Origin of the sequence: Burkholderia sp. BCC1998 (assembly GCF_905339875.1) — a bacterium.
Taxonomy (GTDB): domain Bacteria; phylum Pseudomonadota; class Gammaproteobacteria; order Burkholderiales; family Burkholderiaceae; genus Burkholderia.
Genome location: NZ_CAJPHE010000034.1, coordinates 1 through 55,343, shown reverse-complemented (window position 1 = coordinate 55,343; position 55,343 = coordinate 1). Strand labels below are relative to the sequence as shown.

Annotated in this window: 48 protein-coding genes and 3 pseudogenes; 29 read left to right on the top strand and 22 right to left on the bottom strand. The window is 66.9% G+C overall.

The window, feature by feature from the left end; translation table 11 throughout:
- Positions 1-67 precede the first annotated feature (67 nt).
- The 5 genes from U5A56_RS34770 (at position 68) to U5A56_RS34750 (ending at position 5,463) form a co-directional block, all read left to right on the top strand.
- Positions 68-514 carry a DoxX family protein gene (locus U5A56_RS34770; protein WP_321927063.1) on the top strand — a complete coding sequence of 149 codons (447 nt, stop codon included), beginning with the start codon at positions 68-70 and terminating at the stop codon, positions 512-514.
- Positions 515-897: 383 nt separating this feature from the next.
- The gene (locus U5A56_RS34765) at positions 898-1,917 is read left to right on the top strand and encodes an aldo/keto reductase (protein WP_321822378.1); all 1,020 of its coding nucleotides are present in this window, start codon (positions 898-900) and stop codon (positions 1,915-1,917) included.
- Between the two features lie 17 nt (positions 1,918-1,934).
- The gene (locus U5A56_RS34760; RefSeq protein WP_321812290.1) at positions 1,935-2,348 is read left to right on the top strand and encodes an SRPBCC family protein; all 414 of its coding nucleotides are present in this window, start codon (positions 1,935-1,937) and stop codon (positions 2,346-2,348) included.
- Between the two features lie 502 nt (positions 2,349-2,850).
- Positions 2,851-3,639, top strand: coding sequence for an SDR family oxidoreductase (locus U5A56_RS34755; RefSeq protein ID WP_321803752.1), 789 nt, complete (start codon positions 2,851-2,853; stop codon positions 3,637-3,639).
- Between the two features lie 240 nt (positions 3,640-3,879).
- Positions 3,880-5,463, top strand: a complete 1,584-nt coding sequence (locus U5A56_RS34750) for an aldehyde dehydrogenase (NADP(+)) (protein ID WP_321927061.1) — start codon at positions 3,880-3,882, stop codon at positions 5,461-5,463.
- A gap of 154 nt (positions 5,464-5,617) precedes the next feature.
- Here U5A56_RS34750 and U5A56_RS34745 read toward each other — a convergent pair whose 3' ends face one another.
- Positions 5,618-6,526, bottom strand: a complete 909-nt coding sequence (locus U5A56_RS34745) for a LysR family transcriptional regulator (RefSeq protein WP_321927059.1) — start codon at positions 6,524-6,526, stop codon at positions 5,618-5,620.
- Between the two features lie 100 nt (positions 6,527-6,626).
- Between U5A56_RS34745 and U5A56_RS34740 the strand changes: the two genes are divergently transcribed.
- Together U5A56_RS34740 and U5A56_RS34735 are read left to right on the top strand one after the other, a co-directional pair.
- The gene (locus U5A56_RS34740) at positions 6,627-7,646 is read left to right on the top strand and encodes an aldo/keto reductase (protein ID WP_321927058.1); all 1,020 of its coding nucleotides are present in this window, start codon (positions 6,627-6,629) and stop codon (positions 7,644-7,646) included.
- Between the two features lie 276 nt (positions 7,647-7,922).
- Positions 7,923-8,090: pseudogene (locus U5A56_RS34735) on the top strand (transposase); the annotation flags it as partial.
- Here the strand turns inward: U5A56_RS34735 and U5A56_RS34730 are convergent.
- Both U5A56_RS34730 and U5A56_RS34725 read right to left on the bottom strand, forming a co-directional pair.
- Positions 8,077-8,523: a DUF6196 family protein gene (locus U5A56_RS34730; RefSeq protein ID WP_044847195.1), complete on the bottom strand. Its 447-nt coding sequence runs from the start codon at positions 8,521-8,523 to the stop codon at positions 8,077-8,079. The pseudogene U5A56_RS34735 and the gene U5A56_RS34730 overlap by 14 nt on opposite strands.
- A 336-nt stretch (positions 8,524-8,859) precedes the next feature.
- Positions 8,860-9,801, bottom strand: a complete 942-nt coding sequence (locus tag U5A56_RS34725; RefSeq protein ID WP_415749256.1) for an EamA family transporter — start codon at positions 9,799-9,801, stop codon at positions 8,860-8,862.
- 91 nt (positions 9,802-9,892) lie between these two features.
- Here U5A56_RS34725 and U5A56_RS34720 point away from each other — a divergent pair, with 91 nt between their 5' ends.
- Positions 9,893-10,792: a LysR family transcriptional regulator gene (locus tag U5A56_RS34720; protein ID WP_321927071.1), complete on the top strand. Its 900-nt coding sequence runs from the start codon at positions 9,893-9,895 to the stop codon at positions 10,790-10,792.
- Positions 10,793-10,807: 15 nt separating this feature from the next.
- Here the strand turns inward: U5A56_RS34720 and U5A56_RS37250 are convergent.
- The 3 genes and pseudogenes from U5A56_RS37250 to U5A56_RS34710 form a co-directional block, all read right to left on the bottom strand.
- A pseudogene (locus U5A56_RS37250) lies at positions 10,808-10,906 on the bottom strand (IS5/IS1182 family transposase); the annotation flags it as partial.
- Between the two features lie 20 nt (positions 10,907-10,926).
- Positions 10,927-11,111, bottom strand: a pseudogene (locus tag U5A56_RS34715) (IS5/IS1182 family transposase); the annotation flags it as partial.
- A 67-nt stretch (positions 11,112-11,178) separates the two neighbouring features.
- Positions 11,179-12,510 carry an MFS transporter gene (locus tag U5A56_RS34710; RefSeq protein WP_321927056.1) on the bottom strand — a complete coding sequence of 444 codons (1,332 nt, stop codon included), beginning with the start codon at positions 12,508-12,510 and terminating at the stop codon, positions 11,179-11,181.
- Positions 12,511-12,735: 225 nt separating this feature from the next.
- On the opposite strand from U5A56_RS34710, the gene U5A56_RS34705 reads away from it, so the two are divergent.
- Together U5A56_RS34705 and U5A56_RS34700 are read left to right on the top strand one after the other, a co-directional pair.
- Positions 12,736-13,899, top strand: a complete 1,164-nt coding sequence (locus tag U5A56_RS34705) for an iron-containing alcohol dehydrogenase (RefSeq protein WP_321803764.1) — start codon at positions 12,736-12,738, stop codon at positions 13,897-13,899.
- A gap of 68 nt (positions 13,900-13,967) precedes the next feature.
- Positions 13,968-14,282, top strand: coding sequence for an NIPSNAP family protein (locus U5A56_RS34700; protein WP_257773282.1), 315 nt, complete (start codon positions 13,968-13,970; stop codon positions 14,280-14,282).
- Here U5A56_RS34700 and U5A56_RS34695 read toward each other — a convergent pair.
- From U5A56_RS34695 to U5A56_RS34675, 5 genes are all read right to left on the bottom strand, one after another.
- On the bottom strand, positions 14,275-15,216 hold the full coding sequence (locus tag U5A56_RS34695) for a LysR family transcriptional regulator (RefSeq protein ID WP_044847143.1): 942 nt from the start codon (positions 15,214-15,216) through the stop codon (positions 14,275-14,277). The genes U5A56_RS34700 and U5A56_RS34695 overlap by 8 nt on opposite strands.
- A gap of 135 nt (positions 15,217-15,351) precedes the next feature.
- Positions 15,352-16,140: an ABC transporter substrate-binding protein gene (locus U5A56_RS34690; protein WP_044847144.1), complete on the bottom strand. Its 789-nt coding sequence runs from the start codon at positions 16,138-16,140 to the stop codon at positions 15,352-15,354.
- A gap of 49 nt (positions 16,141-16,189) precedes the next feature.
- Complete coding sequence (locus tag U5A56_RS34685; RefSeq protein WP_321927054.1) at positions 16,190-17,626, bottom strand: NAD(P)/FAD-dependent oxidoreductase; 1,437 nt, start codon at positions 17,624-17,626, stop codon at positions 16,190-16,192.
- Positions 17,623-17,922 (bottom strand): (2Fe-2S)-binding protein, encoded by a 300-nt coding sequence (locus U5A56_RS34680; RefSeq protein WP_321927052.1) that lies wholly within the window; start codon positions 17,920-17,922, stop codon positions 17,623-17,625. Before U5A56_RS34680 ends, U5A56_RS34685 begins: the two co-directional genes overlap by 4 nt.
- Positions 17,915-19,039, bottom strand: a complete 1,125-nt coding sequence (locus U5A56_RS34675; protein WP_321927050.1) for an FAD-dependent oxidoreductase — start codon at positions 19,037-19,039, stop codon at positions 17,915-17,917. The genes U5A56_RS34680 and U5A56_RS34675 overlap by 8 nt, the downstream gene beginning before the upstream one ends.
- A gap of 149 nt (positions 19,040-19,188) precedes the next feature.
- Between U5A56_RS34675 and U5A56_RS34670 the strand changes: the two genes are divergently transcribed.
- The gene (locus tag U5A56_RS34670) at positions 19,189-20,103 is read left to right on the top strand and encodes a LysR substrate-binding domain-containing protein (RefSeq protein ID WP_321927048.1); all 915 of its coding nucleotides are present in this window, start codon (positions 19,189-19,191) and stop codon (positions 20,101-20,103) included.
- Between the two features lie 294 nt (positions 20,104-20,397).
- Here the strand turns inward: U5A56_RS34670 and U5A56_RS34665 are convergent, their stop codons facing one another.
- Positions 20,398-20,697, bottom strand: a complete 300-nt coding sequence (locus tag U5A56_RS34665; protein WP_044847198.1) for an H-NS family nucleoid-associated regulatory protein — start codon at positions 20,695-20,697, stop codon at positions 20,398-20,400.
- A 457-nt stretch (positions 20,698-21,154) separates the two neighbouring features.
- Between U5A56_RS34665 and U5A56_RS34660 the strand changes: the two genes are divergently transcribed.
- Positions 21,155-21,412 carry a hypothetical protein gene (locus U5A56_RS34660; RefSeq protein WP_321927046.1) on the top strand — a complete coding sequence of 86 codons (258 nt, stop codon included), beginning with the start codon at positions 21,155-21,157 and terminating at the stop codon, positions 21,410-21,412.
- 344 nt (positions 21,413-21,756) lie between these two features.
- On the opposite strand, the gene shc is transcribed toward U5A56_RS34660, so the two are convergent.
- Positions 21,757-23,817 (bottom strand): squalene--hopene cyclase, encoded by a 2,061-nt coding sequence (gene shc, locus U5A56_RS34655; RefSeq protein ID WP_321927044.1) that lies wholly within the window; start codon positions 23,815-23,817, stop codon positions 21,757-21,759.
- 52 nt (positions 23,818-23,869) lie between these two features.
- Here shc and U5A56_RS34650 point away from each other — a divergent pair, with 52 nt between their 5' ends.
- Entirely contained in the window at positions 23,870-24,604 is a 735-nt protein-coding gene (locus tag U5A56_RS34650; RefSeq protein ID WP_321927043.1) for a TetR/AcrR family transcriptional regulator, read from the top strand.
- 4 nt (positions 24,605-24,608) lie between these two features.
- Here U5A56_RS34650 and U5A56_RS34645 read toward each other — a convergent pair whose 3' ends face one another.
- The gene (locus U5A56_RS34645) at positions 24,609-25,712 is read right to left on the bottom strand and encodes a LuxR family transcriptional regulator (RefSeq protein WP_321822360.1); all 1,104 of its coding nucleotides are present in this window, start codon (positions 25,710-25,712) and stop codon (positions 24,609-24,611) included.
- A 368-nt stretch (positions 25,713-26,080) separates the two neighbouring features.
- Here U5A56_RS34645 and U5A56_RS34640 point away from each other — a divergent pair, with 368 nt between their 5' ends.
- Positions 26,081-26,335, top strand: a complete 255-nt coding sequence (locus U5A56_RS34640; protein WP_321927040.1) for a hypothetical protein — start codon at positions 26,081-26,083, stop codon at positions 26,333-26,335.
- A gap of 145 nt (positions 26,336-26,480) precedes the next feature.
- Positions 26,481-27,653 carry a 4-hydroxybenzoate 3-monooxygenase gene (locus U5A56_RS34635; protein ID WP_124489402.1) on the top strand — a complete coding sequence of 391 codons (1,173 nt, stop codon included), beginning with the start codon at positions 26,481-26,483 and terminating at the stop codon, positions 27,651-27,653.
- A 78-nt stretch (positions 27,654-27,731) separates the two neighbouring features.
- Here the strand turns inward: U5A56_RS34635 and U5A56_RS34630 are convergent, their stop codons facing one another.
- Positions 27,732-28,631, bottom strand: a complete 900-nt coding sequence (locus U5A56_RS34630; RefSeq protein ID WP_044847153.1) for a helix-turn-helix domain-containing protein — start codon at positions 28,629-28,631, stop codon at positions 27,732-27,734.
- Positions 28,632-28,814: 183 nt separating this feature from the next.
- Between U5A56_RS34630 and U5A56_RS34625 the strand changes: the two genes are divergently transcribed.
- The 4 genes from U5A56_RS34625 (at position 28,815) to U5A56_RS34610 (ending at position 33,517) form a co-directional block, all read left to right on the top strand.
- Positions 28,815-29,651 carry an SDR family oxidoreductase gene (locus U5A56_RS34625; protein WP_321927037.1) on the top strand — a complete coding sequence of 279 codons (837 nt, stop codon included), beginning with the start codon at positions 28,815-28,817 and terminating at the stop codon, positions 29,649-29,651.
- 81 nt (positions 29,652-29,732) lie between these two features.
- Positions 29,733-31,547, top strand: a complete 1,815-nt coding sequence (locus U5A56_RS34620) for an FAD-dependent oxidoreductase (protein WP_415749255.1) — start codon at positions 29,733-29,735, stop codon at positions 31,545-31,547.
- A gap of 14 nt (positions 31,548-31,561) precedes the next feature.
- Entirely contained in the window at positions 31,562-31,903 is a 342-nt protein-coding gene (locus U5A56_RS34615; protein ID WP_321927036.1) for an NIPSNAP family protein, read from the top strand.
- 240 nt (positions 31,904-32,143) lie between these two features.
- Positions 32,144-33,517, top strand: coding sequence for an MFS transporter (locus U5A56_RS34610; RefSeq protein ID WP_321927034.1), 1,374 nt, complete (start codon positions 32,144-32,146; stop codon positions 33,515-33,517).
- A gap of 125 nt (positions 33,518-33,642) precedes the next feature.
- On the opposite strand, the gene U5A56_RS34605 is transcribed toward U5A56_RS34610, so the two are convergent.
- Positions 33,643-34,584 (bottom strand): dihydrodipicolinate synthase family protein, encoded by a 942-nt coding sequence (locus U5A56_RS34605; protein ID WP_124523839.1) that lies wholly within the window; start codon positions 34,582-34,584, stop codon positions 33,643-33,645.
- 590 nt (positions 34,585-35,174) lie between these two features.
- Here U5A56_RS34605 and abaF point away from each other — a divergent pair.
- Both abaF and U5A56_RS34595 read left to right on the top strand, forming a co-directional pair.
- Positions 35,175-36,554: a fosfomycin efflux MFS transporter AbaF gene (gene abaF / locus U5A56_RS34600; protein ID WP_321927032.1), complete on the top strand. Its 1,380-nt coding sequence runs from the start codon at positions 35,175-35,177 to the stop codon at positions 36,552-36,554.
- Positions 36,555-36,904: 350 nt separating this feature from the next.
- A complete protein-coding gene (locus tag U5A56_RS34595; RefSeq protein ID WP_321927030.1) occupies positions 36,905-39,664 on the top strand; it encodes a UPF0182 family protein in 2,760 nt (919 codons plus the stop codon).
- A gap of 157 nt (positions 39,665-39,821) precedes the next feature.
- On the opposite strand, the gene U5A56_RS34590 is transcribed toward U5A56_RS34595, so the two are convergent.
- Positions 39,822-41,192, bottom strand: a complete 1,371-nt coding sequence (locus U5A56_RS34590) for an MFS transporter (RefSeq protein ID WP_321927029.1) — start codon at positions 41,190-41,192, stop codon at positions 39,822-39,824.
- A gap of 459 nt (positions 41,193-41,651) precedes the next feature.
- Between U5A56_RS34590 and U5A56_RS34585 the strand changes: the two genes are divergently transcribed.
- A complete protein-coding gene (locus tag U5A56_RS34585; RefSeq protein WP_124489393.1) occupies positions 41,652-42,053 on the top strand; it encodes a hypothetical protein in 402 nt (133 codons plus the stop codon).
- Positions 42,054-42,244: 191 nt separating this feature from the next.
- Here U5A56_RS34585 and U5A56_RS34580 read toward each other — a convergent pair whose 3' ends face one another.
- The gene (locus U5A56_RS34580) at positions 42,245-43,168 is read right to left on the bottom strand and encodes a recombination-associated protein RdgC (protein WP_321927067.1); all 924 of its coding nucleotides are present in this window, start codon (positions 43,166-43,168) and stop codon (positions 42,245-42,247) included.
- Positions 43,169-43,410: 242 nt separating this feature from the next.
- Positions 43,411-44,328, bottom strand: coding sequence for a LysR family transcriptional regulator (locus U5A56_RS34575; protein ID WP_321927028.1), 918 nt, complete (start codon positions 44,326-44,328; stop codon positions 43,411-43,413).
- 138 nt (positions 44,329-44,466) lie between these two features.
- Between U5A56_RS34575 and U5A56_RS34570 the strand changes: the two genes are divergently transcribed.
- From U5A56_RS34570 to U5A56_RS34560, 3 genes are all read left to right on the top strand, one after another.
- On the top strand, positions 44,467-45,231 hold the full coding sequence (locus tag U5A56_RS34570; protein ID WP_321927065.1) for an SDR family NAD(P)-dependent oxidoreductase: 765 nt from the start codon (positions 44,467-44,469) through the stop codon (positions 45,229-45,231).
- Positions 45,232-45,314: 83 nt separating this feature from the next.
- The gene (locus tag U5A56_RS34565) at positions 45,315-46,022 is read left to right on the top strand and encodes a pirin family protein (protein WP_321803812.1); all 708 of its coding nucleotides are present in this window, start codon (positions 45,315-45,317) and stop codon (positions 46,020-46,022) included.
- Between the two features lie 242 nt (positions 46,023-46,264).
- The gene (locus U5A56_RS34560) at positions 46,265-46,945 is read left to right on the top strand and encodes a GntR family transcriptional regulator (RefSeq protein ID WP_044847167.1); all 681 of its coding nucleotides are present in this window, start codon (positions 46,265-46,267) and stop codon (positions 46,943-46,945) included.
- 142 nt (positions 46,946-47,087) lie between these two features.
- On the opposite strand, the gene U5A56_RS34555 is transcribed toward U5A56_RS34560, so the two are convergent.
- Positions 47,088-47,282: a hypothetical protein gene (locus tag U5A56_RS34555; RefSeq protein WP_124489389.1), complete on the bottom strand. Its 195-nt coding sequence runs from the start codon at positions 47,280-47,282 to the stop codon at positions 47,088-47,090.
- Between the two features lie 558 nt (positions 47,283-47,840).
- Between U5A56_RS34555 and U5A56_RS34550 the strand changes: the two genes are divergently transcribed.
- The 4 genes from U5A56_RS34550 to U5A56_RS34535 all read left to right on the top strand — a co-directional run bounded on the left by U5A56_RS34550 (position 47,841) and on the right by U5A56_RS34535 (position 51,904).
- On the top strand, positions 47,841-48,827 hold the full coding sequence (locus U5A56_RS34550) for a TRAP transporter substrate-binding protein (RefSeq protein ID WP_321803815.1): 987 nt from the start codon (positions 47,841-47,843) through the stop codon (positions 48,825-48,827).
- Positions 48,824-49,402 (top strand): TRAP transporter small permease, encoded by a 579-nt coding sequence (locus U5A56_RS34545; RefSeq protein WP_321927026.1) that lies wholly within the window; start codon positions 48,824-48,826, stop codon positions 49,400-49,402. The genes U5A56_RS34550 and U5A56_RS34545 overlap by 4 nt, the downstream gene beginning before the upstream one ends.
- Positions 49,403-49,406: 4 nt before the next feature.
- Positions 49,407-50,759, top strand: a complete 1,353-nt coding sequence (locus tag U5A56_RS34540; RefSeq protein WP_321803819.1) for a TRAP transporter large permease — start codon at positions 49,407-49,409, stop codon at positions 50,757-50,759.
- 320 nt (positions 50,760-51,079) lie between these two features.
- Positions 51,080-51,904 carry an alpha/beta fold hydrolase gene (locus U5A56_RS34535; protein WP_321803821.1) on the top strand — a complete coding sequence of 275 codons (825 nt, stop codon included), beginning with the start codon at positions 51,080-51,082 and terminating at the stop codon, positions 51,902-51,904.
- A gap of 98 nt (positions 51,905-52,002) precedes the next feature.
- Here U5A56_RS34535 and proP read toward each other — a convergent pair whose 3' ends face one another.
- Complete coding sequence (proP, locus tag U5A56_RS34530) at positions 52,003-53,472, bottom strand: glycine betaine/L-proline transporter ProP (RefSeq protein ID WP_321927024.1); 1,470 nt, start codon at positions 53,470-53,472, stop codon at positions 52,003-52,005.
- Positions 53,473-54,034: 562 nt separating this feature from the next.
- On the bottom strand, positions 54,035-55,102 hold the full coding sequence (locus U5A56_RS34525) for a porin (RefSeq protein ID WP_321927022.1): 1,068 nt from the start codon (positions 55,100-55,102) through the stop codon (positions 54,035-54,037).
- Positions 55,103-55,343 lie beyond the last annotated feature (241 nt).

Sequence of the window (55,343 nt, the reverse complement as noted above, 5' to 3'; positions counted from 1 at the left end):
ACGCTGCCGACCTCGGACGCGAAGGGCTTCTGGGGCGCGTTCGGCTGTTCGTGCTGGGCGGTCTGACATGTCGACGACGATCGGCCGGTACAGCCCCGCGTGGATCCGTGTCCTGCTCGCGCAGCCGTGGGTCGGCGCGCTGGTCCGGCTTGCACTCGTTTCCGCCTTTCTGATCGGCGGCGTCGCGAAGGCGCTCGACTTCGACGGCGCGGTCGCGGAGCAGGCGCATTTCGGCCTTCATCCGCCTGCGCTATGGGCTGCACTGGCGATTGTCGTCGAGATCGGCGGTTCGCTGTGCGTGGTGTTTCGCCGCTTCACATGGCTCGGCGCCGGCAGTCTCGGCATGCTGACGCTCGTCGCGATGCTGGTGGCGAACGACTTCTGGAACCAGACGGGCGCGGCGCGTTTCATGGCGCTCAACGGTTTCTTCGAGCACCTGGGCCTGATTGCAGCGCTCGTCCTCGTCACGATGCTGGGCGATGCCCGGGATACGCAAGGGGACGGTCACGCCTGAGGGCATGAGCCGCGCATTGCGACGGAACGCAGATTCGATCACCAGGCGGCTTTTCCCCGTTGCGCCTTCGAAAGAGGCGCAACGGGGATTCCTTTGCGCGACGCGTTGCAGGCGTGCGGCAATTGGGGGCACGCGTGGCGTTGCCGATCGTGCTCACCGGCGAAATCACTTTTGATCTGAAATCACGAATCGGCGGCCGATTCCGTCGCCAGCCTTGTCGGGCGGGGCCGCCGCGCGAACGGACCCTCCGGACGCGATATCCGCCCACCCCTTCAGACCACGTTTTAGACCTCCAGGGACTCAACTGTGTCGAATTCCGTCTTGGACAGACTTAACCCGTCTGCCTAGACTGAACTCGCTTTCCCTCACCCCTGGAGAAAATGATGAGTCTCAAAGACAAGCTGCCCGGTAACAAGATCCTTGGTTTCGGTACTGCCCCGCTCGGCAACATGTTCCGCAACATCCCCGACGCGGAAGCCGCGGCCACCGTCGAAGCGGCATGGCAACACGGCATCCGTTATTTCGATTCGGCCCCGTTCTACGGCGCCGGCCTCGCGGAAATCCGCCTCGGCGACGCGCTGGCGAATCACCCGCGTGACGAATACGTACTGAGCACCAAGGTCGGCCGCGTGATCCTCGACGAAGTCGAGGACGTGTCGGCGCGCGATCTCGGCGAGAAGGGCGGCCTGTTCGAACACGGCCGGCCGAACCGCATCGTCAACGACTACACGGCCGACGCGACGCTGCGCTCGATCGAGGACAGCCTGAAGCGCCTGCGCACCGACCGCCTCGACATCGTCTGGGTGCACGACATCGCACAGGACTTCTACGGCGACGAATGGCTCGCGCAGTTCGAAGTCGCGCGCAAGGGCGCATTCCGCGTGCTGAGCAAGCTGCGCGAAGAAGGCGTGATCAAGGCGTGGGGCCTCGGCGTGAACCGCGTCGAGCCGATCGAACTGGTGCTCGACCTCGCCGAACCGCAACCGGACGGCATGCTGCTCGCCGGCCGCTACACGCTGCTCGATCACGAGCGCGCGCTGCAACGCGTGATGCCGGCGGCTGCCGCGCAGGACGTCGGGATCGTCGTCGGCGGCCCGTACAGCTCGGGCGTACTCGCGGGTGGCACGCACTTCGAATACCAGAAGGCTTCGCCGGAAATCCTCGCGAAGGTCGAGCGCATCAAGGCGATCGCCGCGCGCTACGACGTGCCGATCAAGGCCGCCGCGCTGCAGTTCTCGATGTCGCATCCGGCCACCGTCGCGGTGATTCCGGGCGCGAGCCGTCCGGAGCGGATCGCGGAAGACCAGGCTGCGCTGAACGTGGTGATTCCGGCCGACTTCTGGCGCGAAATGCGTGAACAAGGTCTGATTGCGGCCAATGCGCCGCTGCCGACCGATCGTTGATCCTGAAAGGTGATGACATGGCACAGGCCAATGCAAGCATCGAGATCGCGGCTTCGGCCGACACGGTCTGGACACTGATCGGCGGCTTCGGGTCGCTGCCCGACTGGCTGTCGTACATCCCGGCGAGCGAGCTGAGCGAAGGCGGTCGCGTGCGCAGCCTCGCGAACCCGGACGGCGACGCGATCGTCGAGCGGCTGGTCGCCTTCGACGACGCGGCACGCAGCTACACGTACGCGATCCTCGAAGCGCCGTTCCCGGTCGTGAACTATCGCTCCACGCTGCGCGTGCGCGAGAACGGCGCGAACGCCGCGACGGTCGAGTGGTCGGGCACGTTCACGCCGCACGGCGCGACCGACGACGAAGCGATCAGCCTCTTCCGCGGCATCTACGAGGACGGTCTCGCCGAACTGGCGAAGCGGTTCGCGGCGTGACGGTGTCGTGGCGTAGCGGCGCGATCGCGTGACGGTGTGACGATGTCGCGCGCGGTGAACGGGTGCCGGCCGTGTCGGCACCCGCCGGCGCCGTGCGTCGTGGCGGGTTTTCATCCGTGACGACGCGCGGCACCGGCGCCGCCGCGTGTGCATCGCCAATCGTCGTATGAACGTGCCGAGCCGTCGTCGGCGTTGCGGTCGCACCGTTCGTCGTCCGGCCGCCGCGGCGTCATGCGATGGACGCGGAACGCGCCCGCATGCGGCGGCGGGGCAACGACCGATAACGCGCGGTTATACCGGTATCACATCCTGTCAATTGTCGCGCGGGGGCGGACTCCGTATGCTGGCCCATTGCGCGGCTTTCCCGCGCATTTCGGACGTGCGCGTCAGTCGGTGCGCCGCCGGCACGCGCTGCGCGGGCGGCAGCGTCGGCGCGTGAGCGTGCCGGCCGGCGCACGCGGCGGCACCGGGCGGCGCGCACGGCATTCCAGGAAGAACGCAGATGAACCTGAACATCGAAGGCCGCTGGGCGCTGGTTTGCGCAGCGAGCAAGGGGCTCGGCAAGGGGTGCGCGCAGGCGCTCGTCGCCGAGGGCGTGAACGTCGTGATCACCGCGCGCGGCAGCGACGCGCTCGACGCGACCGCCCGGGAACTGCGCGCGCTCAATCCGGCCGTCACGGTGATCGCGGTGGCCGGCGACATCACGACGAGCGCGGGCCGCGCGGCGGCGCTCGCGGCCGCGCCGCACGTCGATATCCTCGTGAACAACGCGGGCGGCCCGCCGCCGGGCGACTTCCGCGAATGGACGCGCGACGACTGGATCGCCGCGCTCGACGCGAACATGCTGACCGCGATCGAGTTGATCAAGGCGACCGTCGACGGGATGACCGAACGTGGCTTCGGCCGCATCGTCAACATCACGTCGAGCGCGGTGAAGGCGCCGATCGACGTGCTCGGCCTGTCGAACGGCGCGCGCACGGGCCTGACCGGCTTCGTCGCGGGCATCGCGCGGCAAAAGCGCATCGCGACGCGCAACGTGACGATCAACAACCTGTTGCCGGGGCTGTTCGACACCGATCGCCTGAAGAAGGCGACGGATGCGTCGGCGAAGGCGGAAGGCAAGGATTACGAAGCGATGCGCGAAGCGAAGCGGCAGGCCGTGCCGGCCGGGCGCTTCGGCTCGGCCGACGAATTCGGCGCGGTGTGCGCGTTCCTGTGCAGCGCGCACGCGGGCTACCTGACGGGCCAGAACGTACTGCTCGACGGCGGCGCGTATCCGGGAACGTTCTGATCGTTCGAGGCGGCTATCGACGCACCGGCGCACCGACGATGCGGCTCGACGGCAATGCACGCGATGTCGGGGCCGGGTGATGCGAGCCCGGCATCGGGCGCCCCGCCGCACGGATTCGAACCGCCCGGCCCATTCACGGCGACGCGACAGGCGCGCCGGCACGACAAACAACACACAACACCTATGCGAGCCCGTGATCGCACGGCGTTCGCCCCCGATCCATCTACAGAGGAAACGAACATGACACTCGCAGGCAACCTGCTGATCGGCTCGCGCGCACGGCGCGGCACAAACGGCGACACATACGCGGTCAACGCATCCAGCGGCGAACGCATGGCGCCGGCCTTCGGCGGCGCGAGCAGCGTCGATCTCGATGAAGCATGCGCGCTCGCCTGGGCCGCGTTCGACACGTATCGCGAAACGCAACCCGACGCGCGCGCGACGTTCCTCGAGACGATCGCGGCGAACATCCTCGCGCTCGGCGACGAACTGGTCGAGCGCTGCGTCGCGGAAACGGGCCTGCCGCGCGCCCGCGTCGAAGGCGAGCGCGGCCGAACGGTCGGCCAGCTGCGGATGTTCGCCGACGTGGTGCGCGCGGGCGACTACCTCGACGCGCGCATCGATCCGGCGCAGCCGACGCGTCAGCCGGCGCCGCGTCCCGACCTCCGCCTGCGTCATATCGGCCTCGGGCCGGTCGCGGTGTTCGGCGCGAGCAATTTCCCGCTGGCATTCTCGGTCGCGGGCGGCGATACGGCGTCCGCGCTCGCGGCCGGCTGCCCGGTGATCGTGAAAGCGCACCCGGCGCATCCGGGCACGTCGGAACTGGTCGGAATCGCCGTGCAGCAGGCGGTGAAGACGTGCGGGATGCCGGAAGGCACGTTCTCGCTGCTGTTCGACACCGGCCTCGAGATCGGGCAGGGGCTGGTGCGCGATCGGCGCATCAAGGCGGTCGGCTTCACCGGTTCGCGCCATGCCGGCACCGCGCTGATCGCGCTTGCGAACGCGCGGCCCGAGCCGATCCCCGTGTACGCGGAAATGAGCAGCATCAATCCGGTGCTGCTGTTCCCGAACGCACTCGACGCGCGCGGCGACGCGATCGCGCAGCAGTTCGTGCAGTCGCTGACGCTCGGCGCCGGGCAGTTCTGCACGAATCCGGGGTTGATCCTCGCCGTGGACGGGCCGGCGCTCGAGCGCTTTACCGCCGCGGCGGCGGAGCGGCTCGCCCAGGCCGCGGCGGCGACGATGCTCACGCCGGGCATTCACCAGGCCTTCGAGCGTTCGGTGGCCGCGCTCGCGCAGCATCCGCAGGTGCGCACCGTCGCGCGCGCGCATGCGCCGGCCGGCGCGAATCAGGGGCAGGGTGCGCTGTTCTCGACGAGCGCGGATGCGTTCCGCGAGTCGAAGGCGCTGCATGAGGAGATGTTCGGCGCGGCGTCGCTGATCGTCCGCTGTCCGGACCTCGACACGATGCTCGATCTGATCGAGTCGCTGGAAGGGCAGTTGACGACGGCGCTCCATATCGACGAAGCCGACTACGCCGCCGCGCGCACGTTCCTGCCTGCACTGGAGCGGCGCGCGGGCCGCGTGCTCGTCAACGGTTTCGGCACCGGCGTGGAAGTCGCGCATGCGATGGTGCACGGCGGCCCGTATCCGGCCACCGCGGACGGGCGTACGACGTCGGTCGGCAGTCTCGCGATCCGTCGTTTCCTGCGGCCGGTCTGCTATCAGGACATGCCGGAGGCGCTGCTGCCCGAGGCGCTGAAGACATCGAATCCGCTGGCGATCAACCGGCTGATGGACGGGAAGGTCACGCTCGCGAACTGACGCGCGAGCGGGGGGAAGCCGGCATCAGGTATCGCGCATGCAATCGCATGCGGACCGATGCCGGCTCGATCGATTTCAGCCGGAATCGTGTGGGGGGAGGCGGACGGCACGATAGATTCCCTGTCTTTGCCGGCGATCGCGCCCCCCCGTCTCGTCACTCGACCGTCGCGACCACATCCTCGCCGGTCAGGATCTCGCGGAACACGCCGACCAGCGGCCGCAAGTTGACCTTGTGCCACGCGGCCCACAGCGGCGTGCGATAGCTGAACCACGGCAGCTCGCGCAGCACGACGCCATCCGGCACCTGGTGACGCAGGCTCTGCTGGATCATCGTCACGCCGAGCCCGGCGGCGACGAGCCCGAGCGCCGCGAGCGGCTCGCTCGCCTCGACGGAAATATCCGGCGAGAAACCGGCCTTCGCGCACGCGGCGACGAACGCGCCGTGACGCGGCGCGCTTTCCTGCTGCGTGACCCCGATCCACGGCTGCGTCGCGAGGTCGTCGGCCGCGAGCGTCTTCTTCTTCGCGAGCGGATGGCCTTCGGGCAGCGCGAGCAGCATCGGATCGTTCAGCACGCGCATCGATTCGAGTTCCGGATCGTCGGGCGCGGGCGGCTCGGTCACGAGCGCGATGTCGAGACTGCGCTCGCGCAGGCCTTCGAGCTGCGCGGCGGACGTGTAGTTGTATAGCGCGATGTGGACGGCCGGGCGGTCCGCGCGCAACGTCTTCAGCGCGCGCGGCAGCACGCCCGAGTGCGTGGCCGTTTCCAGGTAGCCGATGCAGAGCCCGCCTTCGTCGCCGCGGCCGAGCCGGCGCGCGAGCGATTCCAGCCGGTTCGCATGGCGCAGGAACGCCTGCGTCTCGCTGAGGAACGTGCGGCCGTCGCGCGTCAGACGAATGCGTTGCTGGCTGCGCTCGAACAGCGTCAGCCCGAGCTTTTCCTCGAGCTGCGCGATCTGGCGGCTGAGCGGCGACTGCGAAATGTGCAGCCGTTCGGCGGCGCGGCCGACGTGTTCTTCCTCCGCGACCGCGATGAAATATTGAAGCTGACGGATGTCGAGCATATAAGACCTCGTGGGACTCAAGTTTGATGAATTATGTCTTGGACAGACATAACCATGCAACCTAGACTGGACGCACTTTCCGTGACCTGTGGAGAAATGCATGCGTCTCAAAGCCACGCTGCCGGCCGACAACACGCTCGGTTTCGGCGCCGCCCCGCTCGGCAACATGTTCCGCGACATCCCCGACGACGAAGCCGCCGCGACTGTCGAAGCCGCGTGGGCGCGCGGGATCCGCTACTTCGACACCGCGCCGTCGTACGGCGCGGGGCTGGCCGAGTCGCGTCTGGGCGACGTGCTCGCCGGCCATCGGCGCGACGACTACGTGATCAGCACGAAGGTAGGCCGCGTCGTGCTCGACGAAATGGAAGGCGCGAGCGCGCGCGACTACGGCGAGAAGACCGGAATCTTCGCGCATGGCCGCGCGAACCGGCTCGTCAGCGACTACACGGCCGACGCGACGCTGCGCTCGATCGAGGGCAGCCTGAAGCGCCTGCGTACCGATCGGCTCGACATCGTGTGGGTGCACGACATCGCGCAGGACATCTACGGCGACGAATGGCTCGCGCAGTTCGAGGTCGCGCGCAAGGGCGCGTTCCGCGTGCTGGGCAAGCTGCGCGAAGAAGGCGTGATCGGCGCGTGGGGGCTCGGCGTGAACCGCGTCGAGCCGATCGAACTCGCGCTCGACCTCGCCGAACCGCAGCCGGACGGCATGCTGCTGGCCGGCCGCTATACGTTGCTCGATCACGAGCGCGCGCTGCAGCGCGTGATGCCGGTGGCAGCCGCGCTAGGCGTCGGGATCGTCGTCGGGGGTCCGTACAGTTCGGGCGTGCTGGTCGGCGGCGCGCACTTCGAATACCAGAAGGCTTCGCCGGAAATCGTCGCGAAGGTCGAACGCATCAAGGCGATCGCCGCACGCTACGACGTGCCGGTCAAGGCGGCCGCGCTGCAGTTCGTGCTCGCGCATCCCGCGGTCGCGTCGGTGATTCCCGGTGCGAGCCGTCCGGCGCGCATCGCGGAAGATGTCGACGCGCTGAACGCGACGATTCCCGCCGACTTCTGGCGCGAGATGCGCGAGCAGGGGCTCGTCGCCGCGAACGCGCCGCTGCCGATCGATCGCTGATCGGGCCGGTCGACGCGAGTCGATAAAAAATGCCCGCGCAAGCGGGCATCGTCGGGGCGGTGCGGTGCGGTGCGGCGCGCCGTTCGGGCGCGCGCTTGGCCGTTCAATTAGAATCTCTAACAAAATGAACGGATGGAGCTGCTAACCTGCCGCACGCTCTGCTCACCACTTCGTTGTTTCGCTGACGACGAGAGCACGGCAAAACCGATACTCGATGGCGAATTGCGGTCACTGATTCAACCGCTGCGATATTTCGTGCGCGAATGACTGGTTTAGCACTTGCGTGCCGTTGCGGTCATCGCTGACAAAGGCTACGACTCGAACGCGTTTGTGGAGAGTATCCACTCTCCGCGTGCGAAGGCCGTCATCCCGCTTCGCTCGAACAGAAAAACCAAGCGTCGCTATAGCCGCGTGCTGTATCGGATGAGCATTATCGATGATCGCTCTGCCCCTGAACAAGCCGCTTGACTTCCTCGATCACCTCGTCTGCCAGCGTCTCGGGTACGCCCCAGTAATCGAAGATACCGCCATCCGCATGATTCTGTCCGCACGTCACAAATACGCCGGTGCCAAATCGATTCTTGAGATGGGTAGCCAGCCAGCCAACGAAGCCACTATTGTCTGCCCCTGCCGGGAAGTGGAATCGAAAGATGCCGAACTGTTCCTGGTGTGAGCCGTCACTCGGCACAAGCTGACTCCACACGTTGTCGTCTCGCACCAAGGCAAGTGCGTCGGCCCGCACAGCGCTTGGGAATTGATCCAGCGGAAATTCAATGAACGTGTACGTGCCGGAGTAAATCCGTAGGCGTGCCTCGGTGATGACTCGTCGAAGGCGACGCTCAGTTTGTTCGACGGTCTCACGTGAAATATCAACCATGTCTACTCCGAGAATGAGGCGGTTACAGGTCAGATCATCAATGCAAGCAGAAACGAACTTCATCCTACCAGCATGTGACGCAATCACCGGCGAATAGTCGCCCGAACCGAGCGGACCGGATGACCCGACAACCCGCACAAATGTAAACAGACCCTGGAGCTGCCCGGAGCAGGCGTTTGGCGGACAAACAGGTCGCTCAACATCACCCTGCACTCGAATCGTCGATCGCGGCCAGCGCCTGTCTTGTCATTCCGACTCCGACTCCGACTCCGACTCCGACTCCGACTCCGATCGCGAGGCGACGAAGCGCATGCCAGCCAAGCCTTGTGGAGCCGGCTACTGCTGCATCACGGCGCCTGCGCTGGCACCGATGACAAACAACGTGCCGATACTTTGCAGCAGGGTCATGGGCTGCCCGAGTACCGCAAATCCGATTGCCGAGGCAATCGCAGGCTCGACGCTCATCAGGATGCCAAACGCCGACGCCGTCATGCGCCGTAACGCAATCATCTCCAGAACATAAGGCAAGAGCGGGACGAGCACGGCGAGACCGGCAGCGTCGATCAATTGCCCGGCCGGAAAATGCCCGCCGCTTTCCGCGAGGCCGAATGGCGCGGTCACGAGCGCCGCGACGATCAGCGACGTGGACAGGCCTTGCAGACCATCGAACAGCGACCCGACGCGCTTCATCATCAGGATGTAGGCGGCCCATCCGAGCGCCGAGCCGAGCGGGAATACGAGCGCCGCAACGGGCACGATCCACATGTCGTCCTGGCGCGCGAGCAGCACGATTCCTGCCAGGGCGAGCGCGGGCCACGCGAGCATCCGGATCTTGCGTACGCCGATGGTCGCGACGCACAGCGGCCCCAGAAAATTGATCGCGACCGCGAGCCCGAGCGGCACGCGCTTGACCGCCTCGAAGAAGCACAGTGTCATGCAGGCCATCGCGCAGCCGAGCGCGATGGCGGCGATCCAGCGCTGCCGGGAATAGCGCCGGACGGGCGGGCGCACGATCACGGCCAGCGCGAAGGCGGCGAAGCACAGGCGCAGCCAGGTCGTGCTGAACGTTCCGTACTCGATCATCGCGGGCCGCGACAGCGCAGCGCCGAGCTGGACGCTGCACATCGACACCACGGCGAACCCGGGTGCCAGAGCCGCCTGGAAGCGTCGTGTCCGCGACGCGCCAAAGGCCGCATTCGCCGTGAACGCGTCGCGCGCAACCGGTGTGGAAGCGGTCGTGTGCCGGCCGGCCCGGATGCTTCCGGTTTCTTCGTTCATGCAGTGCTCCATAATGGCGATGCGGCGATGTTAACCACGCATGTTCGTTTGGTATAAGCTCGAATTTTTTATGGGCGCTTCAAGAATATTTATGGCTCGGGATCTCGACAGCGGCTTGTTGCGCACCTTTCTGATCGTGGTCGAAACCGGTAGCGTGAGCGAGGCGGCGCAGGCGCTGCATCGCACGCAGGCCGCCGTCAGCATGGCATTGCGCCGGCTGGAAGAATCGGTCGGGCAGCGCCTGCTCGAACGTTCGCCACGCGGCATCAAGCCGACCCCGGCGGGCAGCGTGCTGCTGCCTTACGCACAGCGCATGCTCGACATCGGGATCGCGGCGCGCGCTGCGCTGAATGCAGGTGAGATCTCAGGGACGGTCCGGCTCGGCCTCCTCGAGGACATCGCTGTTGGCCATCTGCCGCACACGCTGCGTGATTTTGGCGCGTCGTTCCCGAATGTCGCCGTGGAGATCGTCGTCGATTCGAGCAAGGCGCTGTCGCAGGATTTCATGAATGGCTCGCTCGATTTCGCGATCATCGACCCGACGTTCATTCGTGCGGAACCGCTCGTGCGGTGGCGGCATCCGCTGTTCTGGGCGGCTGGCCTTGCGTATGACGGAGATGTCCGCCACGGTCCATTGCCGTTCGTCGCATTCGGCGGTGCGTGCCCGTGGCAAGACAGGCTGTATGCGTCATTGCGCGATGCTCGGGTCGCATGGAAAGTCATCTGCACGAGCACGAGCCTGGCCGCCATTCAATCCGCAGTCGAAGCAGGGCTGGGGGTCACGGTCCTGCTCGAATGGAACGTCCGGCGCGATTCGATGCGCGTGCTCGATCCGGCTGCCACCGGATTGCCGCACCCGCCATCGGCGGAATTCGGCTTGTTCAGCCATGCGGATGGCAGCGATCGCATGTCGGCGGTACAGGCCTTGCAGCGCTTTCTCCTTCGCGAGTTGCGCGATGCCGCAACGCTCCAGGAAGCGCTCACACAATGAGTTTGGAAGCCGTCGCCAGCAGATGATGCAAGCGGCGATCTTCATGAACGCTTCGTGGATCGCCGCGAGGCGTTCGAACCGGATGCGCAGTCGCCCGAAGTTGTGCAGCCAGGCTGTTGCCAGTCGCGCAGTCAGCGCCAGCAGCTCATGCCCGAGCCGCAGCCCGTTTCCTGCGGAAGCATCTTCCAGGAAATGCCGGACTGCGGCACGAACAGAATGCTGGTCAGCACCCCGGGTATCGCGCGCGACGTGGTTTCGGTGGTAGCAGCGGCGTTTGGATCAGTGACCACAGTTCGCCATCGAGTATCGGTGTTGCCATGACCTCCTCGTCAGCGAAACAACGAAGAGGTGAACGGCGCGTGCGGCAGGTGAGCAGCCGCATCAGTTCATTTTGTCGGAGCTTCTTGGCCGTGCGTGCGCGGCCGGTAGTCGATCAGGCTGGAGAATACCGCGATCAGCACGGCCATCGCGACGAAGAACAGCAGCGCGAGGAAGTACGAGCCCGACCACTGGACGATCAGCCCGATCAGGATCGGCACCACCACGCCGACCATGCTGCCGCAGAAGTTCATCGTGCCGCCGAGCACGCCCGCGCGCTCGGGGCCGCCGACGATCGCGGGCAGGCTCCAGTACATCCCGCAGAAGCGGATGAAGAACATCGCGATGCTGAGCAGCAGCACGACCGCATTGGCGTTCGCGATGTACGCGGCGGCCAGGATGCACGCGGCGGCGATCAGCGACGAGCCGCTGAACATCGTGCGCATCACGAGGTTCGGCGATGCCCCCGACGCTTTCCAGCGGTCGCCGATGGTCCCGCCGATCAGTTCGCCGACGAAGCCCGACATGAAGATGACGAACGTTGCGCTGCCCGTCGTCGCGATGTTGAAGCCGTAGGTCTTGTGCAGGTAGCTCGGCATCCACGTGAGCAGCCCGTAGAACACCGCGAGGATGCAGCTGTAGCCGGCGAACATCGCGAGCACCGAACGGTCCTTCACGAGTTCGCGCAGCGGCACGCGTTCGGCCGCGGCCTGTGCCGGCGGGTTCGCGCGCGTGATGTGCTCGAGCTCGGCCGCGTTGACGCCCGGATGCTCGGACGGATGGTTGCGGATATAGCGCCACACGAGCACGCCCACCAGCATCGTGCCGATACCGGCGATCACGAACGCGATGCGCCACGAGCCGAACCACGCGATCAGCGCGGAGATCAGGATCGCGCCGAGCGCGCTGCCGAGCGGTGCGCCGCCGTCGACCAGCACGGCGCCGCGGCCGCGCTCGTGCGGCGTGAGCCACGAGCCGATCAGCTTCGCGCCGGCCGGAAACACCGGCGATTCGGAGAAGCCGAGGCCCATGCGCGTGAGCATCAGCAGCAACCAGTTGTGCGAGGCCGCACCGAGCGCCTGGAACGCGCCCCACGCGAGCGTCGCGGTCGCGATGATGCCGCGCGTGTGATAGCGGTCGAGCATCACGCCGACCGGGATCTGCATCAGCGCGTACGACCAGAAGAACGCGCTGAGCATCAGCCCTTCGAGCGCGGGCGACAGGTTGAATTCCGGCGCGATCAGCGGCATCGCGACCGACAGCGACGCGCGATCGATGTAGTTGATCGCGACGAGCAGCAGCATGAGCAGGAAGATGCGCCAGCGGACGCTGGTCGGCCGGGCCGCCGCGTCGAGCGACGCCGATGCGGTCGATGCGGCAGGGGAATGCGAGAGGGGCATGGTTGTCTCCGTCGTTATGGTTGCGGTGCGATGACGCGTTCCGTGCAGCGACTGTAGGGCGGCCGCCGCGTCTTGCCTAATGACGCTTCGTGATCGCGTGATAACCAAACGGCGCGGCGTGCGAGGGAATAAGCGGCCGTTATCGGGCGATCCGGTTTTTTCATTACCGGCGGCGCTCGGCCGCTTGTAGTGTCTGGTGCGGAGACTTCACACGGAGAAAGCACCATGAACCCATTCCAATACTTCTTTCCCACCACGCTGAAATTCGGCAACGGCCTCGCGCGCCAGGCCGGCGAACTGCTGAAGCCGCTGTTCGACGGCAAGCTGCTGGTCGTGACCGACGAAGGCCTGATCAAGAGCGGCGTGCTCGAAGGATTTTTCGCGTCGCTGCGCGACGCGGACGTTGCGTACGCAATCTTCTCGGGTGTCGAGGCGAACCCGAGCACAGCGGTGCTCGACAGCGCGCTGACGTTCCTGAAGGAGCACCGCTGCACCGCGGTGATCGGCGTCGGCGGCGGCAGCAGCATCGACACCGCGAAGGGCGTGGCCGCGATGGCGACCAACGGCGGCACGATCCTCGATTACGAGGGCTACAACAGGATTCCCGACGAACCGCTGCCGATCTTCGCGATCCCGACCACGTCGGGCACCGGCAGCGAGTGCACGGCGTCGACGGTGTTCACGAACCAGGAAACGCTGTTCAAGACCGTGATCGTCAGCCACAAGATTTTCCCGAAGCTCGCGATCCTCGATGCGGAACTCACGCTGAAGCTGCCCGCGCCGATCACGGCGGCCACCGGGATGGACGCGCTGACCCACGCGATCGAATCGTACGTGTCGAAGCAGGCGAACCCGGTCAGCCAGTCGCTCGCGCTCGGCGCGATCCGCCTGATCGGGCGCAGCCTGCGCACCGCGTTCTACGTCGGCTCCGACCTCGCCGCGCGTGAAGACATGCTGCTCGGCTCGTTCCTCGCCGGCGTCGCGTTCTCGCAGTCGAAGCTCGGCAACGTGCATGCGATCTCGCACACGATGGGCGGCGTGTTCAACATTGCCCATGGCATCGCGAACGCGGCGCTGCTGCCGTACGTGATCGACTTCAACCGCCCGGCGTGCCCGGCGCTGTTCCGCGACATCGCGGAAGCGCTCGGCGGCGACGTGGCCGGCCTCGATGCGGAAACGGCCGCGCGTGCGCTGGTCGAGCAGATCGTCGAACTCAATCGCGCGCTCGCGATTCCTTCGAACATCCGCGAACTCGGCGTCGATCTCGCGCACCTGCCGCAGATGGTGGCCGACTCGATGCGCAGCGGCAACGTGCTCGTCAATCCGCGTCTGACGACCGCGCGCGACGTCGAAGCGATCATCCGCGCCGCATACGCCGGCGAGATCTGATCGCGCGGCGCTTCATGCGCGCGCCTCCGATTCCACGATTCCCCGATTCGATTCAACCAGGAGCAGTCATGTATTACGAAATGCGGACCTACACGGTCCAGATCGGCAAGATGAACGAATACCTGCGGCACTTCGAGAAGGAAGGCCTGCCGGTGATTTCCCGCTATGCGACGCTGGTCGGCTGGTGGTACACGGAAATCGGCGAGCTGAACCAGGTCGTCCACATCTGGGCGTACGACAGCCTCGACGACCGCATCAAGCGGCGCACCGCGCTGTACGAGGATCCGGACTGGCTCGAGAAGTTCGTGCCGAAGGCGTTCCCGATGCTGGAAAGGATGGAGTCGAAGCTGCTGCGTCCGGCCGCGTTCTCGCCGATCAAGTAGGCAGCGGCTGCTGTAGCGTCTCGACGAGCATGCGCGCACCGGGTGTCAGGTGCGCGAAGGTGCGGGCCACCACGCCGAACGGCTCGTCGAGCGCGGGGATCGCGACCGGCAGGCACGCGACGAGGCCGAAGCGCTCGCCGAACTCGGCGACTTCGCGCGGGATCACCGCGACCAGTTCCGGGTTCGCCTGCAGCAGCGTCAGCGTCGCGAACGTCGACGCCGTCTCGATCGGATAACTCGGCACCTCGATGCCCGCATCCGCGAGCGCACGTTCGAGCGCGAGCCGCATCGGCGTGTTGACCGGATACGCGACCCATTCCGCGTCGGCGAGATCGCGCAGCGTCAGCGCGTCGCGTTCGGCCAGCGCATGCGTGCGCGCGGTCACGACCGCGAGCGGTTCGGACTGCAGCGGGATAGAGTCGTAGGCTTCCGGGCGCCGGTTGTTGCCGTTGCGGCAGATCGCGAGATCGATGCGGCCGTCGTCGATCAGGGCGAGCAGGCTCGCGCTGGTGCCTTCGACGATCTCGACCGACAGGTGCGGCTGGCGCCGGCGCAGGTCGGTCAGCGCGCGCGTGAGCAGCGGCACCGCGCCCATGATCACGCCGACGGCCAGATGGCCGCCATGCCCCTGCGTGATCGCGAGCACTTCGGTATGCAGGTGTTCGAGGTCGCTGTAGATGAGGCGCGCATAGCGCGTGACGCAGCGGCCGAGGTCGTTCGCGACGAGGCCTTTCGGCTGCCGCTCGAACAGCGGCATGCCGAGGATGTCCTCGATCTCGCGCAGCACCTTGGTCGCGCCGGGCTGCGAGATCGCGATTTCTTCGGCGGCCTTGTGCAGCGAGCCATGGTTTTCGAGCGCGATCAGCAGCTTGAGCTGCTTCAGGCGAAGGCGCGACGCGATGTTCGCGAGAGAGGGAACGGCCAGCGGTTTCATGGCGACGACCAAACCGAAAGCGGCGATTATAGCCCTGCCGGGCCGAAAACGATCTTGAGGATCGCTAATGCAGAACTGGTCAGCGCGCGTGCGGCGAAGCGGCCCCGCACGCGTCGCGGCCCGTGATGTCCGTCGTCAATTCCCGTACATGTCGAAGTCGAAGTATTTCGACTGGATCCGGTTGTACGTGCCGTCGCCGCGGATCTGCGCGATCGCGCGATTCAGTGCGTCGCGCAGGTCCGCATCGGCCTTGCGCACGCCGGCCGCATCGCCGTTGCCCATGATCTTCGGGTCGAACACGACCCCGCCCGCGAACGAGAAGCCCTTGCCGCGCGGCGTCGCCAGGAAGCCGAGCTGGCCCTGCACCGCATCCATCAGCACGCCGTCCACGCGGCCGGTCACGAGATCCGCATAGGCCTGGTCGTAGCTCGGATACGGCACCACCTCGACCTTCGCCGCCGCCCATTTTTCGCGCGCGTAGGTTTCCTGGATCGTCCCCTGTTCGACCGCGACCCGCTTGCCGGCGAGCTTCGCGGCGTCGGGCAGCAGCCCGGAGCCGGTGCGCGCGATCAGGCGCGTCTGGTTGCGGTACAGGCGATCGGTGAAGTCGATCTGCTGGCGGCGCTGTTCGGTCGCGGCCATCGACGACAGGATCACGTCGAACTTGCGCGCCTGCAGCCCGGGAATCAGCCCGTCGAAGCTGCTCGACACCCACACGCATTTCGCGTTGAGCTTCGCGCACAGTGCGTTGCCGAGATCGATGTCGAAGCCCTGCACGCTGCCGTCGGTCGCGGTCGATTCGAACGGCGGGTAGGTCGGGTCGACGCCGATGCGGATCGTCGTCCATTCCTTCGCCGAGGCGAGTGTCGCGAAGGCCATCGCGGCCGCGGACAGCAGGATCGTGATGCGCGTCTTGTTCTTCATGGTCAGGCTCCGTTCGTGTGGGCAAGCGTGGGTGTGCGCGGGCCGCGCTTCAGCTCGGGAATTCGCCGCGCCGGAAATCGTTCGACAGTTCGAGGGTGTCGGCCATCTCGCCGACGGTGACCGGTTTGATCGGCGCGCGGATCCGGTAATGGCCCACATCGCCGACGCCGCGCTGCTGTACATCGGCAATCAGTTCGCCGACCGTCGTGCCGCACCAGCGTCCCTGGCACGGGCCCATCCCGCAGCGCGTGAATGCCTTCATCTGGTTCGGCCCCTGGCAGCCGAGCGCCGCGAGCGCGCGGATCTCGCCGGCCGTGACCTCCTCGCAGCGGCAGACGATCGTGTCGCCGTCGGGGCGGCGCAGCGCGGCGGGCGGCGTGTACAACGCGTCGAGCAGCGGGCGCACCGCGAGATGGCGGCGCCACGCACGCAGCGCCGGGCGCTCGCGTTCGGCTTGCCGGCGACGATCGAGTGCGCCGAGCGCGGCCGCGATGTCGAGCGCCGACACTTCGCCCGCACGGGCCGCGGCTTGCGCGCCGCCGATGCCCGCACCGTCGCCGGCGATCCACACCTGCGTGACGCTGCTGCGGCCGCGTGCATCGCAGGTCGGCCGCCAGCATGCCGCGTGTTCGTCCCATTCATGCGCGCAGCCGAGCGAGCGGGCGAGTTGCGTCGACGGAATCACGCCTTGATGCAACAGCACGAGCGACGTATCGAGCGATTGCACGATGCCGTCCGCGTCGCGAAAGCGGATGCGTTCCGCGCGGCCGTCGCCGTCGATACTGATATCGGTTGCGCCGCGATGGACGGGAATGGCTGCGGCGCGCACCGCCCGCAGCATGCGCCAGCCCTTGAGCAGATAATCGGCGCCGCGCAGCGCCGGCAGCGCATGCGGGAGCGCGCGGCGCCACGCATCGCGCGGCGTCGTGTCGACCAGCGCGCGCACGCGCCGGCCAGCATTCAGCAACTGCGCGGCGAACAGCCACAGCAGCGGGCCGCTGCCCGCGAGCACGGTGTCGGCCGACGGCGCGAGCCCCGCCGATTTCAGCAAGGTCTGCGCGGCGCCGACGCCCATCACGCCCGGCAGCGTCCAGCCGCGCACCGGCCACGGGCGTTCCTGCGCGCCGGTCGCGATCAGCACCGCGCGTGCGCCGATGTCGAGCGTGCCGCCGGATGGACCGCTCTGCGTGAGCATCGCGACCGGCTCAGGTTCGAACGCGACCTGCCACACCGTGCTGCGCGGCAGATACAGCGCGCCGCTCGCAAGCAGGCCGTCGACGAGCGGCCGGCCGGCCGCGTAATCCTTGCCGAGCCAGCGCGCGAGATCCGCGGGCGCGTCGGCGACGTTGCGATAGATCTGGCCGCCGGGCGCGCGGCCCTCGTCGGCGACGACGACCGACAGCCCTGCCGTGCGCGCGGCCGCGGCCGCCGCCATGCCGGCCGGCCCGGCGCCGACGATCAGCAGGTCACACTGGCGGCGCGTCATGCGAGCCTCGCCTTGCCGTGCATCGCACGCACCTGCATGCCGTCGCGCACGGGCGTCATGCAGCCTTGCACGTTCGGCACGCCGTCGACTTCGACGAGGCAGTCGAAGCACACGCCCATCATGCAGAACGGGCCGCGCGGCGCGCCGCTCACGGCGCTCGCGCGGCAGGCGAGGGTGCCGGCGGCGAGCAGCGCGGCCGCGACGCTGTAATGGGCGGGCACGTCGTGCGGCGCGCCGTCGATGTGGATGCGCACGCGTTCGCGCGTCGCGGCGGCGGGGACGATGGAATCAAACATGCCGGGTAGCCGTGGGCGCGGCGAAGCGCGCGGTGTTGAAGGCGGACAGGTCGGCGGGCGCGGCGCCGCCCGCGATCCACGGCGCGACCAGATCGGCGTGCGCGGCAGCGAGCGTCACGCCGCTGTGGCAGATCGCGACGAACGCGCCGGGATGCGTGGTCGACGCTTCGTAGACGGGCAGCCCGTCCGGCGTCATGATGCGCAGCGCGCCCCACGCGCGCACGATGCGTGCATGCGTGAGCGCCGGAAAAGCGGTGCGCGCGCGGCGCGCGATGTCGACCATCGCGGGGCGTGTCTGGCCATCATCGAAGCCGACGTCTTCCGCCGAGTCGCCGAGCAGCACCGAGCCTTCCGGCGTTTGCCGGACGACCAGCGTCGGATAGTCGAGAAACGGTGCAAGCCGCTCGGTGACCATGATCTGGCCGCGCAGCGGCGAGATCGGCGCGTGCAGGCCGACCATCGGCGCGAGCCGCGCGTTGTCGAGGCCGGCCGCGAGCACGACGCGCTCGGCCTCGAGGCGGCCTTCGCGCGTGTCGATCTCGAAGTGTCCGGCGCGCGGACGAATCTCGTCGACCGCGTTGCGCGGCAGATAGACGCCGCCGCACTGCACGAACGCCTGCAGCATCGCGCGCAGCGTGTAGAGCGGATTCGCATGACCGTCGTTCGGCGACCACAGCGCGCCGGCCAGCGCCGGCGACGCGGCGGGAATCCGCTTGCGCAGCGCGGCCGGATCGAGCACTTCGTACGACAGCGCCGCATCCTGGCGATGCAGCGACGCGAGCAGATCGGTCGCGCTGGCCAGCTCGGCGTCGTGCTCGAACAGTTCGATGCCGCCCGGGCGTTCGAACCCGCAGTCCACGCCGGTCTCGCGCCGCAGCTGCGTGGCGAACGCGCCCCAGCGCGCGGACGATTCGCACGACCAGCGCGCGTAGGGCAGGCAGCGTCCGCCCTTGCCCTGCACCCACACCAGCCCGAAGTTGCCGCGTGCCGCGCGAAACGCGATGTCGTCGCCGTCGCACACGGCGACGCGCTTGCCGATGCGCGCGATGCCCCACGCGAGTGCCATGCCGACGAGGCCGCCGCCGGCCACGACGACGTCGAAGCCGCGCACGGTCATGTGCGGCTCCGGCGGCATCGGGTCGATGTTTGCGTGTTATGGGGCATGGTGGCGCGGTTCCTTGCGTGTATGACGTTGCTGAATCGATGTTCGGCCAGGCAAAATAGACTGTCCAATACAGCTTGATCAACGATCCATAATCCAGTGTTATGACCACGCCTTCACTCAGGATTCGTCAGATCGAAGCATTCCGCGCGGTGATGCAGCGTCATACCGTCACGCGCGCGGCGCGCGATCTGCATATCTCGCAGCCGGCCGTGAGCCGGCTGATCGCCGACCTCGAGGATCGCGTCGGCTTCGTGCTGTTCGAGCGCCAGCAGGGGCGCTTCACGCCGACCGCGCAGGCGCGCGTGCTGTACGAGGAAGTCGAGCGCGCATTCGTCGGGCTCGATCGCGTCGCGCAGGCCGCCGAGCAGATTCGCGCGATGCGGCGCGGCACGCTGCGCGTGGCCGGCTCGCCGGCGGTCGCACTCGACCTGCTGCCGGAGCTGGTCACCCGCTTCGCAGGCGCGCATCCGGGTATCGACATCACGCTGCTCGCGCACAGCGCGTCGACGGTCGTCGACAAGGTTGCGTCGGGGCAATGCGACGTCGGGCTGATCGCCGAGCCGGTGCCGCATCCGGCGGTGCGCGGCGAGCGGCTCGCGGAAAGCGCGATGTGCTGCATCGTGCCGCGCGGGCATCGGCTCGCGCGCAAGCGCGTGGTGCAGCCGGCCGACCTGCGCGACGAATCGTTCATTTCGTTTCCGCCGAGCTTCGAGGCGCGCAGCGCGATCGACCGCGTGTTCGTCGAGGCCGGCGTGTCGCGCGTGCTGTCGATCGAGGCGCAGTTGTCGCAGACGATCGTCGCGTTCGTCGCGAATGGTGCGGGCGTCGCGCTGATCGATCCGGTCACGGCCGCGTATGCGGGCCATCGCGTGGCCGTCAAGCCGTTCGAGCCGGCCGTGCCCGATCACTTCTACCTGGTGACGTCCACGTCGCAGCCGCTGTCGATGATCGGCGACGCGTTCTGCACGGATTTGCGGGAGGCGTTTGCGCGAATGCGGGATCGGCGCGACGCATGAGCGGGGAGAGCGGGGGAGCGGATCGCGATTGCGCCGCACCGATTGGGCGTTACCCGTCGATCATGCGTGGCCCATATCGCAATGCAGGCGGGTGTTTGCCCACACGTAGCGGAGTGTTCGGCGTGTTGCGGTTGCTCGGGCGAGCACACAAGCGAGCGTAGGGTGCCACTACGCTCGCTTCAGCGCTCCTTGCGAGCGGCTTCATCGACGCGATGACGTGCATTGCCGAAGCACATGATCGGCGCTCGATGAGCGTGTTGCCGCTGATCGAGCCGCGGTGTTATCCGGAATGATTCATTCCTGAATCAGGAATCGATTCCGGTTCTTGGCATCCTTGATCCATGCGGGCGCGCGGCCACGGCCCGACCAGGTTGCGCCAGTCTTGGGATCGCGATACTTCGCATTCACGGTCGCCGGCTTTTTTGCCGCCGCTCGATCCCGACGAACGCCGAAGATGTCTTTTTCGGTAATTCCGTACTCCGCGACCTTGGTACGGATGTCTTCGATTACAGCCTGGAGCTCGGTGAGACGGGCGGTTTCCGCTTTCTCCGCCAGTGCGTCCATTTGAGCCTTCAGTTCCTTGTATGTAGCCATGCTTTCCTCCGCGGGTTGTACTGCAAACATGATATGCGGCTTTTTGCCGAAATGATAATGATTGGCTATGCCTAATTCGCCAAGTTTAAAGCAAATTGAACTTTGGATCTTCCTTGCCTTCGGCGCGAGGAACTGTCCGGCAATCGAATTCTATTTTCATATGATGTGAGTTTCGCTGCCGATCGCACTGCCTACGACTGGAAATCGGCGATGAATCCGTTTGTCATCATGCTCGGCGAGCAATTCACGCCATCGTCACGACAAGCAGGTCGATCATGAGTGTCACCAAAAGCGGCGCGGGACCCGCAGGCTACAACATAGTTACCGAATGGCAACGGAAAGCCGGCAATAACGTCGCGAAACGAAAGATGATCTAAAGAGGGCACCTGGTTTATGAACTCCGCCAAAGGCGGTGGGGCGGCTGCGCTTACTCGAACGGCGGGCTTTCGTGCTCCGTTTGGCGAAATTGCTTTACGAACGGGGCGCGGATTTCGCGCTCAAGGTTCTTGTGGTGACCACGACGCCGGGTTGGGAAGAAAACAGACGAGCGCAAATTTGCGACATCCTTTCAGATGAGGCGAGGCTTGCGATTATTCAGCGTATGGCGGCAGCGCAGCAGGCTGAAATCGTAGACAAGACAGCGTCCACAACGGTGATTGACGCAATTGCGAGATTTGCTCCGGAATTCCGGATCGAGTCGAAGCGTTTAAGGTAGGGTGCGGCGAAAACGCCCCGTACGAGGATCTTATCTTCCGCCGGCAATCGATTACCTCGCTGTCAGACCGCGTGATCAACCGCTTTTCCCGTGCGTTTTCGCAGCCACGTTGCGGCCGATGATCGTCCGAGAGGGCGGGCATACCCTACATCAGGTAGCAGGACGCGATCGGCGGAAAGCTTCCGCCGAGCCCGTCCTCGCCATTCATGTACTCGGCGTGTCACGCGATCGAGCGCGAGGAACGCGCGGCACCTTCCGCGCGCGCGCGGGAAGATCGTACGCATTGCCGCTCGAGTTCGGACTCGTGCCTGCGCTCGTGCTCATGCACGTACACACGCACACGCTCAGGCGTGCGCTGTGTCCGAGACGCGGGAGGCCGACACGCCGGCCCCGCTGGACGAAGACGTACCGGCCAGCGCAGCGCCGGCCAGACGCCGATAGCGCGCGAGCGCCCACAGCGGGAAGTACGCGGTATAGCCGTGATACTTCAGGTAGAAGATGCGCGGAAAGCCCGGCGCATTGTGCGAGCGGTGCCACCAGAAGCCGTCGTCCTGCTGCACCGATTGCAGATACGCGATGCCGCGTTTCACCGAGTCGGATTCGCAGTCGCCGAACGCCATCTGCGCGAGCAGCGCCCACGCGGTGAAGTTCGACGTGCTTTCGCCCGCATTGGTGCCGGCGAGCGCCGGGTCGATGTAGCTGTCGTTCGTCTCGCCCCAGCCGCCGTCCGCGTGCTGACGCGCGCGCAGCCAGGCGAGCGCGCGGGCGATGTACGGCTGCGCCGGGTCTTCACCCGCGAGCGCGAGCCCGGCCAGCACGCTCCACGTGCCGTAGATGTAGTTCGTGCCCCAGCGGCCCCACCAGCTGCCGTCGGGCTGCTGCGTGCGCTTCACGTAGTCGATCGCGCGCGCGAGCGACGCGCGGTCGGCCGCGCGCTTCGTGACGCCGAAGCACAGCAGCACGCGGCCCGATACATCCTCGGTCGGCGGATCGAGCAGCGCGCCGTGATCGGCGAACGGGATCGCGTTCAGGTACAGGCGGTCGCAGTCGGCGTCGAACGCCGCGAAGCCGCCGTTGCGCGATTGCAGCCCGCGCATCCAGTCGAGCGCGCGGGCGACGCGCGCTGCATACGGGTGCGAGCCGTCCGCGTTGCGGTGCGTGCGGCCACGGCGGTCGAGCATTGCGGTGACGACCGCGGTGTCGTCGATGTCGGGGTAGTACGGGTTCGCATACTGGAACGCCCAGCCGCCCGGTTGCGTGTCGGCGGGCGCGTTCTCGATCCAGTCGCCGCGCAGGTCGTTCACCTGGCGCTCGGCGAGCCAGTCGTACGCGCGGGCGATGCGTGCGTCGAGTTCATTCAGTGAGCCGGCCGGCTCACCGGCGTCGGGCGCGGCCACGCCACGCGCCTGCTCGAGCGCCATCGTGCTCCACGCGGTGTCCCATACCGGCGACAGGCACGGCTGGCAGTACACGCTGCCGTCGGGCCGCGTGACCAGCAGCTTGTCGAGCGCGTTCTCGCAGTCGCGGCGCAGCGGATGATCGTCCGGGTAGCCGAGCACGTCCATCATCTGGTAGCTGTACACGATCGGCGGAAAGATCCCGCCGAGCCCGTCCTCGCCGTTCATGCGCTCCGCGCACCACGCTTCCGCGTGCCGGATCGCACGTTGCCGCAGGCGTTTCGGCAGCAGCGGCTCCACGTGACGCACCACGCGATCGAGCGCGAGGAACGCGCGGCGCATCCCGCGCGCGGGCGGGAAGTACTGGCGCTCCTGGTCGGGCGGCGTGACGAACAGCTCGGGGATCGCGATGTTGCGCGGGTTGCGCGCACGCGCCTTCAGCGAGCACAGCACGAGCAGCGGCACCATCGTCGTACGTGCCCAGTACGCAACCTTGTACATCGAGATCGGCACCCACTTCGGGAACAGCACGAATTCGACCGGCATGAACGGCGCCGCGCGCCACGGCACCTGGCCGAACGTCGCGAGCAGGATGCGCGTGAACACGTTCGCGCGTGCCGCGCCGCCGAGCTTCAGGATCGCGTCGCGCGCGCGGACCATGTGCGGCGCCTGCTCGCTGTCGCCGGCGGCCTTCAGCGCGAAGTACGCCTTCACGCTGCACGACACGTCCGGATCGCCGTCGACGTACAGATCCCACCCGCCATGCGTGTCGAGCCGCTGGATCGCGCGCAGGTAGCGCGCCATCTGCTCCTGACGCGCGTCGTCGATCTTGTCCATGAAATGCATCATCAGGATGTATTCCGCGGTGATCGTCGCGTCGGATTCGAGTTCGAAACACCAGCTGCCGTCGGGCTGCTGAAGACGCATCAGCGCGTCGCGGCCGCGGGCGATCGCGGTGTCGAGCGCGGACCAGGAGGAGGGGGCGGGTTTATTCATGCGGCGGATCATACCATCCAGCCGGAATGTTTATCTCGAGACCGCGGGTGCTAACATCGCCGCCATGAAGAAACGCCCCGAACCCGCTTTGCACGACATCCCCGCGCCCGTCGACACGGCCGAACCGGCCGGCCCGCAGGCGTCCGGCGCAGCGGCTGTGCCCGGTTCCGTGCCTGATTCCGCGCCCGTCGCCGGCGTGCGGCGTAAAAAGGCGCCGGAACAGGTGCGCGCGCAACTGCTGGAAGCCGCGTCGGAAATCGCGACCCATCACGGCGTGGCCGCGTTGACGCTCGACGCGGTCGCCGAGCGCGCGGGCGTGACGAAAGGCGCGCTGCAGTATCACTTCGCGAACAAGCAGGGCTTGCTCGACGCGCTGTTCGGGCAGGCGACCGAGCGCTTCGCGACGCAGATGGCCGCACGCCGCGCGGTCGATTCGCACGGAGACGGCGCGGCGGCGCGCGCGTATCTGCATGCGGTGCTCGACACCGCGCAGCCGGCCGCGAGCACCGACGTGCTGCGCGTGCTGGTCGCGTCGATGATCACCGAGCAGGAGACGCGTGCGCGCTGGTCGGTGCCGATGCGCGAGTGGACGCGGCCGGACCCGGTGCCGCTCGAACGGGCGGCGACGCTGATGATCTGCCGGCTCGCGGCCGACGGGCTGTGGATCTCGGAGCTGCTCGACAGCGTGGAGATTTCGGCGGAACTGCGCGCGGAGATCGTCCGGCAACTCGACCGGATGACCGCGGCCGAGCCCGCGGGCACCGGCACGATCAAGGGTGAGCGCGGCCGGCGCCGCTGAGGATTCAGTCGCCGAACAGCGCGATGAGATCGGCAATACGCCGCACGCCCGTCTTCGCGAAGACCGCCTTGATCTGGCTGCGCACGGTGCTGATCTGCACGCGGTTGCATGCCGCGTACTCGGCCGGCGTCAGGCCGCCGGCAATGCCGGTCGCGACGGCCATTTCCGCGCGGGTGAGCGAGAACGGACGCCGGTCCGCGTCGGGCCGTGCGAGCCGCTGGAACGGGCGGCGCAGCAACAGCATCGCGAGCGGGCGCGTGTCGCGATCGAGCGGCGCGGTCAATTGCGGCTTCAGCGGCACGACATGAAGTTCAAGCGTCGGGCGTTGCTCGCGGTCGAGTGCATAGAGCGGCAACGGATCGACACTCGGCTGCGGCGAACACGCATCCCTGACCCGCTGCGCGAGCTGCGCCGCAACCTGCGGCGCCCACGGCACGAGCCGATCGGCCTGTGCGCGCAGTTCCGTCGACGATTCCAGCAACGCGATCGCCGCTGCATTCAGATAGCGCACGTGCAACGTGTCGTCGACGACGATCACCGCGCGCGGCAGCGCATCGAGCGCCGCGGCCATCAGCGGCGCGCGGCTCGACGCCGGCGCGGCCGCTTGCCGGATGCGAAATACGTTCGGCAGATGATCGAGCACACGCTGCAATTCGCGTGTCGTGTGCGTGTCGTACGGCCGGTGATCGACCGGACGGTGCACGGCGAGGATCAGCCGTCGATTGCCGTCGAGCCGCATGCCGCCGCACGAATAGCGCAGGCCTTCGCGAATGTAGAAGTCCTGATAATACTCGCTGCGTGCGATCACGCGATCGGGCAGGAAGCGGTGCATCGGATACATGCGGCCGGCCGGTTCGCGCATCAGCACGCCGCGCGCGAGATCGAGATCGTGATAGTGGCTCGCGTACGCGTCGGCCCAGCCCGAGCCGTAGCCGGCGAAGCGGTATTCGAGGAAGGTGCCGGTGCGCGCGTCGTGCACGAAGCAGTTCGCCGCCCGCGCGTCGGCGAGCGCCATGAGGGCCTTGAGCGCGACGTCCCATTGTTCGGGATCGACGGCGGCCGTGTAGAGCGCCGCGATCGACTCGTCGGCCGAGCAAATCCTTGACATCCCCGTTCCCCGGTTGCCGCACGCGCTACGTTGCGCGTGTCGTCGCATCGCGTTCGCCGGGTCGGGCATGCCGGCGTGTCGCGCGGATGCGGTGCGATCGATTCTAGCAAGCGTCCTCAATTTTGGGGATGCCGCCGCGATGCAGAGTGTCTACGATCGGCAACGAAGAGAGGGGCCGTGGACGTGACGCGCGCGGCACGACATTGATCGGACGATATGAAGAAAAGCGTCGTGCTGCCGGGTGTTTTTCTGACATACGACGCGCGTACCGTGAAGCGAAACGAGGACGACGCGTCGAGCGAAAGGACCATGCGGCGATGCGCCGATGAAGACAGGCCGGGTGCTGTGTTTCGGGGAGTAGCAAGCACATGCTGACGAGAGACTATGTGGAGCGCGAGCTCTCTCATATCGAGAGAATGGTCGCGCTGCTGGAAAGCGATGCCGATACCGGCGCGGCGGTGATGCCGGTTGCGATGCGCGTGAGTCACCCGAGTTACTGGCGCGCGCGGATCGAGGCGCTGCTGGCGATTCCCGGCATGCCGCGCCATCTGACGACGCTCGGCAATGCGCTGCTTGCGAAGATCGACGGGATGGAGTCGCGGCCGGCGCCGGCGAAGCCCTGAACGGATGGACGCGCGCGGCCCGGGCCGTGCCGCGCGCGCCCGCCTTTATCCATTATCGAGATAGTCCATATTCCGGATATCGCGTTGCGGGATAGCACGCGTCGCCGCCACACTTGCGCAAAATCAATCCCAACCGGAGACATTCATGCGTACGCAAGTCGGCATCATCGGCGCCGGGCCCGCGGGCCTGCTGCTTTCCCATCTTCTTCATCTGCGCGGTATCGAGTCGGTCGTGCTCGAGTCGCGCAGCCGCGAACAGATCGAATCCACCATCCGCGCCGGCGTGCTCGAACAGGGCACGATGGACGTGCTGACCGAATCGGGGGTCGGCGACCGGATGAAAGCGGAAGGCGCGCTGCATCACGGGTTCGAACTGGCATTCGAAGGCAAGCGCCGCCGCATCGATTTGACTGAGCTGACCGGCAAGGCGATCACCGTCTATGCGCAGCACGAGGTGCTGAAGGATCTCGTGGCCGCGCGCGTGGCGGCCGGCGGCGCGCTGTACTTCAACGTGTCCGGGACGACGATTGCCGGCATCGAGACCGATGCGCCGTCGATCCGCTTCGTGCACGACGGCGTCGAACAGACGCTCGACTGCGACTTCGTGATCGGCTGCGACGGCTCGCAGGGCGTGTCGCGCACGATGATCCCCGCCGCCTTGCGGCAGGACTACGAGCGCGTGTTTCCGTTCGGCTGGTTCGGCATTCTCGTCGAGGCGCCGCCGTCGTCGGACGAGCTGATCTATGCGCGCCACGAACGCGGCTTCGCGCTTGTCAGCACGCGCTCGCCGAACGTGCAGCGCATGTATTTCCAGTGCGACCCGAAGGATTCGGTCGACCAATGGTCCGACGATCGCATCTGGGCCGAGATGCACGCGCGCGTCGACTCCGCCGATGGCCGGCAGGTCGTGGAAGGGCGGATTTTCCAGAAGAACATCGTCGGCATGCGCAGCTTCGTGTCGACCACGATGCAGCACGGCCGCCTGTTCCTCGCCGGCGACGCTGCGCACATCGTGCCGCCGACCGGCGCGAAGGGCCTCAACCTCGCGGTGTCGGACGTGCGCATCCTGACGTCCGCGCTGCAGGCGTTCTACGACGAAGCGCGCACCGACCTGCTCGACGCGTACAGCGAAACCGCGCTGCGCCGGATCTGGCGCGCCGAACACTTCTCGTACTGGATGACGCGCATGATGCATCGTCTCGACGACGCGTCGCCGTTCGAGCAGCGTTTGCAGGTGGCCGAACTCGAGCACGTGACGACGTCGCGCACGGCGGCGATGGCGATGGCCGAGAACTACGTCGGCGCGGTCGCGGTCTGACGCGCGGCGATCGAGCCGGCTGTTGCGGTCGCGGCTTTCGGGAGCCGCGACCGCGCGCATCGCCCGCACCGCGCCCGTTTACGAGCGGCCCGGCATCAGGTCGCGATGGGCCGCTTCCCTGAACTCGCCCGGCGTCAGGCCGGTCTGCTTGCGGAAATAGCGGCTGAAATACGCGCTGTCCGCAAACCCCATCTCGTGCGCGATTTGCTTCACGCTCAGATTCGAATAAACCAGGTCGCGCTGCGCTTCGCGAATCAGATGCGCGTTGACGACCGCCGTCGTCGAGATGCCCAACTCCTCCCGGCACACGCGCGCAAGCTGCGCGGCCGTTACGCCGAGCCGGTCCGCATAGAATTCCACCGGCCGATGCTCGCGAAAATGCGTGTCGATCAGTTCGCGAAAGCGCCGCAGCAACGTGGCGCGCCGATCGGTGCCGGCATGCGACGGCGCGGCCGCGAGATCGCTCAGGCGCGCGACATGCACGACCAACGCCACCAGCAACGCCATCCCGGCCGCGCCGCGCCCGCGTGAGGTGCTGCGGAATTCCTGTTCGAGCAATGCGAACAGCGGCATCAGCATCGACGCGCTCGCGTCCGGCTCCCTGACCGGAATCACCGCCGCGCGTTGCAGGATCGACAGCGCGCCCGGCGCGGCGGTCTTGACCAGCGTTTCGAGCGCGCGCTGCACGACCGTGATCACGAGGCCGTCGATCTGCGGCGAGAACTCGAACGCATGGACCGTCTGCGCGGGCAGCAGCACGAGGCACGGCGGTGCGAACGTGTGCTTCCCGCTCTCGATCACGACATGCCCCTGCCCGCCGCGGATGTACAAAATCTGCAATAGCGCGTCGTGACGGTGCGCGGCGATATGCCAGTCGTTCGGCTGGCTGCGCTCCGGTATCCATTCGAAGTTGAACGCGTCGTACCAGGGCGGACGCGCCGATTCGCCATACAGATCGTAGTTAGGGATTCTCCTCATGCCGCACGGCCTCCTGTGTACAAATTGTCCTGTTGCTTGCGGCGTTTGTCCAATTTTCGCGCGATGCGCGCTTCTATACTTTTCCCATCGACGTAGCGCTTGCCACTGACGCAGCGCGCGACGTTCGGGTAGCGTGTGCCGGATCGAGCCGGATCTCTCAAGCTCATTTCAAGAGGATACCTAATGATATCGCAAGCGAACACTCAACAGCAGGACTGGCTTCGTCTCGACGGGCAGGTTTGCGTCGTGACGGGGGCCGCGGGCGGCATCGGCACGTCGATCGTCGAAACGTTCGTGGCGGCCGGCGCGCGGGTCGCGCTGCTCGACCGCGACGCGGACGGCACCATCGCGATCGCCGAACGGTTGCGCGCGGCCGGCGGCGACGTCGTCGCCATCGGCTGCGATATCGGCGACGCCGCCAGCGTGACGCAGGCCGCCGAACGCGTGGAGCGCGACCTCGGTCCCGCCGACGTGCTCGTGAACAACGCCGGCCTGTTGCGCGCCGGCGGCATCGAGAGCATCGGCCTCGACGCATGGAACGCGATGCTGCAGGTCAATCTCACCGGCTACATGTTGTGTTCGCAAGCGTTCGGGCGCGCGATGCTCGCGCGCGGCTCGGGTGTGCTGGTACATGTCGCGTCGATCGCGGCGCGCCACCCGCAGACGTACAGCGGCGCCTACAGCGCGAGCAAGGCGGCGGTCGCGATGCTCGCGCGGCAACTGGCGGCGGAGTGGGGGCCGCGCGGCATCCGCAGCAATACCGTGTGCCCGGGCATGATCCGCACGCCGCTGTCGGAGTCGTTCTACGCGAGCGGCGACATCGAGGCACGCCGCAGCGCGATGACCGCGAACCGCCGCATCGGCCGGCCCGACGACATCGCGAACGTCGTCGCGTTTCTCGCGAGCCCGCGTGCGGCATACATGAATGGCGCGGAGCTGGTGGTCGACGGCGGCCTCGACGCGATGCTGATGGATCTCGTGCCGCGGCCCGGCTACGAGGCCGGTGCCGGCGCACGCTGATTCGGCGACCTTGCCGTGCTGCACGCACGACGCGCAGCGCGAGCCCGGCGACGCACAGTTATTCAAGAGACGGAGGAAGACATGATGAACGATCAGCAGCGTTCGAAGCACGTCACGTGCGATCTGCTCGTGATCGGATCGGGAGCGGGCGGCCTGTCCACCGCCATTACCGCGCGCAAGGCGGGGCTCGACGTGATCGTCGTCGAGAAGGAAGCATGTTTCGGCGGCACGACCGCGTTTTCAGGCGGCGTGCTGTGGATCCCCGGCAATCGCCATGCACGCGCAAACGGCGTGCAGGATACGCGCGAAGCGGCCCGCACGTATCTGCGCGGCGAGACGGGCGCGTTCTACGACGATGCGGCGATCGACGCGTTTCTCGAGCACGGCCCGCGCATGCTCGATTTCTTCGAGCGCGAGACTGACGTGAAATTCGTGCCGACGCTGTATCCGGACTATCACCCGGACATGCCCGGCGGCGTCGACATCGGCCGCTCGGTCGTCGCCGCGCCGTACGATGCGCGCGGGCTCGGGCGCGATCTCGAGCGCCTGCGTCCGCCGCTGAAGACGATCACGTTCATCGGGATGATGTTCAATTCGTCGAACGCGGACCTGAAGCACTTCTTCAACGCGACCCGCTCGCTTCGGTCGGCGTGGTACGTGACGAAGCGGCTTGCCGCGCATCTGAAGGATCTCGCGCTGTATCGGCGCGGCGTGCAGATCACGAGCGGCAACGCGCTCGCCGCGCGCCTCGCGAAGTCCGCGCTGGATCTCGGCATTCCGATCCTGACGAACACGCCCGCACGCGAACTCGTCACGGACGGCGCGCGCATCGCCGGCGCAACGGTCGGGGCCGACGGCGCGACGTATCGCATCACCGCGCGCCGCGCGGTCGTGCTCGCGAGCGGCGGCTTCTCGCACGACGTCGCGCGCATCGCGCGTGCTTATCCGCACGTTGCGCGCGGCGGCGAGCATGTATCGCCGGTGCCGGCCGGCAACACCGGCGACGGCGCGACGCTCGCCGAGCGCGCGGGCGGCCGCGTCGAGATCCGCTATCCGCAACCGGCCGCATGGATGCCCGTCTCGCGCGTGCCGCTCGGCGACGGCCGCTTCGGTGTGTTTCCGCATCTGCTCGATCGCTACAAGCCCGGCGTCATCGGCGTGACCCGCCGCGGCACGCGTTTCACGAACGAATCGAATTCGTATCACGACGTCGGCGCCGCGATGATCGCAGCATGCCAAGGTGAGACCGAGACGGCGATGTGGCTCGTGTGCGATCACGCGACGATCCGCAAATACGGGCTCGGCTTCGCGAAACCCGCACCCGTGCCGCTCGGGCCGCTGCTGCGCAACGGCTATCTCGTGCAGGGGCGCACGCTGGCCGAACTCGCGCAGCGCGCCGGCATCGATGCGGCGAATCTGGAAGCGACCGTGCGGCGCTACAACCGCGAAGCCGCGCGCGGCGAGGATCCCGAATTCGGCCGCGGCACGACGTCGTTCAACCGTTATCTCGGCGACGCCGACCATCGTCCGAATCCGTGCGTGGCGCCGCTCGGCGACGGGCCGTATTACGCGCTGAAGGTCGTGATGGGTGACCTTGGCACCTTCGACGGCATCCGGACCAACGTGGTCGGCCAGGTGCTCGCCGCCGACGACCGGCCGATCGCCGGCCTGTATGCGGTCGGCAACGATCGCGCCAGCATCATGGGCGGCAACTATCCGGGCGCGGGGATCACGCTCGGGCCGATCATGACGTTCGGCTATCTGAGCGCACGCCATATCGCGGGGCTTGCCGATCTTGGCGACCAGACCGACCTTCGTGACCGACTCGATCTTGCCGAGCCGACATCATCCGCCGCCGAGCCGACACCACCCGCCGCCGCGCGCGCGACCGCCTGAACCCGGAGCCGACCATGACTACCGCGAAAGCCTTCATCGACCATCGCATCTATACGATCCGCCCGCGCGGCATGGCGGAGTTCATCGAGATCTTCGACCGGCTCGCGATGCCGATCCAGGTCAAGTATCTCGGCGCACCCGTCGGTTTCTACATGAGCGACATCGGCGCGTTGAACCAGGTCGTCCATCTGTGGGGCTACGACAGCATCGCCGACTACGACGGGCGGCGCACCGCGCGCGATGCCGATCCGGACTGGCCCGCGTATCTGCAGGCGTCCGGCCACCTGATCGTCGCGCAGGAGAGCCGCATCATCCGCCGCGTCGAGTTCCCGAGCCTCGCGTACCTGACGCGCTGAGCCGATGACGATGAAACCCGGACCCGACACGGACGACACCCCGCGCGCGGGGCGATCGTCACGGGCGGCGCGGACGGCATCGGCCGGCCATGCGCGATGCGGTTGGTCGCCACGGGCTGCCGCGTCGCGCTCGCCGGCCTGCAAGGGCACCGGGTTCACGACGAAACCATGACCATGAACAGGTCCGCGCGCGGGCGGTGCATTGCCACCGTCGTGCGACCGGACCGAAGGAGACATACGATGAAAACCCCCCCGCGTACGCTCGACGTGCAGTCGTTCATCGACGCCGAGCGCTTTTCCCCCTGTCAGTGGCTGATCCTGATTCTGTGCTTCCTGGTCGTGGCCGCCGACGGCTACGACACGGCCGCGATCGGCTTCATCGCGCCCGCGCTGACGCACGACTGGGGCATCGCGCGCAGCGCGCTCGGCCCGGTGATGAGCGCGGCGCTGGCCGGGCTCGGCATCGGCGCACTCGCCGCCGGCCCGTGCGCGGACCGGCTCGGCCGCAAGACCGTGCTCGTGCTGTCGGTCGCGTGTTTCGGCGCGTGGAGCATGGTGTCCGCGCATGCGCAGTCGATCGAAGCATTGACTGCATTCCGCTTCCTGACCGGGCTCGGCCTGGGCGCGGCGATGCCGAACGCCGTCACGCTGATGTCGGAGTACGCGCCGGCCCGAATCCGCGGTGTGGCCGTCAACGCGATGTTCTGCGGTTTCTCGTGCGGGCTCGCGGTGGGTGGCGTCACGTCCGCATGGCTGATTCCGCAGTTCGGCTGGCAAAGTGTGCTGACCGCGGGCGGCGTCGGGCCGCTCGCGCTGGCGGTCGCGCTCGTGATGCTGCTGCCCGAGTCCGCGCAGTATCTCGCGGCGCGACCGGGCACGCATGCGCGCATCGCGCGCATCCTCGCGCGGATCGCACCGCGCGAGCGCTTCGACGACTGCACGTTCGCGGCCGCCGGCGCGCGAGCGCAAACGGGCGGGGCGTCCGCGCTCGCGCAGGTCGTATCCGCGCAGTTCCGTTCGCGCACGCTGATGCTGTGGGCGGCCTATTTCATGGGACTGCTGATCTATTACCTTCTGACCAACTGGATGCCGACGCTGCTTCGCGACGCCGGTTTCAGCGCCGAAGGCGGCGCGCTGATGACCTCGCTCTTCCCGCTCGGCGGCGTGCTCGGCAACCTCGGCGCCGGATGGCTGATGGACCGCTTCAATCCGAACCGGACGATCGTCTGCGCGTATGTCGTGGCGGCGCTGCTGGTGCTCGTGGCGAGCCGCACGATCGGGCATGCCGCATGGCTCGGCACGCTGATTTTCCTGTGCGGCACCGTGGTGACGAGCGCGGTGACGTCGATGTCGGCCTATGCGGCGAGCCTGTATCCGACGCGCTGCCGCGCGACAGGCGTGGCATGGATGCTCGGCATCGGACGAATCGGCGGCGTGGCCGGCGCATTCGCCGGCGCGATGCTGATGGGGCTCGGCTGGCACTTCGGCGACGTGTTCAGCCTGCTGGCGGTGCCGGCGTTCGCCGCGGCCGGTGCGTTGTACATGATCGGCCATTGCCGCACGGAGATCACGGAACAGGAGCGCGCGAGCGGGGCGGCCGTGCAGCAGCACTGATTCGGCAGATGCGCGATGGCGGCGCAGCGCGCGAATGAAAAAAGCCACGGAGTGCTCCGTGGCTTTTCGTTTTCGTCACGCAGCCGTTTCATGGCTGCGTATCGAACGGTTTCGTGCGAACGCGCTTACGCGATGCTCTTCGACCAGTTCGCGTACCAGTTGCGGAACAGCGTGTACTGCGCTTCCGCGTAGTTGCGCTGCGCGTCGCTCAGGGCGTCGGTTTCGTTGAAGTGCAGCGTGTATTCCTTGTCGCCGTTCAGCACCATCAGGTGCTTGTAGAACAGGACCAGGTCGCAGCCTTCGTCGAACGACGACAGCACGGCCAGCGCCGCTTCCAGTTCCTTCGCACGCACGCGTGCCACTGCGTCGCCTTGCGCGGCCTTCTTGCACAGGTCGACCAGTTGCAGCACTTCGCGCGGCAGCGCGTTGCCGATACCGGTGATCGCGCCTGCTGCGCCGCAGTTCACGAAGCCGTGGAAGACCTGCGTGTCGACGCCGGCCATCAGCGTGACGCTGTCGTCCTGCGACGTGATGTTCTCGGCTGCGTAGCGCATGTCGGCGGCGCCGCCGAATTCCTTGAAGCCGATCAGGTTCGGGTGCTGGCGACGCAGTTCGAAGAACAGGTCGGCGCGGGTCGCGAAGCCGTAGTACGGGCTGTTGTAGATCACGGCCGGCAGGTTCGGCGCGGCGTTCAGGATCGCGGCGAAGTGCGCCTTCTGGGCCGCCGGCGACGCGCCGCGCGACAGCACGCGCGGGATCACCATCAGGCCGTGTGCGCCGACCTTCGCGGCATGCGCGGCGTGCGACACGGCTTCCTTCGAGTTCACCGCGCCGGTGCCGACGATCGTCGGGACGCCGGCTTCGACCAGGCGCGCGACGCCTTCCTGGCGCTGCGCTTCGGTCAGCAGCGGCCAGTCGCCCATCGAGCCGCAGTAGACCACCGCGCGCATGCCGAGTGCAATCAGTTCCTTGCCCTTCTTCACCAGCGCGTCGAAATCCGGCTGACGGTCAGCGGTGCACGGCGTCATCAGGGCCGGAATGGTGCCGGTAAAAATGTTGTCGCTCATCTCGTTTCCTCACATTCAGATAGGGTCAACTGCCATTGCTGGCAACCTGGGCTGTACGCGCGCTCGCCGTCTCGTCGGTGCTGCATGCGATCCGGACGGCGGCTGGCCGCCTCTTGTTTGCCTCGGTGCCGAAACGTTGCCTCCGGTTTCGCCCGAGAGTCAGCCATCGACGGAAGTCATTCTAGCCAGTTCGAATATTTTATACAATATAAAATAAAAAGGGCGTGACGAAGGTCGTCGTGCCGGAGCCGCGGGGAGGGTGGCGAACCGCGCCGCAGCGGCTTTGGGCGGGGGCGACGGACGATCCCGTCGACGCCGGAAAATTCACGCCCCGCCCCGCCCGTCGGCCCGCGGGCCGTGATTGGCACCCCATAGACGGGCCCCCCGCCGTACTTTCCTCTGATCAGAAAAATCGCTCTCGCAGGCTCGGAACCTGACGGCCGGATGCCGCCCCGCATGTCGCATTTCTGCCGAAACCTTTTTGAGATTGCGTGGATTGTGTATTGGATATTGTATAAAATCTTTCGACGTGCTTACGCGCGAACCCGGCCCGCCAAGGGAAATGGAAGACAACGAGAGGAGATACGGAGATGACAAGTCAGGTCGGCGAGGCAGTCTCGCCTGGTAGTGCAGCAGCCGTGCCGGACACGGCGTCGAAGCGGGAATTGAAGCGGGTCGTCGCGGCGTCGATGGTCGGCTCGGTGGCGGAGTGGTACGAGTTCTTCCTGTATGGAACGGCGTCGGCGCTGGTGTTCGGCACGCACTTCTTCAAGAAGACCGGCAACCCGATCGACGGCCTGCTCGCCGCGTTCGCGCTGTATGCGGTGGGATTCGCCGCGCGCCCAATCGGCGGGCTGGTGTTCGGTTACTACGGCGACAAGTTCGGCCGCAAGTATCTGCTGCAGGTGAGCCTGATCGTGGTCGGCGTCACGACCTTCCTGATGGGGTGCCTGCCGACCTTCGATGCGATCGGCTACTGGGCGCCGGTGCTGCTGGTGTCGCTGCGCCTGATCCAGGGCTTCGCGTTCGGCGGCGAGTGGGGCGGCGCGATCCTGCTGGTCAGCGAACACAGCCCGGACAACCGCCGCGGCTTCTGGGCCAGCTGGCCGCAGGCCGGCGTGCCGGCCGGCAACCTCGTCGCGACCATCATCCTGCTGGTGCTGTCGAGCTCGCTGTCCGAGGCCGACTTCCTGGCGTGGGGCTGGCGCGCGGCGTTCTGGTTCTCGGCGGTGGTCGTGCTGATCGGTTTCTGGATTCGCCGCAAGGTCGACGATGCGCCGATCTTCAAGGAAGCGCAGGTGCGCCGCGCGCAGAAGCAGGAAAAGCAGCTCGGCGTGGGCCACGTGCTCAAGTATCACTGGCGGCAGGTGCTGATCGGCATCGGCGCGCGGTTCGCCGAGAACATCCTGTATTACATGGTCGTCACGTTCTCGCTGACTTACCTTAAGCTGGTCGTCGGCTTCGACACCACGCGGATCCTGAAGCTGATGTTCGCCGCCAACGCGATTCACTTCTTCTTCATCCCGCTGATGGGGCTGATGTCGGATCTCGTCGGGCGCAAGCCCGTGTATCTGACGGGCGCCGTGCTGACCGCCGGCTGGGGCTTCGTCGCGTTCCCGATGATGGATACGGGCAACGACTGGATCATCATGGCCGCGATCGTGCTCGGCCTGTTCATCGAATCGATGACGTACTCGCCGTATTCGGCGCTGATGACCGAGATGTTCCCGACCAACGTGCGCTATACCGCGCTGTCGCTGTGCTACCAGGTCGCGCCGCTGATGGCCGGCTCGCTTGCGCCGCTGATCGGGCTGTCGCTGCTCGAGCGCTATCACTCGTCGACGCCGATCGCGTTGTATCTCGTCGCGGCCGCGCTGATCTCGATCGTGTGCGTCGGGCTTGCGAAGGAAACGCGCGGCAAGTCGCTGCGCGAGGTCGATGCGGAGGCGAGTCGGCGCGCGCACGTGTGAGGCGGGTGATCGAAGCTGATTGCACGCACGGAAGCCACCCGCGAGGGTGGCTTTTTTCGTGGTTGATCGAGGATTGCCGGGGAGCGCGGGGAAGACGGCCGGCGTTCGGTGCACTACGGTCGTCACCGATTGCGCTCGGCAGCGGCCATCGACGGGTGCTTGTCGAGGAGGGATCGAATCTGTCGCAGTGCTCGTTTCCGGTGCTGTCACGCATGCCGTCGGATGGCGACGCGTCGGCAACGGGCGTAGCATTCAGACATGCGGCCGGCCGCGATGCTCACTGCCTGATCGGCGGCACGCCCGGTCCGGCCGCGGCCGGCCACCCATGACGGCCCGGCAAAGGAGCCTCGATGCGCTCGCAAGCAACGTCCGTCCCACGCCTGAGACGCTACGGGATCGCGGCTGCGATCGTCATCGCCTGCCTGATCGTCGTCGGGCGCGTCACTGGTCTCCTGGTCGACTGGCTCTGGTTCTCGTCGATCGGCTATGCCGGCGTCTTCTGGACGATCCTGTCCGCGAGGGTGCTGCTGTTCGTCGCGGTGTTCGCCGTGTCGGCGGCTGCGATCGGCGCGTCGGGGTGGCTCGCGCATCGTCATGCCAGGCCCGTCGATGTCTGGCAGGTAGCGGACGCTTCGTCGACGCATGCGGAGGATGTCCTGCGCGCGCTGGCGGGGGAGGTCGCGTCGCGCATTCCCTGGCGCGCGGTCATTGCCGCGGGTGCCGTCATTCTCGGGCTTGCGATCGCCGCCGGTGCGATGTCGAGCTGGGATGTCGCGCTTCGCTTCCTGCATCGGGTGCCGTTCGGCGGGCGCGATCCGATCTTCGGCAAGGACATCGGTTTCTATCTGTTCGCGCTGCCCGTCTGGATCGTGCTGAAGAACCTGCTGCTGCAACTGGTCGTCTGCTGCGCGATCGTCGCGGGCGGCGTCTACTGGCTGCGCGGCGACATCATGCTCCGCCCGCCGAAGGGGCTTTCGTCGGCCGCCGCGGTTCACGGGTCGGCGCTACTGGCACTGTTCTTCCTGCTGAAAGCCTGGTCCTGGTGGCTCGAACGCTTTCTGCTGCTCTACGACAACAACGGGGTCGTGGTCGGCGCCGGTTATACGGATATCCACGTGATGCTGCCGGTGCTGTGGCTGCTCGTCGGCCTCGCCGTTGCGTCGGCCGTTGCGATGCTGGTCAACCTGCGCCGGCCCGGCTATCGGTTGCCGGCCGCCGCGATGCTGCTCGTGTTCGGCACTTCGTTCGCGCTCGGCATCGTCTATCCCGCGCTGTTCCAGCGCTTCTACGTCAAGCCGAGCGAGCTGCAGCTCGAGACGCCCTATATCCAGCACAACATCGCGTTGACGAGGCAGGCTTACGGTCTCGCGCGGATCGAGGTCAAGCCGTTCGCGGCCGAGCAGGGCCTGAACATCGCGTCGCTGCAGGCCAATCGCGCGACCGTCGACAATATCCGCCTGTGGGATGTGCAGCCGCTGATGGATACCTATGCGCAGTTGCAGGAGATCAGGACTTACTACAAGTTCTTTTCCGTGGATATCGATCGCTACCGTCTCGACTCCGGCTACCGGCAGGTCATGCTGTCGGCGCGCGAACTGGAGCAGTCGATGCTGCCGGAGAACGCCCGAACCTGGGTGAACCTGCATCTGCTGTTCACCCACGGCAACGGCATCGTGATGTCGCCGGTCACGGAGAAATCGATGGAAGGCTTGCCGTCGCTCTATCTGCGCGACATTCCGCCCGTCGCCGATGGCGGACCGGCGATCGACGAACCGCGCATCTACTTCGGCGAAGGCGGGCAGGGCTATGTGATCGTGAAGGGCAGCGTGCCCGAATTCGACTACCCGAAGGGGGACAGCAACGTCTACACGTCGTACAGCGGGCGCGATGGTGTCGCGATCGGCGGCGCGGTGCGGCGCAGCCTGTTCGCATGGCAGTTCGGCGATCCCAACATCCTGCTGACGCACTACATCACGAACGAGAGCAGGATCCTCTTTCACCGCAACATCCGGGACCGGATCCGCACGATTGCACCGTTTCTCGCGCTCGACCACGACCCCTATGTCGTGGCAAGCAACGGACGCCTGTTCTGGATGCAGGACGCCTATACGACCAGCCAGTGGTTTCCGTATGCGCCGCCCGGCACCGGCGATGGCGCCAACTACATTCGCAACGCGGTCAAGGTGGTGGTCGACGCGTACAACGGCACGGCCGACTTCTACGTCAGCGATCCTTCCGATCCGCTAGTGCGGACTTACGCGCGCATCTTCCCCGGCATGTTCAAGCCGCTCGACGCGATGCCGCAGGATCTTCAACGGCACATCCGCTACCCCGAGGATCTGTTCCTGATCCAGGCGAACCTCTACCGCGCTTATCACATGGATGCACCGGAAGTGTTCTATAACCGCGAGGACCTCTGGCAGTTTCCTCGTGCGCTCGGCGACATCGACGGGGGCGACGCCGCGAACCGGCAGATGGCGCCGTACTACACGATCATGCGGCTGCCCGGCGATGCGCAGGCCGGCTTCGTGCTCATGCTGCCGATGGTGCCGAGCCAGCGCGAGAACATGATCGCGTGGCTGGCCGCGCGTTGCGATCCGCCCGGGTACGGCAAGCTGATCGTCTACGCGTTCCCCAAGGAAAAGCTGATCTACGGGCCGTACCAGATCGAGGCGCGCATCCAGCAGAGCACGGAAATCTCGCAGCAGATCTCGCTGTGGAACCAGATGGGGTCGCGCGTGATCCGCGGACATCTCGTGGTCGTTCCGATCGAGCACTCGATTCTCTACGTGTCGCCGCTCTATCTGCGCGCGTCGTCCGGCCAGTTGCCCGAGTTGAAACGGGTGATCGCGGCCTATGGCGATCGCGTCGTGATGGAGGAAAACCTGAGCGAGGCGCTCGCGGCGCTCTTCAAGGAGACGAGGCCGGGGCCGGTGGCGGCGCCGGCCGGCGGCGCGGCGGATACGCGCGCCCGCGACGCGCTGGCGCATTACGATCGTGCGATCGAGCGGTTGAGGGCTGGGGATTGGGCCGGTTTCGGCGCGGAACTCGATGCGCTCCGACCGTTGCTCGAAGCGCTGGGCGCCGCTCGCGCGGATCACAAGCAGTGAGTGAGGCGCGGCTGAGCGGGCGTGGGCGTGATCGACCGCGGTCAAGCAGTTGTCGTGTCGTTCCCGGCGCGCACGTTGGCCTGAATCGGGACCGCGCGCGGAAAGCGGGCCGGCAGCCGGCTCGTCTTCCCATGCATCGAGCGAACCGGCCAACCCGTTAGGTCAGCGGCGGCGCGTGCCCATGATCCTCCAGACTTCGCGCGTCGTCGTATTCCCGCGAAATATCCTTGTTCGTGTAGTCGCCGAGCTTCGATGCGGCGACCAGGCTCAACACCGCACATATCAGCACGTACACCGCGATCGCATACCCAGAATGGTAGTAGGCAAACAGCGCGGTCGCGATCAGCGGTGCCGGGCCGCCCGCAATGACCGAAGCGAGCTGATAACCCATCGACGCACCGCTATACCGCAACCGCCCGGTAAACGACTCGGCGATCAATGCCGCCTGCGGTCCGTACATCATCGAATGCGGGACCAGCGACAGCACGATGGCCGCGAAGATCCACGCCGGATTCCGGCTGTCGACCATCGCGAAGTAGAGGAATCCGAATACACCGACGGAAACCGCACCGATCATGTACATCCGCCGCCGCCCGATCAGATCCGACACGTGGCCGAACAGCGGAATGGTGACGAATTCGACCACGGACGCCACCAGCACCGCCGTCAGCAGCAGCTCTCGCGTGACGCCCAGCGCCGTGATCCCGTACGTGAACACGAACGCCGTGAAGATATAGAACGGCGCCTGTTCGGCCATTCGCGCAAACGCCGACAGCACGATATCCCTCGGCTGCTTGCGCAGCACTTCGAGCATCGGCGCCTTCTCGATCCGGCGCTCGGCCAGCAGTTTCGCGAAGATCGGCGTCTCGAGAATGTTCAGGCGGATATAAAGCCCGATCGCGACCAGCAGGATGCTGAGGACAAACGGCACGCGCCAGCCCCACGTGAGGAAACTGCTGCCGGACAACCAGCTCATGGCCAGCACGGCGAGGTTGGCGAGGAACAATCCTGCCGGCACCCCGAACTGCGGCCACGATGCGACGAAGCCGCGATGCGCATTGGTGCGCGCCCACTCCATCGACATCAGGACCGAGCCGCCCCATTCGCCGCCGACGCCGACGCCCTGGATGAAGCGCAGCACCGTGAGGAGAACCGCGCCCCAGATGCCGATCGCTGCGTAGGTCGGAACGAAGGCCACGGCGAACGTCGCGAGCCCCATCAGCAACAGGGTCACGATCAGCGTGGCCTTGCGGCCGATGCGATCGCCGTAGTGGCCGAAGATCGCCGCGCCGACCGGCCGCGCGACAAAGCCGACGGCATAGATCAGGAACGCCTGAAGCGTGCCGACGAGTGGATGGGATTGGGGGAAATACAGCTTTGCGAAGACCAGGCCGGTGACCGTGCTGTAGAGGAAAAAGTCATACCATTCGATCGTGGTGCCAATCGTGCTGGCGATGACGGCGCGGCGCAACTGGCGCCGGGCTTCCTCGTCGGAGAGGGGCGTGGCCGCGGATTGCATGGCAGGCATTTTGGTATCTCCCGGAAAAGGGCGATAGAGAAATAAACCATACGCCCGGCGACAGGTTTCAGCAAGCGCAGGCCACGAATGGATTGCAGGGCGCTCAAGACTTTCAATAAGAAGTCCTGATATATAGCCAGATCAACCACCCGCGCGCGCATGCATGTCGATGACCGCGCGGTTGCACGATGGCTCGGTGATTTCCGTCCATTGAAGATGCGCGTATTTGCAATACGCGATCCGCAGCGATTGCCAGTTTCGTGAGAAGGCCCGGCGCGGTGCCGGTCGAAACGGCGGCCGTGGAATCGTGGAGTAGTATTCCCAATGTCCAGGTTATGGCTCGGCCTCCACGGCGCATAGCCAACCCGTCCGCGACGAGGGCGGCAGGCTCGTCAAAGGATTTGGAAGCTGCTTCAACGATACGTATGGTGGCGTCGGCCGTGACGACGGCATTGAGGGGAGTGCGTCATGTCAACCGAGTGGAAGCAGCGCGTCAGACTGTTCATCCAGCGCTTCTGGCAGCCGACCAGTGCGTGCATGACCTGCATGCCGGGGAGCTGGGGCAACATCATGAGCCTCGCCCACTGGTCGATTGCATTTCATACCGGTCTGTTTACCGGACTCCTGGCTGTACTGCTGACTTTCACGCCCGCGGCGAAACTCTACGCGCATCGATACGGCAATGCGGTGATCGTCGGCGTCCTGACGACGTTGGGCGACGCCTACTCGCACACGAGTCACTACCGTATCCCGTATGTCGAGCATATCGTGACGGGTGCGATTTCAGGTCTCTTGACGCTGGCAGCCTCATATCTGTTCGAAGACCGCGCGCGACGCCTTCGGGCGGTATGGGCCCGGGTGTTCGGATAGCTCGTCCGCTGACTTTCCGAACCCGCCGGGCCGAACGGCAAGAGGCTCCACGGTGAGCCTGCGCTTCGCCGGCGCGCAGCCGCACCCCGCCCGCCGCCAGAGCGGCGACGGTCCTCCCCGACAGGTCGCGTCAGCGCGAAGCCGCGCCGTCGCGCCGTAGCGCGGCGACGATCCTCGACAGCCGACGAGGTTCAGGCTGCTGCCGCGATTTGAATCGAGTCCTGCCGCTCGCCACCCAGGATATCGACGAGATCGGTCAACATCCGCGCCAATTCACCCGTCATCAACGTGACATCCGAGTCGAAGCGTTCGTCGTCGTTCTGCGCGGTGGGATCCGACGCCTCCTTGATCACGTCGAGCGGCGTGACACGCTTGATCGTCAGCGACGGCGTCAGCACGAAGGAGATGCGGTCATTCCAGGTCATCGCGAGGCGCATGCATTGTTTGCCGGCCTCGATGTGCCGGCGCATGTCGTTCGCTTCCAGCGCGTGGCCGACGTATCGCACCGTGGCGCCACCTTCGCCGCTCGAGCGCAACTCGGCGTCCTGGTCCACGGTGAATCCGCCCGGCGCCTCGCCGGACAGCAGCCAGTCCGTCATCGCGGCGACCGGCGACAGCGCCACCTGGACGCCGGCGAGCGGCAATTGATCGATGGATTTGACGAGCAGGCCGCGAACGTCGTCGGCAAGTGCCTGTGCGGCCGCATCGATGACGAGCCAGCCGTTCACCGTATCGATCCACACGCGGGTATCGCGGCGAATGGTGAACGCGCGCGGCAGCAGTTCGTCGGTCACCTGCTCCTTGAGTTCGCGCAGCTGTTTTCGCCCGACCTTGAAACCCTGCTGCTCCTCGACCTCGAGCGCCCGGGCCTTGGTCACCTGATTGACGACCGACGCCGGGAGCAGCTTCTTTTCGGCGCGAAACGTCAGCAGCATCTGCCGGTTGATCGAATACACGAGCGCGCCGTCGTCACGCGGCGACGCCCATCCTGAGCGCTGCATCTCGACGCTGGTGCCCGGCTGAAACGCGTGGGGCGCGAGCCATGCTTCCATCTGATCGGGGGTAACGGCCCACGGTGCCGGAAGACGGTGAAGCTGAAGATTCTTGAACCACATAGGCGTGCGGGCAAAGCGCGTCATTCTATATGACGGTGACGTCTACCGGCCAGAAGCGCCGGTCGGGATGCAACATCGGCGGGCCGCTTCGATAGCTCGAGCGGCCATTCGTCGGCATCGCTTCAAGCGGGTTGCGCCGCCGAGAATGCGTGTGCCGCGGCCATCGTATCCGGTGCTTCGCGCCACACCGTCATTGCATGAATGCAATGACGAAACGCCGGCCGATCAACCGCGCCGACACATCATTTCGGCCATCGCCAGGTCGGCTCGGAAAGGTGCTCGGCAAGATAATCCGACAGCGCCGCGACTTTCGCGGGCCGCGCGCGCGCCGAGGGCGTGACGAAGTAAATGCCGCCCTTCGTCAGCGACCAGTCGGTCAGGATCGCTTCGAGACGGCCGTCGGCCAGATAATCGCCCGCGATGAACTCGGGCAGTTCGGCAATCGCCAGTCCGGCGAGCAGCGTGGGCAACAGCGCATCGGCGTTCGTCACGCGTAGCGGGCCCGCCGGCATCACCGGCTCTTCTTCGCCTGCGTCGTTCGTGAAGCGCCATACGGCGCTACGCGCGCGGTACGCGTACGAGAGACAAGGACGATCCGCGAGCTCGCGCGGATGGGTGGGCCGTCCTTCACGCGTCAGATATTCCGGCGACGCCACCACGAATTGCGTCACCGCGCACAGCCGCCGCGCGACCAGCGACGAATCCGGAAGCGCGGCGATCCGCAGCGCGGCGTCGAACCCGTCGGCGACCAGATCGACCGACGCATCCGACAGATGCAGGTCGATCGACACTTCCGGATACGCGCGAAAGAAGCCCGGCAGCAGCGGCGCGACCCAGCGCAGCCCGTACGACATCGGCACGGCCAGACGCACCAGCCCGCGTGGCCGCACCGACATTTCGCGTGCCGAGCTTTCCGCCTCCTCGGCCTGGCGATAGATCTCGCCGGCTTGCTCGCTGATCGTGCGGCCGAACTCGGTGAGCGAGAGCTGACGCGACGTGCGATTGAACAGCCGCGCGCCCAGCCGGTCCTCCAGGCGGGCCACGCCGCGCGAGACGGTCGCGACCGACACGCCGGTCGCGCGCGCCGCGGCGGCAAACGAACCGTGCTCGGCCACCTTCGCGAACATCGCGAGCCCCTCGAAATCGGGTAGTTGAGCCATCTTTCCTCATCTTTTCATTTGTGCAACGTTTGTTTGCAATCAATTCTATTTCGAAAAGATGAGGCCGTCGATATTCTCCTCACATCGCAGTACGCGATGCAACGCAACCCACACCGATCCAACGAAAGGAGCAATACCATGGCACGCAAACTCGACAACAAGATCGCACTCGTCACCGGCGCAACCAGCGGCATCGGTCTCGCCACCGCCCAGCGCTTCGCGGCCGAAGGTGCGCACGTCTATCTCACGGGCCGCCGACAGGCCGAACTCGATGCCGCCGTGAAGGGCATTCGCGAAGCCGGCGGCAAGGCGACCGGCGTACGTTCGGATTCCACCAAGCTCGATGAGCTCGACGCGCTGTATGCGCAAGTCAAGGAAGAACAGGGGCGCCTCGACGTGCTGTTCGTGAACGCCGGCGGCGGCTCGATGCTGCCGCTTGGCAGCATCACCGAAGCACACTACGACGACACTTTCGAGCGCAACGTGAAGGGCGTGCTGTTCACGGTACAAAAGGCGCTGCCGCTGCTTGCCGAGCGTGCCTCGGTGATTCTCACCGGCTCGACGGCGGGCAGCGCGGGCACCGCGGCGTTCAGCGTGTATTCGGCTTCGAAGGCAGCGGTACGGGCCTTTGCACGCAGCTGGATTCTCGATCTCAAGGAACGCGGCATCCGCGTGAACACGATCAGCCCGGGCGCGACCCGCACGCCTGGCCTGCTCGATCTCGCCGGTGACGATGCCGCGCAGCGCCAGGGCCTCGCCGATTATCTGGCTGCCCAGATCCCGATGGGGCGCCTCGGCGAGCCTGGCGAGATCGCGAGCGCGGCGCTGTTCCTGGCCTCGGACGACGCGAGCTTCGTGAACGGCATCGAATTGTTCGTCGATGGCGGCCAGCAGCAGATCTGAGCGCAGCCACGGCGCGCGGGTGCGGAAGACGCCGTCTGCGACGATCGCGATCCGCGCCCGGCGTACTCGAACCGGGCTCCGTCATGATTGAACATCGGCCTTTTCTTGTGCTTGGCGCAATCCGGCGCGGCCGTGTCGACATTCGCCAGCATTTCCGCATCGGCGAATCCGGGCGCGCCGACGATGCGCCGCTCGGTCCGCTCTACATGTTGAGCGACGTCGAGTTCGCGCCGCACTCGGGCCTTGGCCCGCATGCCCACCGCGACGTCGAGATCGTCACGTGGGTGCGGTCGGGCGCCATCACGCATGAAGACGACGCGGGCAATCGCGTGCGTCTGGTCGCCGATTCCGTCCACGTGACGAGTGCCGGCACGGCGATCCATCACGCCGAGCGCAACGACGAGAATATGCCCGCGCGGCAGTTCCAGATCCGGCTGCGTCCGCGCACACCTGGCGGTACACCGCGCTGTGCGACGCGTGTCTGTTCGTCCGGATGTCGCGAGGGCCGATTCGTGACGCTGGCGAGCGGCGATCCGGAGGATGTCCGCGCCGGCGCGTTGCCCATTCATGCCGATGCACGCGTGCGTATCGCGACGCTGCGTGAAGGCACGGCGTTGCGGCACGCGTTGCCGATGCCCGGTTCCGCTTATCTGGTTGTCGACCATGGCCGGCTGGACGTAGGGCCGATCAGGCTGGCGCAACGCGACGGTGTTGCCGTTCGCGATGAAACGTGGCTCATGTTGCGGGCGCGGGACGACACGGACGTCATGATCGTCGAGCGCTTATGCTAGGGCGCATGCTCGATCAGCGCGCGGCCGCAGCCTGGTTCATTGCCGTGCCGACTTCGAGAAAGCGCGCCGGTGAGCGTCGGGTGGCCGTATTGCGGGAACGCCAGGCGTCGATGCCGACGTCGCCTGTGGCGGGGTCGCCGCCGCTCGCCCGCAAGGCCGCTCTGCTAATATCGTAGAAAGTATGCAATATCCAGCGCCGCGTCGGCGCTTGCCTGACCGCCATCCCCAGTCCGAACCGCAACATGAACGAGAAACGCCCCGCTCTTGTCTACGCCACGCGCGCCGAAGCCGCAGCGAATGAACTGCGCCGCCGCATCCTGACGGGGGAATACGTCGACGGCTACCAGCTTCGCCAGGATGCGCTGGCGACCGAGCTCGGCATCAGCCGGATCCCGCTGCGCGAAGCGCTCGTGCAGCTCGAGAGCGAAGGGCTCGTGAAGATCCTGCCGCACAAGGGCGCGATCGTGTCGGAGCTGTCGCCGGAGGACATCACCGAACTGTTCGAATTGCGCGCGCTGCTGGAGCCCGTGCTGCTGAAAAAGTCGATTCCGAAGCTGACCGCCGAGGATTTCGCGCGGCTCGATGCGATCCTCGACGAATACAGCGCGGTGCTGCACGCGAGCCAGTCCGGCCGCTGGGGCGAACTGAACACCGAACTGCATCATCTGCTGCTGTCGCGCGCCGACCAGCCGAAGACGGCGGCGATCGTCGCGTCGCTGCTGCAGCAGACCGACCGCTACACGCGCGTGCAGTTGTCGCTGTCCGAGGCCGCGCGTGACGTGGCCGAATCCGAGCACGCGGAGCTCGTCGCGCTGTGCCGCAAGGGCGATGCGCGCGCGGCGGCGTCGCTGCTCAAGCGTCACATCGAGCATGCGGGCGGCGAGTTGAATGCGTTTCTGCGGGACCGGCGGCTCGGGCGTTGAGGTCGTTCGCGCGCCGCGCGCCGCGCGGATACCCGATTCCGGTCAATCGCGGCGTTGCAGCGCGGTCGCATGCGATCCGTGGCTCGTCCGGGCGCCCCACGGCGCCGAAGGCGGCCTGCACGCATCGCTTCCGTTTGATCGTCTAGCCGCCGCCGATCCCTTGCAATACCTTGCCCGTCCCGCCGCACACCGCGCATGGCTGTCCTTCGACCATCCCGGTGCCGCGACACACGCCGCATAGATCCTCGCCGACGCCCGGCGCATCGGGCGGCCCTTCGTCGCCCGGATTCAACGGCGTGTCCTGACGCTGTCCCGCCGGCGTTCTGGTCGTCTGCATCGCACACCTCCTTGCGTGTTTTCGATGTCGCGGCAAGCGCGCATCGCGCGTGCCTGCCGCGACGGCATGCGCCGTGGTCGACGCGCGGTGCCGCCAGCACGCGTGAGCAGGCACGCCGGCAACGATGACGCGACGCCCCGCATGACCGCGGGGGCAACGGCATCGTCACGTCGTCATTACAACGACGGCGCCCGCCTCGAGCCAGCCGTCGCCGACGGCAGTCAGTCATCCTATGACTGTAGAAATAGAAACGAAAGAGAGTATCCGGCTCCGGAAAACGACACGTCACCGCGCCGGGTCAAACGCAGCCTCATCTCCGGAAAACGTTTCGCCGGCGACGCGCTGAACAGAGAAGGCTTTTCCCTTTGCCTCGCCGAAAACCCGCTACAGAAGCGCCTATAGGGTATGCACCAAGTGAGTTAAACGATTAACCGACGTACATTCGCTTCCACACGTCATACAACGTATGACCGCGATTCAGCGAAGGCCGTGCCCCGACTGATGCGCAAGCCGCCCGGATCGCCGCCAGACGACGAACAACCATCAAGGAGACTGACGATGAAGCACCGATTCACCCGCTCCCGTACCGCCCTGGCCGTCGCGCTGATGGCCGGCTTCGCGGTGTCCGCGCAGGCCCGCGTGTTCCGCTCGGCGGACGTGCACGGCGACAGCTTCCCGACCAACATGGCGGTCAAGTACATGGGCGACGAGCTGTCGAAGCTGACGGGCGGCAAGGACTCGATCAAGGTGTTCGGCAACAGCGCGCTCGGCTCCGAGAAGGACACGGTCGACCAGGTGCGGATCGGCGCGATCGACATGGCGCGCGTGAACGGCGCGTCGTTCAACGAGATCGTGCCGGAGTCGCTGATCCCGTCGTTCCCGTTCCTGTTCCGCGACGTCGACCATTTCCGCAAGGCGATGTACGGCCCGGCCGGCCAGAAGATCCTCGACGCGTTCGCGGCGAAGGGGATGATCGCGCTGACGTTCTACGAGAGCGGCGCGCGCTCGATCTACGCGAAGCGCCCGGTACGCACGCCGGCCGACATGAAGGGGCTGAAGGTGCGCGTGCAACCATCGGACCTGATGGTCGACGAGATCAAGGCGATGGGCGGCACGCCGACGCCGATGCCGTTCGCCGAGGTCTACACGGGCCTGAAGACGGGCCTCGTCGATGCGGCGGAAAACAACCTGCCGTCGTACGAGGAAACCAAGCACTTCGAGGTGGCGCCCGACTACTCGGAGACGCAGCACGCGATGACGCCGGAAGTGCTGGTGTTCTCGAAGAAGATCTGGGACACGCTGTCGCCGCAGGAACAGGCCGCGATCAGGAAGGCAGCAGCCGATTCGGTGCCGTACTACCAGAAGCTGTGGACCGCGCGCGAGGCATCGGCGCAGCAGACGGTGACGAAGGGCGGCGCGAAGATCCTGCCGGCCGCGCAGATCGACCGCGCGGCATTCGTGAAGGCGATGCAGCCGCTGTGGGCGAAGTACGAGAAGACGCCGCAGATGAAGCAGATCGTCGACGAGATCGAGGCCACCAAGTGACCCGTCGCACTTCCCTGAACGGCGCGGCGGCCGTGGGCGCATCGGACGCGGCGGCCGCGGACGGTGCGGCGCCGTGCCGGCCGCATGCGGCGGCGCCGCGCCTGCGCTGCGTGAACGACCTGCTGTTCCGCGCGCTGGCCGTGGTCGCGTCGCTGTGTCTCGCGGCGCTCACGGTGCTGGTGTTCTACGCGGTCGTGATGCGCTATGCGTTCGAGAACGCGCCCGACTTCGTCGAGCCGATCGCGCTGCTGCTGGTGATCGTGATCGCGATGTTCGGCGCGGCGATGAAGGTGCGCGACGGCGGCCACATCGGTCTCGACTCGCTCGTGCGGCGCCTGTCGCCGGGCCCGCGTACCGTGGTGATCGCGATCCAGCACCTGAGCCTGATCGCGTTCGCGATCGCGATCATGGTCGGCTGCGGCAGCATGGCCGCGGAGACGATGGGCGACCGCATTCCGATCATCGGGTTGCCCGAAGGCGTGCGCTACCTGATCACGATTCCCGCGGCGATCGCCATCATCCTCTTCTCGCTCGAGCACCTGCTCGCGCTTCGTCGTTCTTCGTCGGGACAATAACGCCATGGAACTCGCGATCCTGTCCGTCAGTTTTCTGGTTTTCCTCGTGCTCGGCGTACCGGTCTCGTTCGCGCTCGGCATTTCCTGCGTGCTGACCTACCTGGTCGAAGGGCTGCCGATCGCGACCGCGATGCAGGCGATGATCTCGGGGATGAACGCGTTCTCGTTCCTCGCGGTGCCGTTCTTCATCTTCTCCGGCGAGCTGATGCTGCACGGCGGCATCGCGGACCGGATCCTGCGCTTCGCGCAGGCCACCGTCGGCCATTTCCGCGGCGGCCTCGGGATGGCCAACGTCGTCGCGTGCACGCTGTTCGGCGGCGTGTCGGGCTCGCCGACGGCCGATACCTCCGCGATGGGCGGCGTGGTGATTCCGCTGATGAAGCGCGAAGGCTACAGCGCGGCGTACGCGGTCAACGTGACGACCCACGCGTCGCTCGCCGGCGCGCTGATGCCGACATCGACCAACATGATCATCTACGCGTTCGCCGCGCAGGGGATCACGGGGGTGCTGCACGGCCAGCCGGTGAGCGGCGTGTCGATCGGCGACCTGCTGTTCTCCGGCCTCCTGCCGGTGCTGTGGGTGATGGGCTTCGTGCTCGCGGCCGCATACTGGCAGGCCGTGCGCCACGGCTATCCGCGCCGCGAGGACGGTTCGTCGGCGCTGCCGTCGTTCCCGGGCTGGTATGCGGTGCTGCGCAGCTTCGTCGGCGCGGTGCCGGGCCTGATGGTGATCGCGATCATTCTCGTGTGTGTCGCGAAGGGGATTGCGACCGCGACCGAAGCCGCCGCGATCGCCGTCGTGTACTCGCTCGTGCTGACCGCGCTCGTCTACCGGACGCTGACGGCCGGGAAGCTGCGGCGCGCGCTGTCGCATGCGGCGCGCACGACGGGCGTCGTGCTGCTGCTGATCGCCGTGTCCAACATGCTGCGCTTCCAGATGTCGTACCTGGAGATTCCGGATGCGATCGAAGGGCTGCTCAAGCAGTCGACCGCCGCGCCGTGGCTGATGCTGCTGTACATCAACATCATCCAGGTGTTCCTCGGCACGTTCGTCGACATGGCCGCGCACATCCTGATCACGACGCCGCTGTTCCTGCCGATCGCGATGGCATGCGGCGTCGGGCCGGTGCAGTTCGGGATCATGCTGCTGCTGAACTGCTCGCTCGGCCTCGTGCACCCGCCGATCGGCTCGGTGCAGTTCGTCGGCTGCGCGATCGGCAACGTGTCGATCGGCGAGACGACGAAGATGGCGTGGCCGTATTACCTCGCGATCTTCAGTGCGATCAACATCGTCACGTACATGCCGTTCTTCTCCACCTGGCTGCCGAGCCTCATCAGCGGGCACGCGGTGTTCTGAGCGCGCGTTTCACCCGTCGCGGCGCCGGACGATCCGAGGTCGTCCGGCGCCGCAGTCATGTCGGCGGTTGCTTCACGCGCGGCGTGGCGCGCCATCGCGGCGGCCGCACCGGCGCCGGCCGCGTCGCGCGATCGGCGTCGTGCCGGCCGCGCGGCGGAAGTGCGCGATGCGCTGCGTCGCGGCACGCGCGGCAGTCACCCGCAACGGCGGCAACCTGTGCGATGATTCGCCGCTTCGCGTTCGTCGCAGAACGCCGCGGATCGCGACGCCCGTTGCCGGGCCGCCGCTCACCGCCCACCGCATTGACATCCGGAGACGACATGCCCGCACACATCGTTCATGGCAGCACCCTGCATTACCAGGATCACGGCACCGGATTTCCGGTGCTGTTCGGGCACAGCTATCTGTGGGATGCCGCGATGTGGGCGCCGCAGATCGACGCATTGTCGAGCCGGTATCGCGTGATCGTGCCGGACCTGTGGGGACATGGCGCGTCGGGCCCGCTGCCTGCCGGCACGCAGACGCTCGACGATCTCGCCGCGCACGCGAGCGCGTTGCTCGATGCGCTGGAGATCGAGCAGTGCGCGGTCGTGGGGCTGAGCGTCGGCGGGATGTGGGGCGCGCGGCTCGCGTTGCGCGAACCGCAGCGCGTGCGCTCGCTCGTGCTGATGGACGCGTCGCTCGAGGCCGAACCCGACGCGACGCGGCTGCGCTACTTCGGGATGCTCGATGCGATCGCCGCCGCCGGCTGCATCGCGCCGCCGCTGCTCGATGCGATCGTGCCGCTGTTCTTCCGGCCGGACGTGAACCTGGCCGACCCGGTGCCGCGCGCCTTTCGCGCGGCGCTCGCGAACCTGCCGGCCGACCGGCTGCGGGAATCGATCGTCCCGCTCGGCCGGCTGATCTTCGGGCGGCCGGATACGCTCGCCGCACTCGCCGGGCTGGATGCCGAACGCACGCTGCTGATGTGCGGCGCGGGCGACATGGCGCGCCCGCCGTCGGAGACGGTGAAGATGGCGAGCGTGATCGGCTGCCGCCATGCGCTGGTGCCGGACGCCGGCCATATCTCGAACCTGGAGAACCCCGCGTTCGTCACGCGGATGCTGCTCGACTGGTTCGACGAGCAGCAGCTCGCGGCGGGCTGAACGCCGCACGCGATGCCGGCGGCGAGCGCCGCGCGGCATCGCGTGACGACGCAACGACTTGCGTTGCGACGTGACTGCGGCATAGCGACATTACCGCGTCATGCGCGTTCGCCGACCGGCGTGAACCGGCGGTCGCGCACGCGGCCCGCGTCGGCACCGCGGCGAATCAGGTCCTGCGCCTCCGCACGGCTCGCGACGCACGGTGCGGAGCCGGGCAGCGGCCGGCGTGCGGACTCGCGCAGCGCGAGCACCGACACGATGCCGATGAACGACGCGCCCATCAGGTAGTAGGCCGGCATCATCAGGTCGCCGGTGCGATCGACGAGCCACGCGGTGACGAGCGGCGTCGTGCCGCCGAACAGCGATACCGACACGTTGAAGCCGATTGCGAGCGCGCCGTAGCGGATCCGCGTCGGGAACAGCGCGGGCAGCGCGGACGGCATCACGCCGGTAAAGGTCGACAGCAGCGTGCCGTAAATCAGCATCCCGCCGAACACCGGCAGCATCCCGCCGGTGCGGATCAAGAGCAGCGCGGGCACCGACAGCACGAGCAGGCCGACGCAGCCGAACATCATCACCGGCTTGCGGCCGAGCCGGTCCGACAGATGGCCTGCGTAGAGCGTCATCGGCATCATCAGCACCATCACGAGCAGCACCATGAACAGGCCGTGCGTCTCGTTGAAGTGCAGCGTCGCCGACAGGTAGTTCGGCAGGTACGACAGCGCCATGTAGTCGGTCACGTTGAAGATCAGCACGAGGCCGACGCACTGCAGCAGCGGCTTCCACTGTTCGACGAGCAGCGTGCCGAACGACTGCTTCGGGCGCGATCGTTCGTCCGCTTCGCGCGCTTCGGCTTCCTTCTTGAACGCGGGCGTTTCCTCGAGCTTGAGCCGGATGTACAGGCCGACGAGGCCGAGCGGGCCGGCGATGAAGAACGGCACGCGCCAGCCCCACGACAGCAGCGCTTCCTGCGACAGCGTCGCCGTCAGGATCGCGACGGTGGCCGCGCCGAGCGTGTAGCCGATCAGCGTGCCGAACTCGAGGAAGCTGCCCATGAAACCGCGGCGCCTGTCGGTCGCGAACTCGGCGATGAAGGTGGCGGCGCCGCCGTATTCACCGCCGGTCGAGAAGCCCTGCACGAGGCGCGCGACGAGCAGCAGGATCGGCGCCATGATGCCGATCGACGCGTAGCTGGGGATCAGGCCGATCGCGAAGGTGCCGACGGCCATCATGATCATGGTGGCGGCGAGCACGCGCTGGCGGCCGATGCGGTCGCCGAGCGGGCCGAACACCATGCCGCCGAGCGGGCGCACGAGGAACGCGGCCGCGAACGTGCCGAAGGTCGCGAGCAGCTGCGCGGACGGGCTGCTGGACGGGAAGAACACCTTGCCGAGCGTGACGGCGATATAGCTGTAGACGCCGAAGTCGAACCATTCCATCGCGTTGCCGAACGCCATGGCCCCGACCGCGCGCTTGAGGACGGCAGGGTCGACGATCGTGATGTCATCCAGCTTGAGGGCCTTGCGCGAAGACCGGGCTTTCGCGGGGTGCGCTTGCGATGAACTCAATGAACGCTCCTGGAAGGCGCCTTCGCGGCCGGCCGAGCGGGTGCGCGGCGAGGCGGGCGCGGGACCGTCGGGGACGAAGGCGGTTGTCTCGGGATCGCCATGATGTCGGTGATGCGGCGTGCGACACGCGACACCAGGCAAGTGGGTTGGTGTGAAGCAGTGTAGAGAAACGGGGAACACGGACTATCGGTCATGCGCCCGGAAACCGGTCGAAAACGACACGGATGGCGCAGGCGGGCAACTCGCCATGCCGCGCGGCGGCGCATGTGCGGCGGCAAGGCTGTACGGGTTGCGACGGCGGCGATCTATGCCGCGATCACGGCGTGGACGGATGCGGCACGGTGCGGATCGTGTGGGCGTGTGGGCGTGTGGGCGTGACGGCGTGACGGGCAAGACGGACGTGACGGACGTGGCGGACGGCCGGAGCGTTGCACGCGCATCCGCCCGCAACGGAAGCCGCGCCGAAACCGGATGCACCGCTGCAGGCCGGCGTCGGCGAATAATAATTCGGAGTGCGAATGCATCGGGGCGGTGGTTCGATGCAGTCTCCACCGCCCGTGCATCAGAACATATGGCGGATCCCGAGGTTCGCGCCGACGGTCGTGCCGGTGACCGCGTAAAGCGCGTTGGTGATCCCCAGCCCGGTGTTCATCGCACCGTGGTTGTTGACCATCGCGACCTGCGCGTACAGCGCGGTCGCCTTCGACAGGCTGTAGGTCGTGCCGATCGCCGCGAGCAGCGAGTGATTGGCCGTGTCGTTGCGATCGCTGGTGAACCAGACGCCGCCGTTCAGGTCGACGGCCGGCGTCGCCTGGTAGTCGAGGCCACCGCCGTACACGTTGTTGCTGAACGAGCCGCCGACCTTGTAGCTCGTGAACGACGCCTTCGCGGTGACCGGGCCGAAGCGGTAGGCGGCGCCGATCGTGCGCCCGACGAACGCGACGGTGCTCGGCGTCGGCGTCGGGTTGGTGCCGTCGTTGCCGTCGTAGAACGCGGCGTCGATCATGAAGCCGTCGTGCTCGTACTTGAGGCTCGCCGAATACTGGCGGCCGGCCTGGAAGTCGCCGGCCTTGCCGCCGAACGCGAACATCGCGCTGCCGGTGAGGCCGGCGATCGTCGGGCTCGTGTACGACACGGCGTTCGGGTTGAACAGGCCCGTCACCAGCACGTTGTCGACGTAGTTGATCAGCCCGCTGCCGAAGTGCGAGAAGCTGCGCGGATCCGAATCGAAGATCGCGAGCAGGAACGGCGAATACTGCACGCCGGCCTTGACCGTGCCGAACCCGCCGTCGAGCCCGACCCACGCCTGGCGGCCGAAGAAGTTGCCGTTCGAATGCGCGAACGCGCCGTTGGTGACGGCGAAGCCGCTCTCGAGCTGGAATTTCGCCTTGAGGCCGCCGCCGAGATCCTCGGTGCCGGTCATCCCGAACGTCGTCGGCGTCATGCCGGTATCGGTCATCGCGAACTGATGGCCGGCGTTCGCGCCGGTGGCCGCGTCGCGTGTCTTGCTGGTGTACAGCAGCGCGGCGTCGAGGTTGCCGTACTGCGTCACGCTGCTCTGCGCGAAGCCGCTGCTACTGGCCAGCGCGCCTGCCAGCGCTGCGCAACCGATCACGATTCTGCTTTTCATTGAGGTGTCTCCAGTGTTGTTGTACGTCGATGCATCGAACAAGGGGATGCGGCGGATGCCCGCGTGGCGGTTTCCGTCGCATGAGCCGCGCACGCAGGGTGGGGCGCGGCGGGACGCACGTGCGCGGCCGGGTGGCGGCCGCGTGCGACGCGTTCAGGGCGGGGATGGGCGCCCGAACGCGCGTGTGTCGACAGTGGGGGGGGGCGGCCGGTGCCGGCCGCGTCATTCAGAGCGACCGGTT

Bases quoted from the DNA above. Each gene is read 5' to 3' on its own strand.
- U5A56_RS34720 (WP_321927071.1), top strand. From the start codon at position 9,893: ATGGCTCGGGATCTCGACAGCGGCTTGTTGCGCACCTTTCTGATCGTG.
- U5A56_RS34575 (WP_321927028.1), bottom strand. From the start codon at position 44,328: ATGGCTCAACTACCCGATTTCGAGGGGCTCGCGATGTTCGCGAAGGTG.
- U5A56_RS34630 (WP_044847153.1), bottom strand. From the start codon at position 28,631: ATGAGGAGAATCCCTAACTACGATCTGTATGGCGAATCGGCGCGTCCG.
- U5A56_RS34595 (WP_321927030.1), top strand. From the start codon at position 36,905: ATGCGCTCGCAAGCAACGTCCGTCCCACGCCTGAGACGCTACGGGATC.
- U5A56_RS34640 (WP_321927040.1), top strand. From the start codon at position 26,081: ATGCTGACGAGAGACTATGTGGAGCGCGAGCTCTCTCATATCGAGAGA.
- U5A56_RS34730 (WP_044847195.1), bottom strand. From the start codon at position 8,523: ATGGTTGATATTTCACGTGAGACCGTCGAACAAACTGAGCGTCGCCTT.
- U5A56_RS34560 (WP_044847167.1), top strand. From the start codon at position 46,265: ATGAACGAGAAACGCCCCGCTCTTGTCTACGCCACGCGCGCCGAAGCC.
- U5A56_RS34665 (WP_044847198.1), bottom strand. From the start codon at position 20,697: ATGGCTACATACAAGGAACTGAAGGCTCAAATGGACGCACTGGCGGAG.
- U5A56_RS34765 (WP_321822378.1), top strand. From the start codon at position 898: ATGAGTCTCAAAGACAAGCTGCCCGGTAACAAGATCCTTGGTTTCGGT.
- U5A56_RS34745 (WP_321927059.1), bottom strand. From the start codon at position 6,526: ATGCTCGACATCCGTCAGCTTCAATATTTCATCGCGGTCGCGGAGGAA.
- U5A56_RS34645 (WP_321822360.1), bottom strand. From the start codon at position 25,712: ATGTCAAGGATTTGCTCGGCCGACGAGTCGATCGCGGCGCTCTACACG.
- U5A56_RS34590 (WP_321927029.1), bottom strand. From the start codon at position 41,192: ATGCCTGCCATGCAATCCGCGGCCACGCCCCTCTCCGACGAGGAAGCC.
- U5A56_RS34580 (WP_321927067.1), bottom strand. From the start codon at position 43,168: ATGTGGTTCAAGAATCTTCAGCTTCACCGTCTTCCGGCACCGTGGGCC.
- U5A56_RS34680 (WP_321927052.1), bottom strand. From the start codon at position 17,922: ATGTTTGATTCCATCGTCCCCGCCGCCGCGACGCGCGAACGCGTGCGC.
- U5A56_RS34750 (WP_321927061.1), top strand. From the start codon at position 3,880: ATGACACTCGCAGGCAACCTGCTGATCGGCTCGCGCGCACGGCGCGGC.
- U5A56_RS34710 (WP_321927056.1), bottom strand. From the start codon at position 12,510: ATGCCCCTCTCGCATTCCCCTGCCGCATCGACCGCATCGGCGTCGCTC.
- U5A56_RS34615 (WP_321927036.1), top strand. From the start codon at position 31,562: ATGACTACCGCGAAAGCCTTCATCGACCATCGCATCTATACGATCCGC.
- U5A56_RS34705 (WP_321803764.1), top strand. From the start codon at position 12,736: ATGAACCCATTCCAATACTTCTTTCCCACCACGCTGAAATTCGGCAAC.
- U5A56_RS34650 (WP_321927043.1), top strand. From the start codon at position 23,870: ATGAAGAAACGCCCCGAACCCGCTTTGCACGACATCCCCGCGCCCGTC.
- U5A56_RS34635 (WP_124489402.1), top strand. From the start codon at position 26,481: ATGCGTACGCAAGTCGGCATCATCGGCGCCGGGCCCGCGGGCCTGCTG.
- U5A56_RS34675 (WP_321927050.1), bottom strand. From the start codon at position 19,039: ATGACCGTGCGCGGCTTCGACGTCGTCGTGGCCGGCGGCGGCCTCGTC.
- U5A56_RS34540 (WP_321803819.1), top strand. From the start codon at position 49,407: ATGGAACTCGCGATCCTGTCCGTCAGTTTTCTGGTTTTCCTCGTGCTC.
- U5A56_RS34570 (WP_321927065.1), top strand. From the start codon at position 44,467: ATGGCACGCAAACTCGACAACAAGATCGCACTCGTCACCGGCGCAACC.
- U5A56_RS34700 (WP_257773282.1), top strand. From the start codon at position 13,968: ATGTATTACGAAATGCGGACCTACACGGTCCAGATCGGCAAGATGAAC.
- U5A56_RS34770 (WP_321927063.1), top strand. From the start codon at position 68: ATGTCGACGACGATCGGCCGGTACAGCCCCGCGTGGATCCGTGTCCTG.
- U5A56_RS34625 (WP_321927037.1), top strand. From the start codon at position 28,815: ATGATATCGCAAGCGAACACTCAACAGCAGGACTGGCTTCGTCTCGAC.
- U5A56_RS34695 (WP_044847143.1), bottom strand. From the start codon at position 15,216: ATGAAACCGCTGGCCGTTCCCTCTCTCGCGAACATCGCGTCGCGCCTT.
- U5A56_RS34585 (WP_124489393.1), top strand. From the start codon at position 41,652: ATGTCAACCGAGTGGAAGCAGCGCGTCAGACTGTTCATCCAGCGCTTC.
- U5A56_RS34670 (WP_321927048.1), top strand. From the start codon at position 19,189: ATGACCACGCCTTCACTCAGGATTCGTCAGATCGAAGCATTCCGCGCG.
- U5A56_RS34690 (WP_044847144.1), bottom strand. From the start codon at position 16,140: ATGAAGAACAAGACGCGCATCACGATCCTGCTGTCCGCGGCCGCGATG.
- U5A56_RS34610 (WP_321927034.1), top strand. From the start codon at position 32,144: ATGAAAACCCCCCCGCGTACGCTCGACGTGCAGTCGTTCATCGACGCC.
- U5A56_RS34535 (WP_321803821.1), top strand. From the start codon at position 51,080: ATGCCCGCACACATCGTTCATGGCAGCACCCTGCATTACCAGGATCAC.
- U5A56_RS34740 (WP_321927058.1), top strand. From the start codon at position 6,627: ATGCGTCTCAAAGCCACGCTGCCGGCCGACAACACGCTCGGTTTCGGC.
- U5A56_RS34685 (WP_321927054.1), bottom strand. From the start codon at position 17,626: ATGACGCGCCGCCAGTGTGACCTGCTGATCGTCGGCGCCGGGCCGGCC.
- U5A56_RS34620 (WP_415749255.1), top strand. From the start codon at position 29,733: ATGATGAACGATCAGCAGCGTTCGAAGCACGTCACGTGCGATCTGCTC.
- U5A56_RS34760 (WP_321812290.1), top strand. From the start codon at position 1,935: ATGGCACAGGCCAATGCAAGCATCGAGATCGCGGCTTCGGCCGACACG.
- U5A56_RS34605 (WP_124523839.1), bottom strand. From the start codon at position 34,584: ATGAGCGACAACATTTTTACCGGCACCATTCCGGCCCTGATGACGCCG.
- U5A56_RS34755 (WP_321803752.1), top strand. From the start codon at position 2,851: ATGAACCTGAACATCGAAGGCCGCTGGGCGCTGGTTTGCGCAGCGAGC.
- U5A56_RS34725 (WP_415749256.1), bottom strand. From the start codon at position 9,801: ATGAACGAAGAAACCGGAAGCATCCGGGCCGGCCGGCACACGACCGCT.
- abaF (WP_321927032.1), top strand. From the start codon at position 35,175: ATGACAAGTCAGGTCGGCGAGGCAGTCTCGCCTGGTAGTGCAGCAGCC.
- U5A56_RS34550 (WP_321803815.1), top strand. From the start codon at position 47,841: ATGAAGCACCGATTCACCCGCTCCCGTACCGCCCTGGCCGTCGCGCTG.
- U5A56_RS34555 (WP_124489389.1), bottom strand. From the start codon at position 47,282: ATGCAGACGACCAGAACGCCGGCGGGACAGCGTCAGGACACGCCGTTG.
- U5A56_RS34565 (WP_321803812.1), top strand. From the start codon at position 45,315: ATGATTGAACATCGGCCTTTTCTTGTGCTTGGCGCAATCCGGCGCGGC.
- U5A56_RS34525 (WP_321927022.1), bottom strand. From the start codon at position 55,102: ATGAAAAGCAGAATCGTGATCGGTTGCGCAGCGCTGGCAGGCGCGCTG.
- shc (WP_321927044.1), bottom strand. From the start codon at position 23,817: ATGATCCGCCGCATGAATAAACCCGCCCCCTCCTCCTGGTCCGCGCTC.